Genomic DNA, 57,671 nt, shown 5'->3' on the forward strand with positions numbered 1-57,671 from the left:
AAAGCCATTTCTGAAGAAAAAATAGGCTCTTTTACACAAATGCCATTACGTTTGGCATGGTCTATTACCATTCATAAAAGTCAGGGATTAACTTTCGAAAGAGCTATTATAGATGCCCAAGGGGCCTTTGCGCACGGGCAAACGTATGTGGCACTTAGCCGTTGTAAATCACTGGAAGGCTTAGTGTTAAAGAGCAAAATACATTCTACCCAAATTATTAGCGATATCCATGTAGAGTCCTTTAATAAAAACGCAGAACTGCATGTGCCTAACCAAACTGTTTTAGAGCATTCACAAAAAAGTTTTCAATTAGATTTAATACATGAAGTATTCGATTTTTATGCGTTTTTGTACCCTGTAAATCGCCTTTTAGATATCTTTTATAAAAACAGAAATAGTATTGAAGGCTCTATTGAAACCCCATTAACAAGTGTTAAAACGGCCATTACCAACCTTTTAAAAGTAAGCCATAGCTTTAATGCCCAGTTAAGGCAACTTTCAAAAGAAGAAGGCCTACCCGAAACGAGTAGTATTATTCAAGAGCGCTTTAAAAAGGCCCTTATCTATTTTAAAAAAGAAACAGAAACCCATATTGTATCCGCAATAAAAAGCTTTGGTTTTACTACAGATAATAAGACTATAGATACCGACTTGTCCAAAAACTTAGATATAATAGAAGAGCTATTAGCGTCTAAATTATTATATTTTAATGGCCTTCAGGATGGATTCTTTACACAAAAACTTTTAGAACTACGTGTAAAAGCTGTATTTCTAACAAAAGAAAAACCAAAAAAACAAAGAAAAACGGTTGTTGATGGCACAGCCAATGTAGAACTCTTTGAACTTTTAAGGGTGCTTAGAAATGAGATTGCCCAAGAAAACGGTTTGGTACATTTCCAGGTGTTTACTCAAAAAGCATTGTACGATATGTGCGAAACATTACCAACTAACACAAAAGAATTACTTGAAGTAAATGGAATGGGCAAAACACGAGTTGAAAAATATGGTGCCGCTATTTTAAAAATTATAAACGATTACTGTGAAGAAAACGATATCGAGGTTTCTAAAGATGAAGATCGTTTTGACACTGGTAAAACCAATACTAAATCGGATACCAAGCTAATATCGCTAGAGCGCTTTAAAGCAGGAAAAACAGTTGAAGAAATTGCCAAAGAAAGAGCATTGGTTCCAAGTACCGTTTTTGGGCATTTAACTCATTTTATAAATTCGGGCGAAGTAAAAGTCAGTGATTTGATGCCTGCCGAGCATTATAAAGCCTTAAAAACCATTATTCCCCAGAAAAAATTTGAAGGCCTAACAGATTTGAAACAGCAGTTGGAAGACAAATATTCTTATGAAGAATTACGGTTGGTTATAAGTGAGTTAAACCATTAAACACACTTTCTTATAGATGGGCGCACCCTATGGAGGCTACCATCATATCGGATACCTGTACTTTCTTAAGCCTATTATAATATTGTTTTTTCATAATGTCTTACTTGCCATATTCATGTTTAAAAAATAAATAGAGCAACGTCTCGCTTAAGTTATCAATAGCTATACAGATTAAAAACCGCTTTTATAGTCTGCTTTATGTATGCTTAATGATTGTTTCTTTATACCTGTACAGATCATATGCATGTTGTCTCGTTTTCCTTTATTAGAAACAAACTCCATTTCCATTAACAAGGCATTTTTATCAAAAGGAACCTCTGTTGCTTTCATACTATTTTTAACCGTATTCAAACTGGCAAACATGCCTAAAAAACTTACTGGAGCTTCGGTAGTCATATAGATTTTTGATATGCCCTCATCTTGTTCCACTTGATAGCCCTTACAATCATAGCCTAATATTGTTTTATTTGGCAAGGGAATGAAATGCTGATGTTTTTGCGATCTATCTTCTTTATCATCTGTCTTATCCATCATTTTCTGTAACTCATCATCTAAAGGAATCCGCATTTTCATGGCCATTTTTTGTCCATTATTATCTATAAAAGTCACCATGGCTTGATTTTCTATATCATATACCATAATATTGTTGGTGTCATCATTGGGTACAGTACTACCAAAATAACTGGCACTAGGAGCAATATAATATTGTAAATTCATGTGATCTTTATGTGTGGTCATTTCCATATCCATAACATACTCAAATGTATACGAATCGGGAAGATTTTCCAACCCACCAAATAAAGATACTGCTGGCTTATTTATAGATCCCTCAGTACTGGAGCCGCTCTTTTCATTTTGACTCTCTTTTGTAATATCGTCAATTGTTTTCTCGGTTTTTTTAGAAACCCCTTCATCTGTTTTACGCAAAATAGTACGTTCTGCGGCTTCTTCTGCTTTTTCTTTTAGTTTTTTAAAAAATTGAGCTTCGGAATGTGTTCCTATAAACAGAACACAAATAATGAATAATACGTATTTTACTTTCATATTTTAAAATTTAATGTTTACAAAAAAAAAGCTAAAACGTTATTTACGAGCTGCTTTATTGTTAAAAAACAAATTCACGATACACCTTCCCCACTTTCTTTATCAGTGGTTAATAATATCCATTATGTTTTTTGGGGGGCAGGTTTTAAGCGTGTTCTAATATCTTTAATTTCTTTATTTTTAAGTAGGTGTTTTCGAAATTAATGATTTACCCCATTACTGAGGTCATAAAACAGTGTGTCTTTTTCATATTCATTTTTAAATATGACATTTAATATATTCATTTTTAAATATACTAAAAAAAAATGAAACATTTAAGCTTATTAAATTGGAACTGTTATAAGGTGTTTTAGCCAGGCTTTATATGGTATAAAAGAAAAGTAAGTCATTAACATTAAAAAGATTGCGTACACGTTTTCGTCCCTATTTAAAGATGAAATGGTTTGAATTTCATTTAAAGGTTTAGGTTTCTTTATAAACTAATTGTATTTTTAGCTGAATTTTAGAAGAAGCAAAAGAGTCTATTTGATTTAGTAATTATTCTACAAACAATGGCTTCTTTTCGCGCTTCTTTTTACTTAATAAACCTCGTGTGCGACAACAAAATTAGAGTTTATAACAAGAAAATTAATATTCATGAAAGACGAAAAGAAAAAACTAACCTCGGTATCCGGTAGGCCGATTTCAGAAAATCAAAATGTAAAAACAGCAGGAAAAAGAGGCCCAATGCTTTTAGAGGATTTCTGGTTTCTAGAAAAACTTGCTCATTTTGATAGGGAAGTTATCCCTGAGAGAAGAATGCACGCAAAAGGATCAGGAGCTTTTGGTACATTTACTGTAACACACGATATTACAACATATACTAAAGCCAAAATATTCTCTGAAATTGGTAAGAAAACAGCATTATTTGCTCGTTTTTCAACAGTTGCTGGAGAAAGAGGTGCAGCAGATGCCGAAAGAGATATTAGAGGGTTTGCATTAAAATTTTATACCGAAGAAGGGAATTGGGATTTGGTAGGTAACAACACCCCAGTTTTCTTCTTAAAAGACCCTTACAAGTTTCCAGACCTTAACAAGGCGGTAAAGAGAGATCCGAAAACAAATTTAAGAAGTGCAAATAATAATTGGGATTTTTGGACACTCCTACCTGAAGCTTTACATCAGGTTACCATAACCATGAGCGATAGAGGTATCCCAAAATCGTATAGACACATGAATGGTTTTGGAAGTCATACCTTTAGTTTTTTAAATGCTGATAACGAACGTTTTTGGGTAAAGTTTCATTTTAAAACTGCTCAAGGTATTCAGAATTTAACCGATGCTGAAGCAGAAACTATCGTAGGAAAGGACAGAGAAAGTAATCAACGTGATTTATTCGATGCTATTGAAAGTGGCAATTTCCCAAAATGGTATTTAAAAGTACAAATCATGCCAGAAACAGATGCAAAATCATATCGTTTCAACCCGTTTGATTTAACAAAAGTATGGCCACATGCCGATTATCCATTGATAGATGTTGGTGTTATGGAACTCAATAAAAATCCAGAAAATTACTTTGCAGATGTAGAGCAAGCAGCATTTAATCCTGCAAACGTAGTGCCTGGAATTGGATTTTCACCAGATAGAATGCTACAAGGTCGTTTATTTTCTTACGGAGATGCGCAGCGCTATAGATTAGGAGTCAACCACTATCAAATTCCGGTAAACAAACCAAAATGTCCATTTCATAATCCACATAGAGATGGCGCGATGCGAGTAGACGGCAATGAAGGAGCAACCATCCATTACGAACCAAATAGTTATGGCCAATGGTCGGAAAGCAAAGAATATGCCGAACCTGCAATGGGCTTAGAGGGTGAGGCGTTTCACTACGATCATAGAGAAGATGACGACTACTACACACAACCTGGAAATTTATTTAGAATAATGTCTCCAGAACAACAACAAGTCCTATTTGATAATACAGCACGGCAAGTGGGCGGTGCAGAAACCTTTATTCAAGAAAGGCATATCGTAAATTGTTATAAAGCAGATCCTAAATACGGACAGGGCGTTGCAAAAGCACTAGGAATCGACCTTACGAATTTAGATTTATCCTAACGATAAGCGATAGGTAAAACGCCTAGGATACAAAAAAAATCAGAGCTATTTTAAGCACTCCTTCAATTAACCTAAAACATAATAGATTTGTTGAAGGGGTGCTATTAAACATCTTAAAATAACATGAAAGACATGTGGGACAACAGATACAGGACCGATGACTATGCTTATGGTATAGCTCCAAATGTTTTTTTTAAGAATGTTTTAGATCACTACCAGTTAAAGGGCAATATCTTGCTACCTGCCGAAGGTGAAGGAAGAAATGCTGTTTATGCAGCAAAAAAAGGGCTGGAGGTAACAGCTTTTGATATCAGCTTAGAAGGCCAAAAGAAAGCCTTTAAGCTATGTATTCAAGAACATGTCAAAATCAAATACCATGTTGGCGATTTTTTTAATTTGGATGCTATTAATCATACATATGATGCTACAGCCCTGATTTTCGCACACTTCCCTCCACATCTCTTATCAAAATATCATAAAAAGATAGTGGAGTTAATGCGTCCTCATGGCATGATAATACTTGAAGGATTTAGTAAAAAACATTTAAAACTTCAAAAAGAAAACCCCAATGTTGGAGGGCCAAATAACATAGACATGCTGTTTTCAAAAGACTCCATTCGTAAAGATTTCCTAAATTTCGACATCATTCAACTCGAAGAAAAAGAAGTGGAATTGATAGAAGGGACGTTTCATAATGGCCTAGCCAGTGTTATACGATTCATTGGCATAAAAAAAGAATAGTGCCCTAAGCAGTAAAAAACTGTTAAAAACACTTCTCGTGCCCTAACCCAACTAAACACCAACAAACCAACACCATACACGCTTTAACCTCACTTTGGTTTTAATGAAAAACAATGAAGTGTTAAAGCGCTTCTTTATTTCTAACCAATCGTTTAGCTTTGTGCTGTTACTTAGAATTAATGGCAAGAAAAAAAGAATATATAGAAGATGATGTTATTGAAAAAGCGATGAACCTTTTTTGGGTAAATGGCTATGAAAGAACATCGATGCAAATGTTGGAAAAAGAAATGGGCATCAATAAATTTTCTATTTATTCTAGTTTTGGAAGTAAGCATGGTCTATTTATTCAAAGTATAAAAGCTTATAAAATAAAAGTAAACGCCATGTTCGAAAAATTTAAAAATGCCAGAAACGGTGTCGAAGACATCAAGGCGTTTTTTTATGATTCTATCGACATTGGTAGAGACGGATTAGAGAAAGGCTGCTTAATAACCAATACCTATAATGAATTCTCACAACGTGAAGACGCTTTAATAAAGGAACAAATGAGTTCCTTTATGGATAATCTAAAAAAATTATTTATTGAAAAATTAAAAATGGACGCCACTAAAGATGAGGCGACCATAATAAAACAAGCAAATTTTTTAGTATTAGCTAAGCACGGGCTAGCGGCTGCTACTAGAGTAAATAGCCAAGAAGAAATTGAAGATTATATTGAAATGCTCTTTAAAAATATTTAAGCCTTTTTTTATTATAAAGTGCAAAAGTTTAATTGATAATAACCATTAAAATTTAAAATTATGACAAGTTTAAAAGTTCACAATATCGAAACCGCCCCAAAAGGAAGCAAAGCATTATTAGAACAATCTCAAAAAGAAAATGGTATGATACCCGGCTTACACGGTGTGTTGGCAGGTGCACCAGGAATTCTTGAAGCTTATCAAACCTTACATAAATTATTTACAGAATCTTCTTTTGATAAAGATGAGTTAACGGTGGTATGGCAAACCATTAACGTAGAACATGCATGTCATTACTGTGTTCCAGCACATACGGGAATTGCAAAAATGATGAAGGTTGATGATACAATCACAGAGGCTTTGCGTAACGAAACACCACTTGAAAACCCTAAACTAGAGGCATTACGTACCATGACGCTTACTATTGTTCGAAATCGCGGACATGTACCACCAAAAGATCTAGAACGTTTTTATGCTGCTGGGTATAGCGAAAGACAAGTGTTGGAAATTATTTTAGGATTATCTCAAAAGATCATTAGTAATTACACCAATCATATCGCTAATACGCCTATAGACGCCCCATTCCAAAAATTTGAGTGGAAAAAACAGTAAAACAAGTGACTAAGCCTTCCGTTATTAAAAAGGGAGGCTTGTCTCTAAATAAACATATATAAATGAAAGAAAAGTTAAAAATAGATATTGTCTCAGATGTGGTATGCCCTTGGTGCACAATAGGATATAAACGCTTGGAAAAAGCCATCACAGACTTAGGTCTTCAAGATCGAGTAGAAATCGAGTGGCAACCTTTTGAATTAAACCCTAACATGCCTGATGAAGGACAACTTTTACAGGAACATATTACAGAAAAATATGGATCTACAGTAGAACAGCAAAAAGAATCACAGTCGAATATGGCAGAAGCAGGTGCGGAATTGGGTTTTACTTTTGACTATTTTGATACAATGCGCATAGTCAACACGTTTGAAGCGCATGTTTTATTAGAATATGCTAAAGCATTTGGAAAGCAGACCGAATTAAAAATGCAGCTAACCAAAGCCTTCTTTAGTGAAAGAAAAGATGTGTCCAAAAGAAATGTTTTAAAACAAGTTTTATTAGATGTGGGCTTAAATGCCGAAGACGCTTTAGCAAAGTTAGACGATGATAATGCTCGAGCCGAAATAAAAGAAAAAGAAAGCTATTGGCAAAACAGAGGCGTTTCTTCTGTTCCAACCATAGTTTTTAACAAAGAAAGCGCCGTTACAGGTGCACAACCCGTAGACGTGTTTAAACAAGTTTTAAATGAACTTATTGAAGCGTCGTAATACTGCTGCAGTAACAGCACTACAAAAAAGCGTTTTATAAAAATCCTTTATGCTTTAAGCGTATACCCATGATAGACTCTAAAATAATCTGGAAAACATGTTAGAAAAAACACGACCAAAAGTCTTATTCTTTGATGTAAATGAAACACTTTTAGACCTTGCCCAAATGAAGGCTACGGTAAGTAAGGCTTTAAATGGAAAAGAAGACTTATTACCATTATGGTTTAGCACGATGTTGCAGTATGCCCTAGTAACTACTGCCACTGGAAAGTATGAACATTTTGAGCATATAGGAGCAGCTGCACTACAAATGGTAGCCGCAAATAACGGGATTTCAATTTCCGAAAAAGATGCGCGACATACCATAACAAAATCATTCAGATCCCTACCTGCCCATCCAGACGTAAAGCCAGCTTTAGCTTTACTAAAAGATGCCGGTTACACATTAGTCTCTTTTACAAATTCATCTAACGAAGGTGTAAAAGAACAATTGAAAAATGCTGGTTTAACCAGCTATTTTGATGAAATACTAAGCATAGAAGCTGTTGGAAAATTTAAGCCCTTTCCTGAAACCTATACATGGGCTGCTTCTCAAATGAATGTAAAACCAGAAGCATGCATGCTTATTGCGGCTCATGGTTGGGATGTAGCTGGTGCCATTCGGGCGGGATGGCGTGCTTCTTTTGTTAGCAGACCAGGACAACAAGAATTTCCTTTAGCTCCTAAAACAGAAATAATAGCACCTAGCCTAAAAAAAACAGCAGATCTTCTACTCACATACAAATAAGCTATTATATAGCATCTTTTACTTTAATCAATAAAAATATTTTATATGAAAATTATTTTATCCTCTTTTGTTTTATGTCTATCGCTATTGTCTTGTGGCAATACCAATAAAAAAGATAAACATAAAGAAGCCTCTTCCGAGTTTCAAAACAAAGCCCATGAATTGGTTTATACCATGACAGAGAAAGTAGGGAACTACAAGGCACTAATTAATAAGAAGGACGTTGTTTACACCTACACTTATCAGCTTCCTGATGGCAAAACAGATGTTATTACAGAGAAATATATCTTTAACGGAGAATTATCTTATGGTGCCTATACTAAACACGAAAGAACGCTTCCTCAACTTGAAGGGCTAATTGAGCAGGGGTTTGACGGTAGTGAGTTCTGGTTAAAACACAATGGAAAAGTTTTAGATGATGAAACCCTTTTAAAAGGTGTCGTATTTAATAGGCCTACTAATTTTTATTGGTTTACCATGATGCAAAAACTTTTGGATAAGGGTTTAAAGTATGAGCTTATAGGAGAAAAAAAGATAAATGATAACAACTATGACATCGTAAACGTCACTTTTGATTTAAAAGACAAAGAAACTACAGATACGTATCAACTTTACATAAATAAAAAAACAGCGTTAGTGGACCAATTCCTTTTTACTGTAGCAGATTTTGATGTTATTGAAAACCCCTATTTAATGGTGCTTGAATACGAAAACGTAGACGGTCTATTATTACCAACCAAACGAAAATACAAAAAATCTACTTGGAAGGCTGATGTAACAGACGATCCTTGGATTGAGGTTACTTGGTCTGATATTAAATTCAATAACAATTTAACTATAGAAGATTTTAGAAAATAAAACCTTATTAGTGCCAAGTTAAACAAGCTGATTTAGATTTGTCTTAAATATAAATAATACATACAAGCTCTACTCAATTACTCTTTTTACAAATCTAAAATTAAGGATTTGCAAAAAGAGTAATATTAAACACTTGACGGGATAGTGTCCCTTTTAAAACTCTTTTATCTTAAAATTATTTCTGATAATTCCCAACCTTAGCTTCCATTCACTTTTTTACAGGAACTGACAAATATCATATATCTAATGGATTAAGCGTAATACATTTGATCATAAGATGAAAACCTTAACTACCATATTGCTTTCCTGCCTTGTTTTGTTTCAAAGCGCGGGAATAAGTATTTCCGATACTTTTAAGCTGATCGACTTGGTAGAACACACTAAATACCACTCTCAGGAATATGGAGATGATTGCTTTACTTTTTTCGAAAAGCATTACGGCGCTTTAAAGACTTCACATCAAAAAAACCATAAGGAAGAGAAATCCCAACATGAGAGACTACCTTTTCAGCATATTAACGCTAATCATTCTTCGTTTGAAGTCGTTGTAATGAGTTATGAATTTTATTTGGACACCCCCATACTTACTCTTATTTCTAATTCACATTTTTATTATCAAAACCTTTATTCCTATCTAAAAAGACCTTCCGTTTTTCAACCTCCTCAATCCGTGTAGTCAATTCAGAGCAAAACCACACGTTATTAAAACATTTCTTCTTTGTAAATGCTATTTGCTTTATGGTTTCTACAATTGTTAAATAATTAAGCACATCATCATAAGCTCGTTTTGCTTTGAACTCCATTTCTAGGTCTGCCCCTACACCACTTCTAAACTACAGATTCTATTAAAAATATCAGCATTAAAAGAAAGTTAAAAAGCTTAATTTTTATTTTCTATTGATATACATAGAAAACGATTAAAATTTAAAATCATCATGGAAATAACAGAGCATTCAAAAATAAATCGAATTTTACATGGAGCCATAGCGCTTTGTGTAACATTAATTATTGGCAGTATCTTTTTAAGGATGACTTGGCTCAATAAAAATGATATTGCAGATGTTATTCAAGGGTATCTTCAATCGGCGGAACAAAGTCTTTCAAGGGACCAAATTATTATACTGGCAAAAAAAATTCGTCAACCTATGTGGAACTGGCATTTTTATATTGGTTACTTTCTTACAGGGTTAGTTGCTATACGTTTTTTACTTTCCCTTTTTTGGAAAACGGAATTTCCGAACCCCTTTATAAAACAGTTGCCTATTAAAATAAAATTTCAGAATTGGGTATATATTATTTTCTATATCTGTCTTACCATTTCATTAATTTCTGGGTTTATAATCGAATTTAGCTCAGGGGACTTTAAAGCACTAATAAAAGTAGTACACAAACTATCTCTTTACTATTTGATACCGTTTATTATAATTCATTTGGGCGGAATATTTGTGAAGAGCTATCAGAATGGCTGATTAAAAGAAGGCTTAAAAAAGCTTGATAAAGATAATAAGATGTGAAAATAAAAAGACATCAATTGCTTTATAAAGATTTAAACAAACTAATTATTGGATTATTAAAATTATTCTCTATGGGGTGTAGATGTAAAATTCACAACCTATACCCCTATCAAAAACCTCTACCCCATCAACGTCTAAAATAAATGTAGTCCAATCGAAAAAACCAGTATCCATAAGTTTAAAAATAGAATGAACAGAAAATGGCTGTTTTGATTCTTTTAGAGCTACTCAGAAAATAATTTAACACCCTAGAGCACCAGTTTTGGTCGCAAATACCGCTTCAGGTTTAGGTTTAGCATATCGTTTAAAGAGGGTTGTGGGTTTGTACCTAACCAAACAAATAGCATTCAGGATTACTAAAAGCACACTCAGTTCGTGGATTAACATACCTGAAGCGAGGTTTACATTTTTTGTTAGCACGCCTGCTAATAAAAGAACAACCGTGCCAACAGCTAAAAACATGTTTTGTTTCATATTACGCACAGTAGCTTTTGAAAGCTTCAAAGCGTAAGTCAATTTATCCAGATTATCGGCCATCAGTACAACATCGGCAGTTTCCATCGCAATATCAGTACCGGCAACTCCCATGGCAATGCCAACATTAGCTGTGGCAATGGCAGGAGCATCATTTACGCCGTCTCCCACCATACCCAGAACAACACCTTTCCCCATACATTCTGTTACTTTTTTTGCCTTATCTTCAGGAAGCAACTCTGCAAAGATGTTATCCATCTCTAATTCCTTACCAACTATCTGCGCGGTATGTCTATTGTCGCCCGTGAGCATTACCAACTTATCAATCCCTGATAAGCGAAGCTCTTGCAGAGTAGCTTTAGCTTTGTCTCTTATGGTATCGGCGATAGAAATAATCCCCAGAACTTTTTTATCATCTGCGATAAACACCGCAGTGTTTCCAGCGCTTTCTTGCTGTGCGGCATAGGATTCCACCTCTGGGGAAATCACAACTTTATTTTGAAAAAGTCCCTTTCTATTTCCTATGTATAGCTGTTTCTCATTAAGACTTACCTGAATCCCCCGTCCTTTAAGGACTGCCACTTCTGTTGGTTTATTCAAAAGTTTCAATCCTATTCTTTCGGTCTCTTTTATAATTGCCCTACCCAAATGATGCTCTGAAACCACTTCGGCTTCTGCAGCCATTAAAAGCAATTCGTTTTCGTTTATACCAAATCCTTTAATGGCGGTTACTTCAGGTTTACCCTTTGTTAAAGTACCAGTTTTATCAAATACCATAGCATTTAATTTTGCTAGGTTTTCCATCACCTCTCCTCCTTTGATCAATATGCCATTACGGGCGCCATTTCCAATTCCCGCAACAATTGAGACTGGTGCTGAAATAACCAATGCTCCCGGGCACGCTATAACCAGGAAGGTAAGTGATAAATGCACATCTTTTGTGATAACCCAGACAGCAATAGATAGAACCATAATTCCGGGAGTATAGATTGCGGCAAACCTTTCTAAAAACCGCTGTGTTTTCGCTTTTCCTTCCTGAGCTTCCTCAACTAATTCAATTACTTTGGAGAAAGACGTATCTGCTCCCACATATTCTGCAATTACTTCCAAATATCCAGTTTCTAAAATACTGCCACTAAACACTTGTTCGGCTGTATATTTGCTTACTGGAACAGATTCCCCAGTAATAGCTGCTTCATTTACAGCGCCTTTCCCTGAAATTACACGACCATCAATTGGAATTTTCTCTCCAGCCTGAATAATAACCACATCGTTCTCAACAACTTCCTCAGCCTTTATTACGGAACGTATACCATAGCGAAGCACAGTGGCTTCCATCGGTGCCATTTCCATTAAGGATTTAATGGAAGCACGGGCTTTTTCTAAAGATCGCCCTTCCAAAAACGCCCCGAAAAGGAACAAGAAGGTTACTGCTGCTGATTCCATATACGCTCCAATAATCAAAGCACCAATTACGGCAATAGTCACCAAGAGTTCAATACTGAACATTTTTAACCGAGAAGCTTTCCAAGCTTTAAGAAAAGTAGGGGACCCTGCTAGTAATGTTGCCATGATTAACAATGAATTTAATAGAGGTCGGTTCCAGCCTAACAAATAGGCTACAAGCGCAACAATAAGTAAAATAGCCGCTGTATACATAATCCGATTTATCTGTTTAGCTCTCATAGTATATGGTATTTAAATAAAATGATCATTTGGGGTGATTGAAATATTCTTGATTTCCTTTAGGGAAAAACAAGAATATTTCAAGTCTTAGATTTCTTGAAGCATTAGGATAAAACTGGATAACCCACTTTTTCTATCAGTTCTGATAATCGCTTAGAAGATACTTTATCCTCATCATAGTTTATCTTTACCTTACTAGAATTAAAAAATACTTTAGCATTTTCTACTCCTGCTTCTTTATTGAGAACACCCTCTATTTTTGTAATGCAGCTAGGGCATGTAAGTGTTTCCAACTGGAATTTTATAGTTTTTAAATCTTTTACAGTGTTCATAACCTTTAAATTTAATTTATTCAAACTCTAATTTTAAAAATTAGGATGACTATAGGGTCTTAATGATGTCCTGCATGATTTCCATCGCCATGGGATTCAGGTGCATGCAATAAGTGCTCAAGTGCTTCGAGTGTATGTGTATACTGCACGTATGCTACTACATATGCTCGACCTTCTTCTACAGAACTGTCTTTGGTTATACTTCGTTTTACTACTTCTGCATAACGTACTCTAAGCATTTCTTCAAGATGATTATTGACCGTTTTAATCACAACCTCAACATTTTCGTCTGCTATCGAATTGTCGGCCATTTCCACCAATGTTGTCATAGATCCTGCTGGTTTCAAGCCAGTATAAGGCGCCCCTTCGGTTTCCCTGTGTAAACGTACAAGATTTTCCAAAAAATGCTTTTCGACAATGGCATATACTTCCTTATTGCCCGATCTTAATTGGTAGGTTTTGTTAAACATGGAAATGATTTCCTTTTCTTGTTGCGGTTCTATCCATTTTAAAACCAGCTCTACATTGTTTTGATCCAATGCTTTTAAGGCATCTTTAATTACTGGTCCATCATAGGAGTCACAATGCGCAAATACTGAAGTGCTACTCAATATAAAGGCGAATACCATTATAAGTAATCGCATATTAGCTTTAAACCCCCATGCCGATTTTGTTGGCTTTCTAAGAGTAACATTTTCTTCTTTAGTTTTCATAATATCTGAGTTTTGAGTTAATAATCTATTTTACTTTCTGTGAACAAAAGTATAGACTAACTCGGGAGTGTGCGACCTTCTTTATAACATGGCACTCCTTACGGAGTGTTTACAAGACCCACTTTATAAAACAGGACTTAAGATAAGGAAGCATGGGAAATTTTAAGACGGGGGAAGAGCATCTCGAAACTCACTGGGCGTAGTGCCGTTCAAATTTTTGAATACCCTGTTAAAAGCAGATTTAGAATTAAAACCACTTTCTAGTGCAATTCCGAGTAAGGAATATTTTTTAAATTTTGAATCCCGAATCTTTCGTTTCACTTCATCTACCCGAAACTGATTGATAAAGTCGAAAAAATTCTTGCCATGCATTTCATTGATGACCTGCGAAAGATGATGCGCAGGCACATTGAGATCTTTAGCCAATTTAGGCAAGGTCAAATCTGGATCTAAATATGGTTTTTGGGCTACCATATACCGTTGTATTCTATTAAAGCATTTCTGTAATCCAGTATCGTCTAATCTTGAACTGGCGTATTTAATTTTGTTTACGTCTACGGGTTCCTCAGGTTCTTCTACTGGAAAGCTTATAAAAACTTCCTGTTGTTTCAATCCATAATACCCAATCAAGATAATAAATACTGAAAGTGAGAGGAACAAACCATCTGTACAAAAAACCATCGAAAAGAAGTGAAACACATGATGAATCACAGCTATAATGATTAAAAGTGTCCATACGATTCCAAAAATAGTAATGAGTTTACCCAACCAGTCTAGGTTTATATCTCTTGAGGAAAACTCAAGAATAGACCCTTTTATTTTTCGATACTCTCTATGAGCTAAGAGAAAATATAGTGGTCCTGAAAGCGCTGTAAGCATAAGAAAGATTACAAATAGAAAAGGAGGTTCATGCACTCCATGATTAACATGGTCTATGCGAATTCCTTCTGCATAGGCTGGAAATTGAGATGCAACAAGCAGATAGAAGATGAATGCTAGAAAGGGTACAAAATGAAGAGTATTCTTTATTCTAAACTTTTTGTTATCTGAAGTGAGCGCAGATACATACAGATACAAAAAGGGGCCATGCAATAAAAACAAAGCGATAATACCACTCGATACAAATGGAGCTTCCAGCAAATAGTTCGTTGCAAATGCATAAATAGCTGTAGCTACACCTAGGTACAAAAGCCAAAAAATCAATATATAATCATATAGGAGCTTTGGTTTTTTCTGAAGGAGCAATACCAAAAAGAAAAGCGCATTAAAGGAAGCTATAAAGAATATATATATCATCGTACTATCAGTGGTAGTTGTGGTTTACCTGTGTTTTACAAATATAAATAAGCATCAACATTCAAAGATAGGCATTTCAGATTAATGAGTATGACCATTCAAAATTAGAGATAATTCCGCCCTTATACTTTATAATATTAGCTTTTTGATTCCAACAAAGAATGAATAAAAATTCAAAGATCTTAGATTTTATATTTCAACAATCTCAAAGCATTTAAGACGACTAAGAGCGTGGACCCTTCATGACCTACAACTGCTGGGCCAATCGCTATTGTTCCTGTTATGGTTAAGGGGACCAAAAGCACGACCATCCCCAAACTAATAATGAGATTTTGCTTTATAATTTGTTTCGCTTTCCTACTCAAACCAATAGCAAAAGGAAGGTTATCCAATCTATCTGCCATCAATGCAATGTCCGCTGTCTCTAAAGCCACGTCTGAACCGGCTGCACCCATTGCAATACCCACAGTACTTCTCGCCATAGCGGGAGCATCGTTTACGCCGTCACCAACCATTGCTACATTTCCTAATTCTTGTTTTAATTGGTCTATAACGTTTACTTTATCCTCAGGAAATAAACTTCCAAGTGGATCCGTAATTCCAATACTTTTAGCAATGGCAACAGCCACCTTCTGATTATCACCAGTAAGCATAACCATTCGCTTAATCCCCATCTTTTTTAAAGCATCAAGGGTAGCGGCAGCTTCTGGTCGGGCAATATCCATTGCTGCAATAATTCCTAAGTACTCATTATCTTGATGGATGATCATGCTCGTATGCCCCTCTTCTTCGAGTTCTTGCATTTTAGAGTCTATGATCTCGGGAACATCTGCACCGGTCAGTTCTTCAAAAAGCCTTCGATTGCCTATATGCACCACACTGCCCTCCCAATAGGCTTTAATACCCCTTGCGGTTAATGATTTTAAGTTTTCTGCTTTTGGTATAGGGGTGTCCCCCAATTCTTTTTTCCCTCCTATAACTATGGCTGCGGCCAATGGATGATCACTCAATGCTTCTACAGAAACGGCTACTTTTAATAGATGTGATTTGGTAATTTTACCGAACGGTATAGCATGGGTCAAGATTGGTCTGCCTTCGGTAAGCGTGCCTGTTTTGTCAAAAGCTATGGCACGAATCTCTCCTAAATCCTCAAGGGGCCGACCTCCTTTAATTAAAACACCTTGACGCGCAGCCCTTGCTATTCCAGCTAATACTGCACTTGGGGTTGAAATAGCCAATGCACAAGGAGAAGCGGCAATCAACACAGACATCGCTCTATAAAAACTATCCTGAAAGGCTTCATCCAACACAAGGAAAGCAAACATTAATAATACCACAACGACTAACACAGAAGGGACATAATACTTTTCAAATTTGTCGGTGAGATGTTGCGTAGGGGATTTTTGTTCTTCTGCTTCCTTTACCAGTTTAATGAGTCGGGCAAGTGTACTGTCTTGCGCTTTCTTTAATACTTTAACTTCCAGTGCGCCGCTCCCATTAATAGTTCCAGCAAATACGCGATGTTCTGGAAGAAGTTTGCTAATATCATTTTCATTTTGCCAATTCTCGTTCGGATGTTTGGCTATAGGCAAACTTTCACCCGTGATATTTGCTTGATCCACTGCACTTGACCCTTTAATAACTACACCATCTGCAGCAATGTTGGAATTAGGCTTAACCACAATAATATTACCGACTTCCAGCTCATCAATATGAATCTCAATCAGTTCACCTTTACGCTGTATTAAAGCTAAGGGAGGTGTTAAATTGTAAAGTGCAGAAATGGATTTCTTTGCACGATTCATGGCGTGATGCTCTAAGGCATGCCCCAAGCTAAACAGAAATAGCAGCAAGGACGCTTCTCCCCACTTTTCTAGTATGGCTGCTCCTACTGCTGCAAAGAGCATTAAAAAATCTATAGCAAATTCGCCTTGAAGCAACGCTTTACCAGCCGTTTGAAAAGTGAATATTCCACCAAAAAAGGCACCCGTGATGTAAAGGATGGTAGAGATATTTTGTGGAGCACTAATACTGAAATAGAAGACAACTCCTAACATCCAAAAGACACCACTAAGGATTGCAAAATAAAGTTCGGTGTTTTCTCCCAAACCCAAGAAGCCAGAAGGCACTTGATTTTGGCTGAGTTGCGCCTTACGATTGTTTTTATGGGAAATATTTGATTCTAAATTTTCTTTGGATTGAATATCCTCCGTATTATTGTTCATTTAACTCTTACAATTAAGACACAATTAATTCAAGTCTAAGATAACCATTTTCTACAAGGTTTAGAGCTTAATCTTCAAAATATATAAACCAATATTCGTGTTTAAAACACCGATTTTTAACACTTTTATAAAACCTAATTAACACCTGTTTTACTCCTAGCTACTTTTGTAAAATGTTCCAAAAATTGTATTCAAAGATTCAGAAGCAGGGTATAACAACATACTTTTAGAAACGTATATTCGTTTGAAAATATTAGCGCTAGTTTTTAGAATCTAAAATTTTCCTTTTAGTATCGATAACATAGGTCGATATGGTTTTTTTTGGGCTCCATTTTCAATATTACTAGATCATGTTTATTTGCTGGGTTCAATCCCTAAGTTCGAAGCATATATTTTTTAAGGTTTTAAGTAGATTATCATAATTAAGTGTTCTGACAAGTCTTTTTTTTTGGGGGAAAAACACTCTCTCATAGCGTCTATTCTATTTTCTATTGTTCACCCTAAACTATTTAGCTTATTTAATTCCCTACTTTACATCCCAGATTCGCTGGTAATTGTTTCATGGTTCACACACGTCTCGTCTTTAAGGGCTAAACGTTTATTGATTAGTTCGCTACTCCACTTCTCAAAACACAGCAGGCTGGCAGCAGGCTCTTTCATTTGTTCTATCCACAACGTTTGCTTAGGCTTACATTTATATAGAGAGAGGCTGTACGTCTTTATGCATTTATTGCCACATATTTACCTGCAGTCCTTCAACGTATAAGAGTATTCCTGTTCAGCGCTATCTAAACAGCCTGGGCCGAACACTATAATATTTCAATCTCACTTTTATTGATTCCTATTTCCAGTAAGGCTTCGATTTGGCTCCTTTGCTATAGGTTCAATTACTTATGTTTTTTCATCCGAAACTAATTACCTGAACTAGCAAAAAAATCCTATTAAAATAAAATAATTAGACCTGTATGGCTTTCTGATTATAAGCTCTAGCGTTTATAGCCAAGAAAAAAACGAAAACACTTTAAAACCCAATATATTGCTTATTGCCGTTGACGATTTACGCACAGATTTAGGCTGTTATGGCAACACTGTTGTACAACCGCCACATATAGACAAATTAGCTTCGCAAGGGGTTACCTTTACAAATCATTTTGTTCTAGTACCCACCTGTGGTGCTTCACGCTATAATCATTTAACAGGAATACGTCCAAAAACACGAGCACAACTTAGCAATCATGTCATTCCTATCGAAATCTCAGATAAACCTAAAAATGACACCTCCGAATCTTTTATCCATCATTTAAAACGAAATGGTTATCATACAGTTGGTATTGATAAAATCAGTCATTCGGCAGATGGTCTTTTATATGAATATAACGAAAATCCGTCCGAAAAAAGAGAGTTACCACACAGCTGGAGCGAATTATCTTTCAACAGTGACAAATGGGAAACGGGGTGGAATGCTTTTTTTGGCTATGCCAATGGAGAAAACAAACAAAGCTTAAACAAAAACGCTAAACCTTATGAAGCTGGAAACGTCAATGACGTTGGATACCCAGACGGATTAACGACACAATTGGCCATTTCAAAACTGAAAGACCTTAAGAGCCAAAACAAACCATTTTTTCTTGGTGTCGGATTTTTTTAAGCCACATTTACCATTTAATGCACCATAAAAATATTGGGACTTATATAATGAGAACTCCCTTACTGTTTCTCCCAACCCTAATATTCCTAAAGATATTAATCGTAAAAGTTTACATGATAGCAATGAATTTAACCAATATGCCCTTACTGATGAGGTTCCCAATCTCGATAATCGTGTTTCAGATGACTATGCAAAAAATTAAGACATGCCTATTATGCCTGTGTAAGTTACATAGACAATCAAATAGGGATGGTATTGAAGGAGCTGGAAGCCTTGGATTTAGATGAAAACACCATTGTGATAGTTTGGGGCTACCCTGGCTGGCACTTAGGCGACCAAAAAGTTTGAGGTAAACAAACCATATTTGAAAACGCTTTAAAAAGTGCCCTTATTATAAAGGTTCCAGACACAAAAAACTCTGATTTAAAAGAGTATCCATTGTGTAAACCGTAGATATCTATCCAACTTTAATGGCGCTTTACCATATGGATATGCCATACGAAACCGATGGTGATAGCTTTATAGAACTTCTTAAAGATGAATCAAAAACAACCCATCATGCGGTTGCTTATAGCTATTTTAGAAAATAAAACCTTATTAGTGCTAAGTTAAACAAGTAAAAAGTCACCAAATGGATACTTATTCATTTGGTGACTAAATTTAAAACAACTCCACTAAACTCGTAGTATGTTGCTTTAACTCCTAAATCATATTTTTAAAATCTGTTGCCCCCCATTGATCTAAACTTCTTAAAATACCCTCAAGTGATCGCCCTCTTTCACTTAATTTATATTCCACTTTGGGTGGCACTACAGGAAACACCGTTCTAGAAATAAGACCGTCTTTTTCTAATTCTCTTACCGATTGAGTAAACATTTTGTTTGAAACACCAGAAATCTTCTTTTGCAATATACCAGAGCGCAATGCGCCTTCTAATAAATGAAATAAAATTAGAGGCTTCCATTTTGTACCTATTAAATTCATCGTATAGTGTAAGGGACAGCTATTTTCTTTATTCAAAATTAAAACTTTAATATGTTGATAATCTTTATTTTACTCGTTTAAGTTACTATATCACTTTTTAGTAAGTTATTGCCTATAAGACAAATATAGTTTATTTTTGTATTCTAAAATAAACCTTATGACAGTTATCCAAAATTATCCAAAATCATTTTCACACATTGGCATTACAGTACCCGATATAAAGGAGGCCGTAAAATTCTATTCCGAAGTTATGGGTTGGTATATCATTATGGAACCTTCTGAAGTGAAAAAAGAAAAAGAAACGGCTATTGGCCAAATGTGTATAGATGTTTTCGGTGATGACTGGAGCACGTTCGAAATTGCTCATTTAGCAACATCAGATGGCATTGGGATTGAATTGTTTTCCTTTCCAAACGGCATAAAAGAAGCTCCTGAATTTAATCCATTTAACACAGGGCTTTTCCATTTTTGCATACAAGACCCGAATATAGAAAATCTAATTGCTAAAATTTTGGCTTACGGTGGAAAACAAAGGATGCCAATAAGAGAGTATTACCCAAAGGACAAACCGTTTAAAATGTGTTACGTTGAAGATCCTTTCGGAATTGTTTTCGAAATCTATACCCATAGCTATGAATTGACCTATTCTTCGGGTGCTTACAGTAAATAAAACAGTATGTGGGATTTAATTAAATTTCATTTACCTTAAATCCTATACACGACCAAGTGCGTATCTGTCTTCTTCTACTTGTTATTTATAGAATTCACCCATACAAATATGCACTTTTAATAGGTGGGTTTTATTTGATTTTGATTATAATACCTTCCATATAACGAGGTTTTCATTTCATTTAGAAGATTTAAAATTAAAACTGCTTATTGGACACTGTATTGTTTTGAAGGTTTTCATAATGCATTTTCAAAACCTCCTCATTTTTTTCAACTTGCGTTATGCTGGTGGTTTTAACAAAATCACGGTTCATAATTACGCCATAATCTATATTACCGCTTCCTGCTGTTTTATGGAAATGGAGCAAGGTTTCTTTTTCCAACTTGTGTTCCGATTTAAAAGCAGTAAACCACCGGAACCGCTCTTCTTTCATGCGCGCTGAATATAATGTTGAAGACGACCAAATATGCGCTGCTTTTGTTAAAGTCTTAAAATGAGCTTTAGTACCATCCCAAACCAATTCAAAAAAGCATAAATTCAAATTCCAATCTGCAATTATCATGGTAAAAGGCGCTATGTTATAAAAATTATAGGCTTTCACATCATCTTTAATATTTTTAAAAGCCATAAAATCGGTAGCCACTACACCCCTGCTTTTTCTATATAAAACTTTAGGTATATGACTTGTAAAACCACCATTTAAAACACACAACATACGCTTATTTTCACTAACCCCAATCCAAGTCCCTCCCGATTGCACATCTTTAGGAAAGAGCATCTTAACACCCTTAATATTATAATATTCCGGCGAAATAGACAATCTATCAGGTGCTTCATCGCGATTAGAGGTTAAAACAAAATCACTATTCCCTTTGGGAACGATAGTTACGGTACACATAAAAAAAAAAGTCTACATAAGATAGGATAACTTACAAAAAACATACAAAACGACCTATATAATGCTTAAATATGAATTAAAAAAACAAACTCGTTAATACAAAAAATCAAAACGTACGTAATACGTCTGTAAAAATTACATAAACAATCCAATAGGATTGCTTTAAAAAACATTAAAAACCTAAGACTTAAAAGAAAACACCATACAACCATTGGGTGAATTAGAGCCTTTGGGCAAGCGAACTCAATTTTAAAACGCTTTAAAAAGATTCTGGGCAAAATGGAGATCTTAGATGCTTGCCAACCTTAATGGCGCTTACAGCTGTTTTAGAAACAGAGTCTAATTTAAAAAAAGTGCTACACCGCTTAACTAAATGTTTTAGAGCAGGTAAACCAAAATAATCCATTTGAGCTTTATAAAAATACTACAGTCCCTTATGGAATAAAAATATTGCGGAGCATGATCCAGAATAAAAGCCTTGTCTTATTTTTTTTCAGACCAAGGTCTAGAACTAGAAGACGCAGCATTAGGGAAATCATCAGGAACAGCCTGGGTTACTTTACCAGTAGCAGCCCATTCTGCACCACGCAGAAAGGTCGTTATAAACCCAACACATTCTATAGAGTAATCGGTATGTCCTAATGTGGTATGAAATACACGCCCTTTACCATAATCGATAGTAAACAATACAGGCTCATGTTTTCCTCCCTCACTTTTGTCTTTTTTAGAATACGCTGTAGAAAGTATTGTTAAGTTTTCTGCAGGACCTCTTAAATTTTCATATAATTCATCTTTAGCATGCAGCCATAAGTTTGGTAAGCCTTTCATTATAGGATGATTTGGCGCCCTGGTTTCCAGCAAAAACTCTCTTTGTGGGCCATGGCTTCCGCTTTTACCTTCGGAAGTGTCATATTTCAAATTATCGTCGTTATCATAATATACATAAGGACCACTATGAGTGCCTCTTCCACCCCAGCCACCTAAGCCAATCATTTTGTTAAATTCAGTCCAATCTCCCCAAGCATTATCGGCAGCGTGCACTATTATCAATCCGCCTCCTTTTCTCATATAATTCTCAAAATTTCTTTTGGTCTTCTCGGGCCAGTCTGAGGACTTCCATCCGAGATTAGAAACAACCACATCGTATTTTTTAAACTTCGGACAAAAATCTGGATCAAATTTAGGTTCCTTTACAACTTCTGTTTTTTGGGCTGAGGACAATGGGTACATATCTAAGTATTCTTCACCTTTCCATGTGTATTTTTTTCTTATTATGTCCACTTCAAACATACCCGTTTCTTCTAAATAGCTTTTCATCATCATGGTCGATTTTGGCCAAATGCCATGATTATTTTCTCCATCAACAATTAAGGCTTTTAATTTATTATTAGTGTTTTGAGCAGAGATAAAAGTCGAGAATCCCAATATTAAAGCTGCGAAAATTATAATATGATATGAGTTTGAAAAGTTCATTTTTATAAAGTTTTAAAAACAAATATAACACATTGCCTCGTCTTTTATTAAGGCAAACCCATACTAAAAAGTTAAAATCGGCATTTTTAATTTTCTGGATTTCTTTTAAAAAAATAAAAGCCTAGCTTTGTTTAAAATAAGACACCTTTACATGAACACTATAAAATCTGTATGCATTCTATTAATTATAACCCTTTTAAACTTAGGATGCCATCAAAATAAATCGCAAACCACATCTCAAAAACAAGCGCCCACAAGTGCTTTAACAAATACTCCCAATGCACCAGAAGGTATGGTATGGGTTCCAGGAGGCACCTTTGAGCAAGGCGCGGTACCGCAAGACAAAACTGCAATGGCACACGAAAAACCAAGGCATACCGTATCTTTAGAGGGCTTTTTTATAGACCTTACGGAAGTCACCAATGCACAATTTTCAAAATTCGTAAAAGAAACAGGGTATATTACTGTTGCAGAACGTGACATAGAGTGGGATGTAATAAAAAAACAGCTCCCAGAAGGCACCCCAAAACCACACGATTCAATTCTAAAACCAGGATCGTTATTATTTAAAAAATCAAAAACAAGCGTTCCTAATTTATACGACTTCTCACAATGGTGGGAATGGCGTATTGGCACTAATTGGAAACACCCACAAGGACCAGGGAGTTCTATTGAGGGTAAGGCGAACTACCCTGTAGTTCATATTTCTTTTGAAGACGCCCAAGCGTATTGCAAATGGGCAGGAAGAAGATTACCAACAGAAGCCGAATGGGAATATGCGGCACGAGGCAATGCCCAAGGCTCTGTTTATTTTTGGGGTGACGATGTTAACGATTTATCAAAAAAAGCCAATAGCTGGGAAGGCGAATTTCCGGTTAGTAACACTTTAGAAGATGGGTACGAAAGAGCCTCACCCGTTAAATCGTATCCTCCAAATGATTTTGGATTATATGATATGGCTGGCAATGTTTGGGAATGGACCAGCGACTGGTACAATATAAATTATTACAAAGAACTAGCTGCTTTAAATACTCCGGCGATAAACCCACAAGGCGCTACGAAAGCATATAACCCGAACAACCCTTATTTAGAAGAAAAAGTGATACGTGGTGGCTCTTTCTTGTGCAGCGCTTCTTATTGCGCAAGTTATAGACTATCTGCACGCATGGGTTCTAGCTTAGATTCTGCCTCAGAACATGTTGGGTTTAGAACTGTAGCTACACCAGAAATGATATTACCATAAGGCTCCATCAGCAAAATTAAAACTAGCTTATTTGTTCGATAGAAACACATTAATTCAGCAGTTAAAAAAACAGTCCCATTGGGATGTCATTATTATAGGCGGAGGTGCCACAGGTCTTGGAATTGCCTTAGACAGTGTGACTCGCGGCTATAAAACATTGCTATTAGAGCAAGTAGATTTTGCAAAAGGAACATCTAGCCGCAGCACCAAATTAGTTCATGGTGGCGTTAGGTATTTGGCACAGGGCCACATCGATTTGGTTAAAGAAGCGTTATACGAAAGAGGGCTAATGCTTAACAACGCACCTCATCTAGTAAGCAACCAGTCCTTTATTATTCCTAGTTATAGGTGGTGGAATCACTTTAAGTATATAATAGGATTAAAAATATACGATTTCTTAGCAGGAAGACTCAGTTTTGGAAAATCGTTAAGCATATCCAAAGAAACAACCCTTTCACGACTATCTACCATAAAAAAAGAAAAGCTAAAGGGTGGCGTAGTCTACCATGACGGTCAATTTGACGATGCACGCTTAGCCATAAACATGGCACAAACCGGTATTGAAAAAGGAGCGACCATCTTAAACCACTGCAAAGTAGAGCACTTAATAAAAACTAGCGATGGTTTTATTAATGGCGTTGTTACTAAAGACATCGAAACCGGCACCATCTATAATTTAAATGCTAAAGCCGTTATTAATGCAACAGGTGTTTTTACTGATGATATTTTAAAAATGGACACTGTTGCTGCTAAAAATATTATTCGGCCTAGCCAAGGCATCCATTTGGTTTTAGACCGTTCTTTTTTACCTGGAAATGATGCCATCATGATTCCTAAAACAGATGATGGCAGGGTATTGTTTCTCGTACCTTGGCACAATAGAGTGGTGATAGGCACCACCGACACCTTATTAGATAGCCATAGCCTTGAACCAAAGCCTTTAAATACAGAAATAGAGTTCATTTTAAAAACAGCCAATAGCTATTTAACTAAAAGCGTTTGTAAAAAAGAGGTGTTGAGTGTATTTGTTGGCTTACGTCCCTTAGCAGCTCCTAAGAATACTGAGGAAAAAACGAAAGAGATTTCTAGAAGTCATAAAATAATTGTTTCAAGTTCTGGATTAATATCGATTACAGGCGGTAAATGGACCACCTACAGACGCATGGCCCAAGATACGATCAACAAAGCCATAGCTCTCGGCAAACTCCCGAAAGCCAAGTGCCAAACCAAAACATTACGCATTCATGGTGCTGATGGCGCTAGCGATAAAAACCACCACTTGTATGTTTATGGAAGCGACCAAAAAGGGATTGCACACCTTATCAAAGAATCACCAGAATTAAGTGAACGCATACACCCCAGACTCGAATTTATAAAAGCAGAAATTGTTTGGGCCATACGACAGGAAATGGCAAGAACCGTTGAGGATATTTTAGCAAGACGTGTGCGTATATTATTTTTAGATGCTAAAGCCGCTTTGGAAGTAAGCTCAATGGTAGCCAGTTTCTTAATGAAAGAGCTAAACAAAACAGAAACCTGGAAAGAAGCACAAATTACGAGTTTTTCAAAAATCGCTAAGCATTATATTTTATAAAAATTAAATCTCAATAAAAAATAGACCTGAAATAATTAAATTTCAGACCCATTAACTTTATAAAACCCCTAATGGAAAAGCATAACTTATTAAAAAAAATAGCCACTGCACCGTTTTTGCTTTTGATAAAAATATATCAAACTTTTATCTCTCCACTAACACCTGCCTCTTGCAGATATCAGCCTACTTGCTCGCAATACTCGAAAGTGGCTTTACAGAAACACGGTTTAATAAAAGGTGGATGGCTAGCCATAAAACGCATATTCAGCTGCCATCCATGGGGCGGTTCGGGTTACGACCCTGTGCCTTAACACCTAATGTACTAAGGTTTAAAAACACTATTCTTTCACAGGAATAGCTTTCAAAATCTCCAAAACAAAATTCCAATATTTCTGAACAGATGAAATTTGGGCGCGCTCGTCTGGAGAGTGAGCCCCTTTAATGGTTGGGCCAAAACTAATCATATCCATTTTGGGATAATTTTGCCCTAGTATACCGCATTCTAATCCTGCGTGGCAAGCGGCTACATGAGGTTTTTCATTATGTAATTGTTCGTAAAGTTCGGTCATAACCTTTAAAATAGCAGAATCCATATTAGGAGTCCAACCCGGATAATCACCTGAAAATTCAACTTCACAACCTGTAAGTTCAAAAGTGGCACGCAGCCCATTAGTGAGGTCTATTTTAGAGCTTTCTACCGAAGAGCGTGTTAAACAGCCCACGTAAATCTGGCCATCCTTTACAACCACTTTAGCGATATTGTTAGATGTTTCCACTAAACCAGGAATGTCTGCACTCATTCTATAAACACCATTTAAGGCTGCATACATCGCTCTGGTAAAGCCTTCTTGAACACCTAAATCCATAATGGTTTGTGGCGTTTCTATTTTAGAAACATGAAGTTCTAAATCTGGCTCCATGGTCTTGAGTTCTGCTTGTATGGTTTGAAACAAGGCTTTCGTTTCTGCTACAAACGCTTCTTCTCGATTCGCATCTACAGCTACAATAGCTTCACTTTCACGTGGAATGGCATTACGTAAGCTTCCGCCTTTTATTTCAGATATCCGTAATCCAAAATTCTCAAAACCATCATACAGCAAACGGTTCATAATTTTATTGGCATTTCCTAATCCTTCATGAATTTGCATCCCCGAATGTCCGCCCTGTAAACCATTTATGGTTATGGCATACCCCACTTTAAATTCTGGCGTTTCTTCTTCATTATACATCCTTCTTGCAGTAACATCTAGACCCCCAGCGCAGCCCACTCCTATTTCATCGTCTTCTTCTGTATCCAAATTCAAAAGTATTCCACCAGAAAGCAAGCCCCCTTTTAAACCTTGGGCACCTGTCATCCCTGTTTCTTCATCAATGGTAAACAAAGCTTCAATAGCAGGGTGCGGAATGTCATTACTTTCTAAAATCGTCATAATAGTAGCCACCCCCAAACCATTGTCTGCCCCCAAAGTAGTGCCTTTAGCACGAACCCAGTCACCATCCACATACATCTCAATACCCTGAGTATCAAAATCGAAATCGGTATCCTTATTTTTTTGATGTACCATATCCAAATGCGATTGCATCACGATAGTCGTCCTGTTTTCCATACCCGAAGTGGCTGGTTTTTTTATGATAACATTGCCCACTTCATCTTCTATCGTTTCCAAACCTAAGTTTTCACCAAAAGCTTTCATAAAAGCGATAACACGTGCTTCTTTTTTTGATGCTCGTGGCACGGCGTTTAAATCGGCGAATTTATTCCAAAGTTGTTGCGGTTGAAGTTGTCTTATTTCTGAGTTCATAATCTATAAAGTAAGACGCAAAGATAATAAGTAGCTTCTAAATTTCAGTTCCAAAATATGGAGAATGACCCTTTTAAAATTGTAAAGACATTTCACTACTTTTGAAACATGCTAAGAAAGAGAAAACTAATTATTGCACTCTCCATTATTCCACAGGTTTTGTTGGTTAAATTTTTGGGGCAGTTTCCAGACTATATCGAAACTTATTACAGTAAGGGGCTCTACCCTTATATCTCTAAACTATTTAGGCACATACTGGGATGGATACCTTTTTCTTTTGGCGATTTTTTGTATGCTTTTGCCATTATTTATTTATTAAGATGGCTTGTTGTAAATAGAAAACGACTTATAAAAGATACTGTGCATTGGTTTGCAGATGTGTTTAGTGCTCTAGCTTTAGTCTACTTTATTTTCCATCTGTTCTGGGGTATGAATTATTACCGATTACCGCTACATAAAAGTTTAAACTTGGAAGCCGATTACAACACCGAACAGCTTATTGCGGTTACTGAAAAACTAATTTTGAAAGCAAATGCCTTGCATACAACCCTGTCAAAAAACGACACTTTGAAAGTAGACGTCCCCCATAGCAAAAATGACATTTTAAAAATGGCAGCGTACGGTTACGATGGCTTAAAAGAAGAGTTTCCCCATTTGGCCTATCACCCACGTAGTGTGAAAAAATCATTATTCAGCTATCCACTTACCTATATGGGGTTTAGTGGGTATTTAAATCCTTTTACCAATGAAGCACAGGTAGATGGATTGATTCCTACTTATAAATTCCCCACCACTACATCGCACGAAATAGCACACCAATTAGGGTATGCTGCAGAAAATGAAGCTAATTTTATTGGGTGCTTGGCCGCTATAAACCATGATGATATTTATTTTGAATATGCTGGCTATGCCTTTGCACTACGCTTTTGTTTGAATGAAATTTACAGACGTGACGAAACGTTTTACCAAACCACTGTTAAAACCGTAAATAAAGGGATTTTAGAAAATTATAAAGAAGTACGCACCTTTTGGGAACGGTATAAAAACCCCGCAGAACCGCTTTTCAAAAAAACATACAGCTCTTATTTAAAAGCCAACAAGCAAGATAAAGGCATGGAAAGTTACAGTTATGTGGTGGCACTTTTTGTTAATTATTTTGAGGATTTACCGTTTTAACCTTCTTAATAAAATTCATCAGACATCAAGAATGCCATGTCTTTTGAAAAACATTATAAAAAAAGAGGGTCTCGTTAATAAAAACATGGAGCCCTCTTTTTATAATATTTTAATCCTAAAAAAATTTACTCGATAATCTCAGCACCTTCTGGAATTTCAAAAAGAACATCGTTTGGCTGCTCTTTAGATAGCTTGATATGGGCAAATACGGTTTCACCATTTTCTGTAGTAGGTAAATTATTTTCGTATTTATACTTAACAATTGTTTTAGGAAGTAACAAACCGTCTACGTCTTGCCAATTATTATATCTTCTAAAATGTAGTTCTTTTGCTTTTTCATTCGTAAAAAATGTAACCGTATAGGCCAACCACTCCATTTTATAGGTCTCTGCATTATAGTAAAGTATATACTCATCTTCTGGAGACCCCCCTATACCTGATTGATATGAAATATGGATTCCTGGGTAACGTTCGCCTTCAAACACCAAGGGTTCTGCATCTTTAAAAACAATGCCTTCATCTGCCAAAACAAACGGCATCGCATAAAAATAAAACATAAGGTTATAATAAAATTTGGGTTTTCCTGTATAAGCTTTATCCCCTTTATTAAGGAGCCACACATCCTTTCCGTTAAAGCCTATGGCATGATCTGGCGTTTCAATATGAGATGCTCTGGTTCTTAAATTAGTACGGGTAACCTCGTCCCCTTCTTCTTTAAGCATGGTGAATTCTAAAAACCTTTGCGTTTTCCAAGAATCTAAACCACCATGAGCCTCAAACACGTTTTGTAGGTTTTCGGGATAGGCGTTGTTTACGGTATTTAAATGAGCTTCGGAATGTTCTATTACGGTTTCTTTTTTAGTGTCTTTGCAGGAAATAAAAGAAATAATCAATAGTGTTAAAAATAGTTTTTTCATGTTTTCGGAATTATGTTTGTATATTTTAAAGTCGTTCTACAAAAGCTAAAATTACATTTAAATAAATTACTTTTGATTCCTATGATGATAAAAGCAATTACCAGCATACAAAATCCACTCGTAAAACAACTTGTCCAATTAAAGGACAAGTCGCGCGAGCGCAGAAAAACAAACACCTTTTTAATTGAAGGTATTCGAGAAATAACACTGGCCTTAAAAGGGGGGTATGAGTTGGAAACCATTCTTTTTTATCCCGAATTATTCACTTCAGATCAAGTTAAAGCCCTAACGCCTTTAGCCATAAATACTATTGAGATTTCCAAAGAAGTATATCAAAAGCTAGCCTATCGCGATACTACCGAAGGTGTTTTAGCCGTTACAATCTCTAAGCATCATCATATAACGGATTTACAATTCGATACTAAAACCCCATTGATTTTAGTGGCTGAAGCACCCGAAAAACCTGGAAATATCGGAGCGCTTTTAAGAACAGCAGATGCTGCTCGTGTAGATGCTGTAATTATTGCCAACCCCAAAACAGACTTATACAACCCAAACATTATTCGCTCTAGTGTAGGCGGGTTGTTTACCAACCAAGTTGCCACAGGAACTACCACAGACATTATTGCGTTTTTAAAATTAAAGGAAATCCCTGTTTATTGTGCAGCCTTACAGGCTTCGCTTGAATACCACACACAAGACTTCACTAAACCGACCGCTATCGTAGTAGGCACAGAAGCCACGGGCTTAAGTAAGGAATGGTTAGAACATGCTAAACAAAATATAATTATTCCTATGCAAGGAGAAATAGATTCTATGAATGTGTCGGTTGCTGCAGGAATCCTTATTTTTGAGGCGAAAAGACAGCGCGGTTTTAAATAAAATCGCCATTTCTATGTTTTTTTACAACGACATAATTTCTTAAATTAAAACTGCAAAACAAATAAGTTGCCAAGACGTTAAAACACAAATATGACAGCAAACACGCTTTTTTATATCATTATCGCTATTATCATTATCGATTTTTTAGTAGATAAAATACTAGATGCTTTAAATGCCAAACATTATAATGATGTGTTACCTAAAGACCTTCAAGACGTTTATGACGAGACAGAATATAAAAAATCCCAACATTATAAAATCACTAATTATAGGTTCGGATTAATAACTTCTACTTTTTCTCTTCTATTGACTTTAGGTTTTTTGTTTTTTGATGGTTTTGAGTTTGTAGATACGCTTGCTAGAAGTTACAGCAACCATCCCATTGGTATCGCGCTTATTTTCTTTGGCATCATTATGATCGGGAGCGATATTTTAACCACGCCATTCTCTTATTACAGCACCTTTGTTATTGAAGAAAAATTCGGCTTTAATAAAACAACTGTTAAAACATTCTTTCTAGACAAACTTAAAGGCCTGTTAATGATGGCTATTGTTGGGGGTGGTATTTTAGCTTTAGTTATTTGGTTCTACCAGTTTGCTGGCAAACACTTTTGGCTTTATGCTTGGGCTTTAGTGGCTGTTTTTTCGTTATTTATGAACATGTTCTACTCCAAACTTATTGTACCATTATTTAATAAACAAACGCCTTTGGAAGCAGGAAGCTTGCGTGATAAAATCTCAGAATATGCGAAAACGGTCGGTTTTAAATTAGACACTATTTTTGTAATCGATGGCTCTAAGCGAAGCACAAAGGCCAATGCTTATTTTTCTGGTTTTGGTAGCGAGAAACGCGTAACCCTTTATGATACCTTGATTAATGATTTGGATGAAGATGAAATTGTGGCCGTTCTGGCACATGAGGTTGGACATTACAAAAAGAAACACATTATTTTTAATTTGTTCGCCTCTATTTTATTAACAGGAGTAACACTTTATATTTTATCCTTGTTTATTTCGAATCCCTTATTATCACATGCTTTAGGTGTGGAGATTCCAAGCTTCCACATAGGCCTGATTGCTTTTGGCTTGCTCTACTCCCCTATTTCTGAAATTACAGGATTGATTATGAATGTGTTTTCTAGAAAATTTGAATATCAAGCCGATGATTATGCAAAAAACACCTACAAGGCCGAGCCGCTTATTTCATCATTAAAAAAACTCTCTAAAAATAGTTTGAGCAATTTAACACCCCATCCTGCTTACGTATTTATGCATTATTCCCACCCAACGCTATTGCAACGGATGTTAAATTTACGAAAGTAGCCGTATTAAATAAATTAAATGGAACAGACTTTATTTAGGGCCTTAACTTTCAATTTCAAATGGGGCCGCGTTAACGATTGCAGCGGCATCCTTTTTTGAGGCACGAGAAAAAGATACAGCGGAAAGCGTGTTAAAACGCCCATAAAATCAAAAAAATAATCTTCTTTTATGAGATTCCTTGCTTTGTAGAGAGGAGAAACCAAAAAATAAATTATCTTTGCCGCTTGAAAACCCGAAAAGTCGGGTTTATATTCCTCAGGGCGAGGATGTGTTGCGGGAAGTTTAAGTTAAGTATGTCGATTCGCTTCTTTATGTAACACCACATAACACAATCGAATACTTATACAAGAATGAACACATTCCAAGATTTGGGTCTTAATGAAGACCTTTTAAAAGCCATTACCGATTTAGGATTTACAAAACCAAGCGAAGTACAGGAAAAATCTATTCCTATCCTTTTAGAAGGTGAAACCGATTTAGTGGCCTTGGCCCAAACGGGCACAGGAAAAACTGCCGCTTTTGGTTTTCCTATGTTACAAAAAATAAATATTGATAGCCGTACAACACAAGGCCTTATCTTATCGCCTACCCGTGAACTTTGTTTACAGATTACCAACGAAATGAAAAATTACGGTAAATACTGTAAAGGACTTAATGTGGTGGCTGTTTATGGCGGTTCTAGCATTACAGATCAAGCACGTGAAATTAAACGTGGCGCACAAATTATTGTAGCGACCCCAGGACGTATCAAGGATATGATAAGCAGACGTTTGGTGGATATTTCTAAAATTGATTATGCCGTTTTAGATGAAGCCGACGAAATGTTGAACATGGGCTTTTTTGAAGATATTACAGATATTTTATCCAATACGCCTAAAGAGAAGTCTACTTGGCTGTTTAGTGCTACGATGCCTAAAGAGGTTTCTATTATCGCTAAAAAATTCATGAATAGCCCGCAGGAAATTACTGTAGGGAATAAAAACGAAAGTACCAACCAAGTCTCTCACGAGTATTATTTGGTAAATGCAAGAGATCGTTATTCTGCCTTAAAGCGTTTAGCAGATACAAATCCTGATATCTTTTCAGTTATATTTTGTAGAACAAAACGTGACACCCAAAAAGTAGCCGAACAACTTATTGAAGACGGGTACAGTGCGGGGGCCTTACATGGGGATTTAAGCCAGAACCAAAGAGATTTGGTTATGAATTCTTTTAGAAAAAAACAAATACAAATGCTTGTGGCTACAGATGTAGCTGCCCGTGGTATTGACGTAGATGATATTACACACGTTATAAATTATCAACTTCCAGATGAACCTGAAATTTACACACACCGTTCTGGTAGAACTGGACGTGCTGGAAAGACAGGGATTTCTATGGTTATTGTTTCTAAAAGTGAAGTGCGCAAGATAAAAGGTATCGAGCGCATCATTAAAAAACAATTCGAGAAAAAAGAAATTCCAGATGGTATGGAAATATGCGAAGTGCAACTTATGTCGCTCGCCAATAAGATACACCATACCGAGGTTAATCACGAGATAGATAAGTATTTAGCCAGTATAAACGAATTGTTTGAAGAAACCAGTAAAGAGGAGCTAATTAAAAAATTCTTTTCTGTAGAATTCACTCGTTTTTATAACTATTACCAAAAATCTAACAACTTAAATGTTGCTGAAGGCTCGCAAGATAGCGGTGGACGAGATTTTTCAGGTGCTTCAAATTCCTCACGTTATTTTATAAACGTGGGTAGTAAAGATGGTTTTGACTGGATGAAACTAAAAGATTTCTTAAAAGAGGTCTTGGAACTTGGTAGAGACGATGTCTTTAAAGTTGAAGTTAAAGACAGTTTTTCCTTTTTTAACACAGAAAAAGAATTACAAGAAAAAGTTTTGGCCTTTTTTACAGATTACAAACACGATGGCCGTTTTGTTAATGTTGAAGTATCACAAAACCGTGATGGCGGCGGTGGCGGAAGACGTAGTGACAGACGCAGCAGCGGTGGTCGCGACGGCGGAAACCGTAGCGGAAGACGCAGTAGTGGCGGTCGTGATGACAAAAAAGGAGGTTTTAACAGAAGTGATAGACGCCGTAGTGAGGGCACCTCTAAACCCAGACGTTCCGATGGTGATTCTAAATCGAGTTCGGCATCATCAGATAGACCAAAGCGTTCTAGAAGATAATAACTAAGACGCCATTATAAAATTTCATTTTGAGTACAGTCCAGAGGTTTAAAAAACAATCTTCAGACTGTACTCAACTTGTTTTTGTTCTAATAAATCGATTAACGTTAAACTTATTTGTTAATTTTAAGTCAAATTAAAAACAAGGTATAAACTTTGCCATAAACTTTAGTATTTTTATACCTAAATCATTTTCAATGAAAAACTATCTGTTTCTTTTTATGTGTCTATTGGCGAGCGTCGTAAGTTTTGCCCAAGACGATACAGATAATACATTGATAAAAGCTATTGTGATTAATGCTGCAGATGACACGCCACTGGAAAGTGTAAACATTGTTAACCTTAACCAAGTTATTGGTACGGCAACTAACGCTAAGGGAGAATTCAAAATATCAGCAAAAGCAAACGACACATTACACCTCTCTTATTTGGGTTTTAAATCGATTAAAGTACGAGTTACCAATGACTGGTTAAAGTTTGGGAACACTAAAATTGCTTTAACCGAACTGGCCTTAGCACTAGAGGAGGTGGTTATTAATCAATTAAAACTAACAGGATACCTCGAAGTAGACATCAAGCAAGTACCAGCTGTAAACACAAATTACAGATACAGTATTTCGGGCCTTTCCAATACAGGGTATGAAGCCAATGCGCCTGGAACCCTTAATAAAATATTAGGATCTATTTTTAATCCTGCCGATTTTTTACACCGCATGTTTGGACGAAAACCCAATGAATTGCATAAGTTGAAAAAAATGAAGCAAGATGATGAAATAAGAAATCTTTTAGCCTCTCGTTTTGATCGCGAAATGCTGATGGTTTTATTAAAAGTGGACCGTGTAGATTTAGATGAAATTGTAAGCCAATGTGATTACTCTAAAGGCTTTATACAAACCGCGAACGATTTGCAGATTCTGGATGCCATTAGTGAGTGTTATGAAGAATACAAAGTACTTAGTAGAGGACGAAACAATCATATGTAATACATTATTAAAAAAAGAGTTATTCGCTCTTTTTTTAACACACACGGGTCATTTGACTTTATCCGCATAAAAACGAGCCACGATATCATCGTAGCTTTTAATGGTTTTCTTAATCCAGTCCATACGTTTTTCAAGGCTATTTTCATCAGAAAGTTGCCATGCTATATCTGTTTGCTTTAATTTTGTTGTTACATACTGTAAAATGATAGCCGCAGATACCGAAATATTCAAACTCTCGGTAAAACCCACCATAGGTATTTTTAAAAAGCAATCTGCTGCGTTTAAAACCTCTTCCGATAGTCCTTCTGTTTCTCTTCCAAAGAAAAAACATGCTTTTTTATGCACATCGAAATCCTGCAATTCGCAGGTATTACCGTGCGGTGTGGTGGCCACAATTTGGTAGCCTTTATGTTTTAAATCACTAATGCAATCTTTAACGCTATGGTATCTATTTAAATCCACCCACTTTTGTGCGCCCATAGCAATTTCTCTATCAATACGTTTAGAGTTAGATTCTTCCACAATATTTACTTCTTGAATGCCAAAAACGTCGCAAGTCCGTATTACGGCACTCGTATTATGAAGTTGGTAAACATCTTCTGTTGCAACGGTAAAATGCTTTGTACGTTGCGATAATACCGTTGTGAATTTTTCTCTTCGAGATGCTGTTAAAAAAGTCTCTAAATGGTCTAAAAGCTCAATATCAATCATGGCATAAAAATAAAAAACCAGACGGTTAAGTTGGTTTTTTTTTGCTGTTATTTATAGTTAACATTATTATTTTTGTTTAATTCGAAATTTGCATAACAAAAAAATCTGTTTTTTTAACTGAAATAAAACTTTATTGGGCCTCACACCAATAAGAGCATGAATATGCTTATATTATCTTTACAAAATATTTTACACATTCTTATGAAACATATTGTTGTACTTACGGGTGCTGGTATAAGCGCCGAAAGCGGTATTAAAACGTTTAGAGATGCCGATGGCTTATGGGAAGGGCATGATGTTATGGACGTAGCAACACCAGAGGGTTTTGCTAAAAACCCTTCACTGGTATTAGACTTTTACAATCAACGCCGAAAACAACTTTTGGAAGTTGCTCCCAATCAAGCTCATTTTGATTTAGCTGCTTTAGAAAAGGATTTTAAAGTAAGCATTATTACCCAGAATGTAGATGATTTACACGAACGTGCTGGAAGCAGCAAGGTTATCCATTTGCATGGCGAATTACTTAAAGCAAGAAGCACCCATAGTGATACGGATATTATGGATTGCCAAACGGATATACTTTTAGGCGATTTGTGTAAAAACGGGCATCAAATACGTCCACACATTGTATGGTTTGGAGAAGACGTTCCCATGATAGAAAAAGCTATGGCTATTTGCGAAACCGCAGACCTGTTGATTATTATTGGCACCTCTATGCAAGTTTATCCTGCAGCGGGACTAATGCATTACGTACCAGAACAAACACCTACCTATTTTATAGATCCAAAACCAAACGTAAAAAGCCAAAAACACTTAAGTGTTATTGCCGAAAATGCTACTATTGGAATGAGAAAAGTGTTCGAACTCCTAAAAACTGTTTAATGCTGTATTTCTTAATATTTATGGCACAGGTTTTAAATGCTATTGGGCTACGCCTTAAACACCCCTAAAAGTGTTAAAAAAACTACACCAACTTGAGAATAAATTTCTATAAAAAAACCGATTAAAATTAGATTTTAATCGGTTTTTTAAATTTATAACACTTCTATTATTATTTACTCAAGTACATTTTACGTCTGGAGTACAATTCATAAAACTGATCGTCTTTTAAATCGTCTATAAACAGAATACTTTCGCCAGTACTCTTCATTTCTGGTCCCAGTTTTTTATTTACATTATGAAATTTATTAAAAGAGAATACTGGTTCTTTTATTGCAAAACCTTTTAGCTGTGGGTTAAAATTAAAGTCTTTCACTTTTTTCTCGCCCAACATCACTTTAGTAGCAAAGTTCACATAAGGTTCTCCATAAGCTTTCGCAATAAATGGTACTGTTCTAGATGCTCTTGGATTCGCTTCTATAATATAAACCACATCTTCTTTAATTGCAAATTGTATGTTTATTAAGCCTACTGTATTTAAAGCCAAAGCTATTTTTTTAGTATGATCTTTAATTTGTTGCATTACAAACTCCCCAATAGTAAAAGGTGGTAGAATGGAATGACTATCTCCCGAATGAATACCGCAAGGCTCAATATGCTCCATAATTCCAATAATGTAAACATCCTCTCCGTCGCAAATAGCATCTGCCTCAGCTTCAATGGCACCGTCTAGATAATGATCCAACAATAATTGATTGCCAGGCATCTCACTTAACAAGTCGACCACATGTTTTTCCAATTCCTCTTTATTGATGACAATTTTCATGCCCTGTCCACCCAGTACGTATGATGGGCGTACTAATATTGGAAAATCCAAAACATCGGCAATGGCCGAAGCTTCGTCGGCGGTTGTAGCAATATCAAACCTTGGATAAGGGATGTTATTTGCTTTTAAAAGATTTGAAAACAAACCTCTATCTTCTGCCAAATCGAGGGCTTCATAGCTGGTTCCAATAATTTTGATACCGTATTTGGTTAACTTTTCAGCAAGTTTTAAAGCGGTTTGTCCACCAAGCTGTACTATAACACCTTCTGGTTTTTCATGCTTAATGATATCGTAAATATGCTCCCAGAATACAGGCTCAAAATATAATTTATCGGCAGTATCAAAATCGGTTGAAACCGTTTCTGGATTACAGTTGATCATAATGGTTTCATAACCACATTCTGCAGCCGCTAAAACACCGTGAACACAACAGTAGTCGAACTCAATACCTTGGCCAATTCGATTAGGGCCTGATCCTAAAACAATTACTTTTTTCTTAGCAGTAACAATGCTTTCATTATCGGCATAACGCTTACCATCTGCAGTTTCCATATCACTTTCAAAAGTTGAATAATAGTATGGGGTTTTTGCTTCAAATTCTGCTGCACAAGTATCGACCAATTTATACACACGTGTAACACCTAATTCCTCACGTTTACTATATACTTGACTTTCTAGACACTCTAGCATATGCGCTATTTGTCTGTCACCATATCCTTTTTGCTTCGCTTCAAGCAATAAATCTTTTTGAATGGTATCAATAGTATAAGTAGAAATTTCGTTTTTTAAAGAATGTAACTCTTCATATTGCTTTAAAAACCACATATCTATTTTCGTGATTTCGTGGATTCTACTTAAAGGAATCCCCATGGCAATAGCATCGTAAATAATAAAAACCCTATCCCAAGATGCATGTGTAAGCTTTTCAATGATTTGGTCGTAATTTCTATTTTCCTTTCCATCGGCACCTAAACCGTTACGTTTAATTTCAAGAGACTGTGTCGCTTTGTGTAGTGCTTCTTGGAATGAACGGCCAATACCCATCACTTCTCCAACAGATTTCATCTGCAGGCCTAAAGTTCTGTCCGATCCTTCAAATTTATCAAAATTCCAACGTGGTATTTTTACGATAACATAATCTAAGGTCGGCTCGAATAATGCCGAAGTAGATTTTGTAATTTGGTTGTTCAATTCATCTAAATGATACCCCAAGGCTAGTTTAGCAGCTATTTTCGCAATAGGATATCCTGTTGCTTTACTAGCTAAAGCTGAAGAACGGGATACACGTGGATTAATTTCAATGGCAATGATATCTTCATTTTCATCTGGAGAAACAGCAAACTGCACATTACATCCCCCAGCAAAATCACCAATACTTCTCATCATATGGATGGCCATATCACGCATTCTCTGGTACGTTCTATCACTTAAAGTCATGGCAGGTGCCACCGTAATGGAATCTCCAGTATGGATACCCATAGGGTCCATATTTTCGATGGAACAAATGATAACGACATTATCATTTGCATCTCTAAGAAGTTCCAACTCGAACTCTTTCCACCCGATTAATGCTTTATCGATCATAACCTCGTGGATGGGTGAAATTTCCAATCCGCGTGTTAATAACTCATCAAAATCTTCTTGTTTGTGCACAATAGACGCTCCAGCGCCCCCTAGAGTAAAAGAAGCCCTAATCACCAACGGGAAACCGAACTCCTGTGCAATCTCTTTTCCTTTTAAGTAAGAAGTTGCCGTAGCTTGTGGAGCCATTGGAATGCCAATTTTAAGCATAAGTTCCCTAAACTTCTCTCTATCTTCTGTAATGTTTATAGCATCAATATCTACACCGATAATATCAACATTAAAGTCTTTCCAAATGCCTTTTTCGTCTGCTTCAATACATAAGTTTAAAGCAGTTTGACCACCCATTGTGGGTAAAACGGCATCAATTTGCGGGTGTTCCTGCAAAATTTTTACAATCGATTTTGTAGTGAGGGGTAGCAAGTAAACATGATCAGCCATTGTTGGGTCTGTCATGATTGTTGCTGGATTGGAATTGATAAGAATGGTTTCAATACCATCTTCCCTTAGCGAGCGAAGCGCTTGAGTTCCTGAGTAATCAAATTCACATGCTTGCCCAATTACAATAGGGCCTGACCCAATAATTAGTATCGATTTTAAGTTTGGATTTTTCGGCATTTTTCCTTGTTATATGTTGTCTTTTAATTTGTTACAAAAATAAAAATCATTAGATATAAAAAAAGGCGTTACACTTAAGTAACACCTTTATATTATTAACAATTGTTAATCATTATTTTTTATGTCTTGTTTCAGATGACACAGATAATTTTTTTCTTCCTTTAGCTCTTCTACGCGCTAAAACCTTTCTGCCGTTAGCAGATGCCATTCTTTCTCTGAAACCATGTTTATTTTTTCTCTTTCTTTTCGAAGGCTGAAATGTTCTTTTACTCATTATCGTGTATCTTTAAATCTGAATAGTGAATTTTTTTGTAAATTGGCTTTCTCTCAAACCGAGGGCAAATATACAAAGCCTTTATTACTTTGCAAATCATTTTCAAAAAAATATTTTAATTTAAATTCGAATATCATAAAACACCTCGAACATCACTATTTATTTGGGGTTATCACCTTACTTTTGTTAAATAGGTATGCCTTACATTCCATAAAAATTTAGTTTCTTTGTACTAAGAATAGAAAATTCAGGTTAATAAAGGTTGGTTTTGACTAAAAATCAGTCTGTTTTTATTATATTATAAACACCATGTACAACAAAATTATAAAACTCATTATTGCAGCTGGCATTATTGCATATGCTGTGTATCTTTTTACCGAAGGCTATATTGGTAATGGTATTATGCTCATTCTTTTATCCTTCATTTTTATCTTTTTATATTTTAAAAATGAATTCATACTCCTAGCCTTTTTAAGACTACGTAAACAAGATTTTGAGGGCGCCAAAAAATGGCTGAATAAAATCAAAAATCCTGAGGCCGCTTTGGTTAAAAAACAACAAGGCTACTACAATTATCTTCACGGTTTAATGGTGTCGCAAACCAATATCAATGAATCCGAACGCTACTTTAAGAAGGCCATTCAATTAGGATTGTCCATGGACCATGATATGGCGATGGCAAAACTAAATTTATCGGGTATTGCGTTCTCTAAACGAAGAAAACAAGAAGCACAAAAACTACTATCTGAAGCACAGAAATTGGACAAGCAAGGCATGTTGACCGACCAGATTAAAATGATGAAAGACAACATGAAACGTGCGCAAGCCCCTAATCAGCATTATGGTGCGAGTGGCTCGATTAGAGCTCAAAAAAGAAGAGGATAAACGTTAACACCTCATTTTAACCTCATGCCTTTCTCATAACCTTCTGGAATTAAATACCATAAGGATTTTACAAGTAGCAACCTCGGTGAAAAAACTGAGGTTTTTTTGTTTATCAACTTTTCAATGGGCTATTAAAATCAGTATGGCCTTTCTTTTAAAAGGCATTTTAGAGATATCCCCATCCTGCTAAATATCAAAGCATCAGAATTTATTATTTGTATTTGGTCTAAATAAGATTTGAATTTTTCATTTTCATTTTTATATTTGCAAACTATTTAAATTCAATCTAAATAATTTGCACTTATAATATCATGTATAAAAAGCTAAGTTTACTTTTGGTTTTGGCGGTTCAATTAACATTTTCACAATCCAAAATAACAGGTACCATTACAAACGAAAATAAAGAAGCCGTACCCTTTGCTACTATAATAATGGAAGGGTCTACAAAAGGAACCTACGCAAACGAACAAGGCTATTTTGAGTTTACAAATATTTCGTCAGGACATTACAACATCCAAGTATCTGCCGTAGGATATAAATCTACTGTTAAGAGTGTTCTTTTGAAAAACGACGAAACCATTGCCCTATCGTTTAACCTTATTAGCGATTCGCTATTAGACGAAATCGAACTTTTCGGAAACCGACACAAACATCCGGATAAAATTGAAGCACTTACCCGATTGCCCCTAGCACCATATGAACAAATACAAAGCATTTCTATCATATCGGAAAAAGTTATTGAACAACAGGGAAACCTTAGCATTTCAGACGCTACAAAAAACGTGCCTGGAGTGTATACGTTTGCAACGTATGGCAATAAAAGAGAAAGCATGTCGTCTCGTGGATTTAGAGGAATTCCGATATTAAAAAACGGTGTTCGTGTCCATTCCGATTTTAGAGGCACAGGTATCTTAACCGATATGCAAGGCGTAGACAATATTCAAGTGTTAAAGGGCGCTGCATCTATCACACAAGGTGTTGCAACAGACCTAGGAAGCCCCGGGGGCGTTATAAATATTGTAACGAAAACACCCAAATATTATTCTGGTGGAAACGCTTCACTTCGCATCGGTAGCTATGGACAAGCCCGAACCACTTTTGACGTTTATGGACCTGTTTTAAAAACAGACAACCTAGCCTTTAGAATCAATGGTGCTTTAGAACGTGCCGATGGTTATAGAGCAGGTATAACATCCGATCGTTTTTACATCAATCCTTCCTTGGAATGGAAACTGGATGAGAAAACCACCCTAACCCTAGAAATGGATTATTTTGATGATAGTAGAACGCCAGATGTGGGTACTGTAAATTTAGGTGAAAATGACGTCAATGCTATTTACAATTTGCCTTATGATCGCTTCTTAGGTTTTGAAAATGATAAGTCTCTAACTCATAATGCGACCTATTCGGTTAGGTTTAATCATAATTTAAGCGATAAATTAAGCTTAAAAGCGGCCTTATACAAATCTAGTTTAGAATTAGATGATAAAGGAGCTAGTATGGGAACCGTTATAGAGGATGGGTTTGGAGACCCAATATACAACCAACGGAATCGGGGCTATTCGATCTCTACCAGAAATGATGACAATAGCGTTCTTCAAATTGATTTAGTTGGAGATAACCTTCAAACTGGCAGCATTTTGCACACCTTCCAAGTGGGTTTTGATTATAGAAACACAAGCTTTAACACCACAAGCCAAAGCATTTCCAATGTAGATGTTATAGATGTCTTTAACGCTAATACTAGAATATTGCCTGGCAATTTAGCCTTTGGACCCCAAGCCGAATCTGGGTCAGCATCTAGGGCATTAGGGGTAGTGGCACAAGATGTGATAACATTTAACTCTTGGTTAAAAACCTTTTTAGGATTTCGGTACAGTAAAACACAAACCTCAACTGCAACAGAAACGACAGAAAGTGATGCTTTTAACCCTTTAGCAGGCATTATCTTAACTCCTATTGAAAATATTAATGTTTTTGCATCTTACACCAACAGCTCTTACCCTAGAACTGGAACCCGATTGGATATCAATGGAAATCCATTGGGCAATGAACGCTTTGATCAATTTGAAACAGGCATAAAAACCAATTGGCTAGACAGTCGTTTAAGATTTAACTTCACCTTCTTTAAAATCAACAATAAAGATATTAACCTACCGGTTTACGACGCTAATTGGATTGCTACGGGATATTATGAAAAAGGTGGTAATGACGAACGTAAAGGCATTGAAGTTGAGCTTATCGGACGGGTTTTAAATAATTTAGAACTTATTGCTGGATACTCCTATATAGATGCACAATATAAAGAACATAGCTCTTATGTATATGGATCTGCCCCACTAAACACACCAAAGCACACCTATAATGCCTACGCCAATTATAAGTTTAAAAACAACCTGGAAGGCCTATCCTTAGGTGCTGGTATCTACTTTACTGGAGAACGCCCCATAAATGATTGGAGCGCAGGACCTGTAACCCATGAAGGTATTGTGCCTAATCAAAAGCCATTTAATGTTGGGGCTTATACTCAAGTAAATTTACAAGCGGCATATCAATTTACCACGCACTGGCACCTCAGGTTCTTACTGAACAATGTGTTTAACGAAATAGGATACAATGCTTACCGTACCAGTTATATCAACCAAACAGACCCGAGAAATTTTGCTGGGGTACTAACCTATAAATTCTAGCGAGTACCTAATAGACCATATAAGCATACTATAAAGCAACGACATGTTTTTATGGTAAAAAAAAATAAAATTCATATGAAAAAAAACAATTATAGCCTAAGAAAATTTATAAATGATATTCATCTATGGCTTGGACTGGCCAGTGGTATCGTCCTTTTTTTGGTCTGTTTTAGTGGCACTATTTTAACTTTTGATGATGAAATAAAAGCTTTATTTACTGATAAAGTCGCTATAGATGCCTCTGTTTCTGAAAAAGCATCTGTTGCGAGCTTGATCCAGACCTTAGAACAATCCAATCAAGGCTATATTACAGGCTTAACATTGCCATCAAATACCGATGTGCCTTATGAATTCTCTGTTAAGAAAGATTTAAAGGAACGTCGAGGCTCGCAAGTTCTAGTGAACCCCTATACCTCGAGCGTCCATAGCGTTGAAAAAACCCGTGCAGATGCTTTTATGATGAGCATGTTCAAATTGCACAGGTGGCTACTTTTAGATATTGCTGTAGGCAGACCTATAGTAGGAATTGCAACTATTATTTTTCTGGTTCTTGCCATTTCTGGAATCGTATTATGGTTTCCAAAAAAAATAAAATGGAAAACCGTTAAACATGGTTTTAAAATAAAAACCAATGCCAACTGGAAACGAATTAACCATGATTTACATAATACTTTAGGTTTTTATGCTTGTGTTTTTATCTTAATTATGGGAATTACAGGATTATGTTGGTCTTTTGAAGGCTATAAAGACTTATTAGGACGTATAATGGGCACAAAAATATTCGATAGAACCTCAACAGAATTTGAAATACCCAAAACCGCTGAAAACGATATAATTTCTATTGACGAAGCTTTGGCCATTGCAAACACCACTTTAAACTATCCTGGCGAGCTGTCTGTTTCTTTTCCTAACAAAAAAAACAATTACTATACGTTTAGAAAATCAAATGATAACAACTGGTCTCCAGTAACACGCGACAATCTCTATATGAGCCTTAACGGAACTGTTTTAGCTGTAGAATGGTTTAAAGAAAAGCCATTAAACGTGAGAGTAGCCGCCTTAATAAAACCTTTGCATACAGGTGAAATTTATGGCCAGTTCTCTAAGATTATTTATTTTTTAGCTTGCTTGATAGCCACTAGTCTTCCGGTAACGGGCACTATTATTTGGATCCATAAGCTGAAAAAAAAGAAAAAGAAAAAAAAGCTCTAAACCCACGCTAAAGTAAGCGCTCTTACAAAAGAAGATAGACCATAAATACAAAACGTAAATTCAAGCATCGTACTTTAGACTTTGGCTGCTTGAATTTACGTTTTATATTTGAACCTGTTTTACCGCTAATCACGGATTATAAAGTCACTAGTTCTAAATCTTCTAAACATGTTGTTTTAAGGTTTTGACTTTATTCTGATCATAAATAAAAGCATGGCTTTCAAAATTAAGGTTAAAACTACTGTAATCTATAATGGAACTCCCTACTCTTGATAATGTATCATCAGCAACTCATTTATATCGTATGCATCGGTAAGATTCACGCTATCGATAAACGTTATTTCACAAAGGTTACGGCATCATTCATCTTCTAGTTCGTTTACTAAAACATGCATACAGAAATGAGAAGGAAAAAAATGCTGAACGACACTTTTATCTAGCATTCGTTTCATTTTAAACGAAACCTTACGGCCTACATCATCATAAAACAAGCCAACTAGACCCTGACCACGTTTTTATTATAATAAAACGAATACCTCCGTTTCTATTTGACCTGCTTTAAACGTATAATTTCATATACTCTTGGACTATTCAATAGCGCTTCTCAATTTAAATCACAGCACATTGCCGTTTTCAATAATGGAAACAACCATTAGCTTCTATATTAGCGCATGTTCACTAATACACAAAAGCTTAACAGGATTTATCTTAGCGTTTAGATATGCATCACCCCGTTCTGCTTTATAAAATATATTATAGCGATTATTGATAATAACCCGCTTTTGGGATACTAATATCGTATTTTTTTCTTGATTTGTTAATTAAGTGCGGTTCACGCAACCAAGGGTTATGGATTTTCAAAATTTTGTAATTGATACCGAAATTTTGAGCAAATTTAGAAAAATCGGTTACTGCTGTATCTAAACTAACGGTATAGGTAGGTACATCACTATAAAGGTCTTTTTCTCTAAAATTAAAGCCATAAGTATCCGGATTGCTTAGAATTTCCTTTAAAGCAACAATACGAAACATATAGCGCCCCGTTTCTTCTCCAAGTAACAAATCGTAATAATCTGTTACACGTTGCTCTTTTAAGCGTCTTGAAATACCATAATTCCCAGCATTATAAGCAGCAGCTGCCAATGTCCATGACCCAAGTTCTCTTTTAGATTTTAATAAATACTTACATGCAACCTCTGTCGATTTTTCAAGATGGTAACGTTCATCAACGTTATCATTAACTTCTAAACCATTCTCCTTAGCGGTAGCAGGCATAATTTGCCAAACCCCTCTTGCTCCAGCAGGCGATACCACATTTACCAAACCACTTTCAATAACAGCCAAGTATTTAAAATCATCTGGAACTCCATATTTTTTTAAAATAGGCTCTATAGTAGGGAAGTATTTTTTAGCGCGTTTAAACATTAACAAACCATTGGATTGCCAATATGTATTTACCAATAATTCTCTATCCATACGCTCGTAAACATCTGGGTCTTTTAAAGGTACTGGCTCACCCGCAAAATTTAAATCTTGGGGCACTTGCAAGGCATATACATTGTAGCCATTTATCAGTTTTTTTTCAAAATTCTCATCTGTGGGCGCATCTTGTAGCGCATAAATAAACAAGGCAGATAAACTTAATAATCCTACAAACACAAGCGTTCTTTCAATGGTCTTCATCATTCAATTTTTTTTTTAATAAAGGTATACTATTTTGTTTAGTTTTCTAAAATAATACGAGGTAAATTGGCATTGAACCATTTGTATTTACTGATAATCATAATGTGCGTTGCATTTTTTAAGGTGATGCAATTTGAAATATGTTTTATAGGAAACACAAAATCGTTTTCGCCATGAATATGGATGATATTGGGAATCACATTTTCCTGTTCCCAACACACCACTTTTTCAATAGCCCAATTCAAATATTTAGCATCTGGAACCGATAAATATTTTTGGTATAAATCTAATCGTTTCATAACATTTTTTCCAAAAGCATATTTAGCCAAAGTGTCCATATTGTTTACTAACTGGGTGGGCAGCAATTTATATGCTTTTGTTATTTTAGCAAGCCTCATTCTTTTAGGTAACTCGTGCATGGTTTTAACACTAGAAATAATTATCAGATTTCGCACTTTAATCTGTTTGCTCATTTCCTGTACTACAATGCCACCAAAAGAAACCCCTACCAACACCACATTATTATGCGTTACATGGCTTAGCATTCGTGAAGCATATGCTTCGATAGTCTCATTGCTATTGGGGATTAACCACTCCAATAAATGAATTTGGAATTGGTCTTTAGGCAATTTGATGTGTTCAAATATCCTTGGACTTGCGGCCATTCCGGGCATGAAATAAACATGTATTAACGGCTGAATCATAAGGTATTATGCTTCTATTAACTTTATTATAACAATTTTTTTTCGTACTTTTGCACAAAGTTATAGAATAGTGCTCACTATTTTAAAGGTTCCTTAAAAAATAAAACAAAATGCCATGTTTGAAGCTGCTGAATTAATAGACAATGATTTTTTACGTCAATTTGAGATTAAAATAGACGAACATTTAGCTAAAATTGAGTACTCGTTACAGGAGCGAAAGATATTTTTAACAAAACTTATCATTCCAGAGGAAATTAATAATGAAGCGTTTAGTAAAGAGTTTTTAACGCTTGTTTTCGAACAAATTGAAGAGCGTAATTTAAGTGTTATGCCTACATGCCCTGTAATAGCTAAATTTGTAAGAAGCAACAGAAAGTATAAACGCATGCTTCCTGTTGGGGTAAGAATATGATTTCCTATAACCCTCGCTTGCTTTAGGCATCTCCCTTAAGATATAAAATAAAAAAAACTGAAGTTTCACGCTTCAGTTTTTTTTTGGTTTATGTTGCAAATTCCTTTACAAATTCAAATCTCACCAAGCCATCGGCATCAATTTCTGTCAACACAACTGGATGTAAGGTGTTTACATATTCTGGATTCCACGGCGTTTTTACTTTTACATAGTTTTCCGTAAACCCATGTATAAAACCTTCTTTATTCTCACTTTCAAACAAAACCGTTCTAGTGGTGCCCAACTGGCTTTCATAAAAAGCACGACGCTTTTTTACGGATAGCCCACGGAGCATCTTACTTCGCTTACTCCGTATGTTTCCAGGCACAACGCCCTCCATTTCAACAGCCTCGGTATTATCTCGTTCCGAATAGGTAAACACGTGTAAATATGAAATATCCAACGCATTTACAAAGTTATAGGTTTCTAAAAAATGGGCATCCGTCTCCCCAGGGAACCCAACAATCACGTCTACGCCAATACAGGCATGTGGCATTACGTCTTTTATTTTGGCCACTCTATCGGCATACAGCTCCCGCATGTAACGCCGTTTCATCTTTTTAAGAATCTCATTATTGCCACTCTGCAAAGGAATATGGAAGTGCGGCACAAAAGCTCTAGATTTTGACACCAAATCGATGGTTTCATTTTTTAATAAATTAGGCTCAATGGAAGAAATCCGAAGCCTTTCAATACCTTCCACTTTATCCAATTCCCTTACTAAATCTAAAAACGTATGTTCATGTTTTTTATTTCCAAATTCCCCTTTACCATAATCGCCTATATTAACTCCCGTTAATACAATCTCTTTTATGTTTTGCGAAGAGATTTCCCTAGCATTCGCTATTACACTTTCCATAGTATCACTTCTAGAAATACCACGAGCCAAAGGTATCGTGCAGTAAGTACACTTATAATCGCAACCATCTTGCACCTTTAAAAATGCACGCGTTCTATCACCTATCGAGTAACTGCCCACATAAAAATCGGCTTCTTCAATTTCACAGGAATGCACTTCTCCAAAATCATTCTTCGAAAGATCATTTAAATAATCAGTAATCTTAAATTTCTCTGTTGCACCAAGCACCAAATCCACGCCATTAACATCCGCCAGTTCTTGGGGCTTTAGCTGAGCATAGCAGCCTACAGCAGCAACAAACGCTTTCGGGTTTGCTTTTTGCGCCTGTTTTACAATGCTTTTAAAACGTTTATCAGCATTTTCGGTTACAGAACATGTATTGATAACGTAGATGTCTGCATTTTCAGAAAAATCCACCCGATCAAAACCTTCATCTGTAAAGTTCCTGGCAATGGTCGAGGTTTCTGAAAAATTTAATTTGCAGCCTAAGGTATAAAATGCGACTTTTTTATTCATTTTTATTTTCATTTCCATGCCATCCGAAATCTCTTTATATTTACATTCTAAAAATTCCCGTTTTACAGGAATTAAGTCTGCAAATTTACAACTAATAACTTATATGATAAAACCGTTTTCAGCCCAAATAATTAGTTATTTATCAATTGGTTGTATAGCTTTATTATTTTTTTCTTGTAGAAATAAGGTAAATTCGGATAAGAGCCATTTGGTTTTTCGATATAATGAGCACAAAAATATTGGATCGTTAGACCCTGCTTTTTCAAAAGATTTGGCCGATATATGGGCCACCAACCAATTATTCAATGGATTGGTTCAAATGGATGAAAACCTTAACGTACAGCCTTCTATTGCTAAAAGCTGGAAGGTTTCTGAAGACGGACTCACCTATTCTTTTTCACTTAGGCAGGACGTTTTTTTCCACAAGCACAAAGTGTTTGGTAAAGAAGCTACCAGAACAGTAAAAGCTTCCGATTTTGTATATAGTTTAAATCGGTTGCTTGACAAGCAAATAGCGTCTCCAGGAAGCTGGGTTTTAAGTAAGGTCGCTAATTTCCATGCCGTAAACGACACGCTCTTTCAAATTCAATTAAAACAAGCCTTTCCAGCATTTTTAGGATTACTCACAATGAAGTATTGCTCGGTGGTTCCTAAAGAAGTTGTTACGCATTATGGGGCTGATTTCAGGTCTAATCCCATTGGTACAGGACCTTTCAAATTTAAACGATGGGAAGAAAACATCAAATTGGTGTTTAGAAAAAACAAGCGCTATTTTGAACAGGATTTAAAAGGCCGGCCCTTACCATATTTGGAAGCCATAGCCATAACTTTTTTACCCGATAAACAAAGTGAGTTTTTACAGTTTTCTCAAGGGAATATCGATTTTGTTTCGGGATTGGATGCCTCTTACAAGGATGAGATTTTAACGGCAAATGGCAAGTTAAGACCTCAATATGCCAAAACTAAAAATATGATTCGAGGTCCCTATCTAAATACCGAATATTTGGCTTTTTATATGGATTCTAAAGTTCCTGAAATACAATCAGAATTATTGAGGAAAGCCGTAAACTATGGTTTTGACAGAAAAAAAATGATGGTTTATTTACGAAATGGTGTGGGCATACCGGCAGAGGGAGGTTTTATACCGAAAGGACTGCCTGGGTTTAACAAAGCTATTGGCTTCACTTATCGGCCCGAAAAAGCAAAACAATTAGTGGCCCAATTTAAAAAAGAGACCGGAAACCAGACCCCTACAATACACCTTACTACCACTAGTAATTATTTGAGTTTTTGTGAATTTATACAACGGGAACTCCAAAAAACAGGATTAGCAGTTAATATAGACGTCATACCCCCAGCCACCTTAAAAGACGCAAAAGCTAATGGAAAATTAGATATGTTTCGAGCCAGTTGGATAGCCGACTACCCCGATGCAGAAAACTACCTGTCTTTATATTACAGTAAAAATTTCGCTCCCAATGGCCCAAACTACTCCCATTTTAAGAACAAACAGTTTGACACCTGGTACGAACACGCATTTACAGAAACCGATTTAAAAAAAAGGGCCTTGCTATACTCTCAAATGGATAGTCTAATCATGCAGCAAACCCCTATTGCACCACTTTTTTATGACGAAGTGGTTCGCTTTACAGGGAAAAACGTAAGTGGATTAGGTATTAATCCTGTTAATTTATTAGATTTGAAATGGGTTAAAAAAGAAAGGACATATTAGTGTACAGCTTTAAACCCTATTAAGAATAAAAATCCATACGTTTTATCTTTTTCTCCTTTACAAGGCCAATGGTTATAAGATACATGGCTACGCTATAAAAGATCATGATCAAAGGGTCCTGAAGTGGCAAATCTGTCTTAAATATTTTTATAACCATCATGCTTTCCGAAAACAAATACAAAATAACACCAACAAGCACATAGACATAACTACATTTATCTACCAAGCTGCTTCTTATAAATGCAAATTGAAAAAGCAATAGTGATAAAAAAAAGCTAAGTAAGGCGGGTATAAAAAAACCTCCTAAACTATCATACAGAAAGCATACCATCCAAACCGTATATATAAAAATAATTATAGAAAAAGGAATTAGTTTAGAAACCTCAAAATCGGATTTATGAGAGAATTTCAGACTTAAAAATAATTTAGCGAGCGAAAAAAAAAGGAGGCTTGCTCCAAAATAAAACATGTTGGTGTCATTTATAATGAGTATCGTTCCTATTAAAAAACTCAATAAGCCCCAAAAAACAAATTTCTTCTTTTCTTTATCAATCTCTGTATTATTTAGATAATAGTAAATGAACAGGGACAACACTATAGGAGGCTTGGATATAAATCTATAAGGAAATTCAGGACACTTTAGCTTCACTAAAATATCTATAGTAAGTATTACAAAAAAAAGTAAAGTAAACTTTTTTTCATTCTTTAAAACATGTAACATTTTAATCGTTTTGGGGCAATAATATAATTGTAGGTTGCCGCAAAAGTAAAGAAAAGATTCACGAATCTTAAATTATTCTTATATGAAGTCTTTTAAGAAAAACTCTTTTTTTAAAAGACTCCCTTTACCTCTATAACGTATAAATATTAAGTGTCCTTTCTTATCTCTATAGAAAGCGTATTTTGCTTTCATATTCTCCTTATAGATATCCAAGTGTTTAAAATATGGAAGACATAAAAAAACCTCCAAAAGAGGAGGCTTGTACAACATTATAATCAGATATCGTAAAAATAGCAGAAGGACTGATAACATAAAAAGCCCCACAGTCTAGACTAATTTTTATCGTCTAAATTTTTTAGTCTCTTCAAAGACGTGTCCCAATATAGCCTCGTCTTGTGGACTAAGTTCTTCATTATGTCTAGCCATAACAGCTCTTGCTACATCAATAGCTTTTTGTAATAAATAAGTTGAAAAACCGCTACTGCCGCCCCAACTAAAACTAGGAACAAAGTTTCTGGGATATCCACTTCCATAAATATTAGCGCTTACCCCTACTACTGTCCCCGTATTAAACATGGTATTGATACCACATTTACTGTGATCGCCCATCATCAACCCACAGAATTGCAAGCCTGTTCTTGCAAAACCTTCCGTATTATAATTCCACAAGCGAACCTCGGCATAATTGTTTTTTAAATTTGAACTGTTGGTATCTGCTCCTAAATTGCACCATTCACCTAAAACAGAATTACCTAAATAGCCATCATGACTTTTATTAGAGTTCTCAAAAATAACAGTATTATTAATTTCACCTCCAACTTTAGAGTAGGGTCCGATTGTAGTAGCGCCATACACCTTGGTGCCTAATCTTATAAGAGAGTTTTCACATAGCGCTAGAGGCCCTCTTACGAGAGTTCCCTCCATGATTTCTGAATTTTTGCCTATGTAAATAGGACCTTCAGACGCATTTAAAGTTACAAACTCTAATTTAGCACCTGGTTCAATGAATATGTTCTCGGGTGCAATTACGTTGTTACTTGCAGGAATAGGTTCCGATATTCTCCCTTTCGTAATCAAATTAAAATCGGTTTGAATTACTTTTGCATTTTTAGAAAAGATATCCCAAGTGTTTTCTATTTTTAGAATATCATTCTTGAACTCGATAATCTCATAAGCATCAAAATCGATAGCATCCTGTGTGTCTTTAGAAAAAAAAGCAATCACCTCATCTGCTTGGAAAACAGCTTGGTTTTCTTTTAACCCCATAATCAACTCTGCCAATTCCAGATTAGGGATACAGGAAGCGTTTATCATAATGTTCTCCTCCATCTCCACCATAGGGTACTTATCAGACAAATAGTCTTCCGTTACGGTCGTGGTTGTAGATTCTAAAAAAGTCTCCCATTTTTCGCGAATCGTAAGAATACCAATCCTTATATCGGCAACAGGCCTAGTAAAGGTAAATGGTAACAGGTTATCACGGTAAGGGCCATCAAACAAGATATAATTCATAAAAAAATTTAAAGTTGCTCTCTAGATTAGAACTTTTTGTTTATCAATTCAAAAGTAAAAATGAACAGAAAATCAAAAAAGCCTTCAAGATTATCTTGAAGGCTTCAAATATATATTATTTACTAAAGTTATTTTTTAAATTTAGCATATTTGTTTTTAAACTTATCAATACGACCAGCTGTATCAATCAATTTAGATTTTCCAGTATAAAATGGATGAGATGTTCGTGAAATCTCCATTTTAACCACTGGATACTCTACACCATCAACTTCAATAGTCTCACTGGTTTTTGCAGTAGATTTTGTTAAAAAAACATCTTCGTTAGACATATCTTTAAATGCTACTAACCTATAATTTTCTGGGTGGATACCTTTTTTCATCGCGTAATGCTTTTTATTCTTTTCAATTTTCGAAGTGCAAATTTAAGTAATTTTTGTAATAAGGCAATACTTTTTGTTTTTTATTTTACTTTTAATACTCTGTTTTACTAATTTTGCTTATTAATCAAGTATTCTATACTAATAAATACCGATAATTATGCCTTCACAATCGCTTTCCCCAGGAAAATTCGCCACCAATTACGGACTCATTTTAGGGGCTGTCATGATGTTAATTACCATAATTACATATGCCACAGGCATGGCTATTGAGGCTGTACAATGGCCCAATTATATATACTACATCATCTTCCCTATTGTAATCCTCTATGTTATAAGCGCTTACAAAAAACAGAACGCAGGGCTCCTTACCTTGTCCGAGGCTTTAAAAATAGGCGTTACCATAGCGGTTATCAGTGCCCTTGTAAATGTTGTTTATGGTTTGATATTCCATTATATCATCGATCCTCAATTTGCATCGCAACTAACGGAAAGAATCGGTGAAAAGATGTTAGAAAATCAAAGTATAAGTCCTGAAATGGTTGAAAAACAAATGGAAATGATGAAAAAATTTCAAAATCCATTAATTGGTTCGGCGATTTGGGTAGCCTTAAGCGCTATTTTCGGACTCCTATATTCTTTAGTAGGGGGGGTAATAATGAAAAAAGAAGACTAGTCAGGCTTAAAAAAATTCTGTATTTTTGAAAAGAATTTACAAGTAAGATACATGAATATATCTGTAGTTATTCCACTACTTAACGAAGAAGACTCCTTAAAAGAATTATATGATTGGATTGCAAAAGTTATGCAATCCAATCGTTTTTCATATGAAATCATTTTTATTGATGACGGTAGCACAGATAAATCATGGGAAATAATCTCAAATTTATCTTTAAAAGACGTGCACGTAAAAGGGATTCATTTTTTTAAAAACTTCGGGAAATCGCAAGCCTTACATGCTGGATTTGAAAAAGCGCAAGGAGACGTAGTAATCACTATGGATGCAGACTTACAAGATAGCCCAGACGAAATTCCAGAATTATACCATATGATCTCTAAGGAAGGACTCGATTTGGTATCTGGATGGAAAAAGAAGCGCTACGATTCTGTGATTTCTAAAAACCTGCCATCTAAGCTCTTTAATTGGGCCGCAAGAAAAACATCTGGTGTTAAATTAAACGATTTTAACTGCGGACTTAAAGCTTATAAAAAAGAAGTCATAAAAAACATTGATGTATATGGTGAAATGCACCGATACATTCCTGTACTTGCTAAAAATGCGGGGTTTACAAAAATTTCAGAAAAAATAGTCCTGCACCAAGCACGAAAATACGGTGTAACTAAATTTGGAATGGATCGTTTTGTTCACGGATTTTTAGATTTAATCACCATTTGGTTTTTATCTCGTTTTGGCAGACGCCCTATGCATTTATTTGGAGCTTTAGGATTTATCATGTTTGCAATAGGTTTTGGCTTTTCCGTGTACCTTGGTGTAGACAAAGCATTTCTAAACCCTGCTGGCAGACTTATAACCCAACGCCCTCAATTTTACATAGCGCTTTCTACCATGATTATTGGAACACAGTTTTTTGTTGCTGGTTTTTTAGGTGAAATTATCCTGAGAACAAAACAGGATAAAAAACGCTACTTAATTAAAGATGAATTAAATTTTTAAATAATAAACTTAAAACCGTGTCATTCGGTTCAAAATATTAACTTTATAAGGATTATCCTTTTCAAAATATAGACCTTTTAAACACATTTAAAACATGATACACATCGAACCAAAAATTTTAGACCGTATTAATACGTGGTTAACCCCTACTTTTGATGAGGACACTCAGGCTTTTATCAAAAACAGCATTGCCAACACCCCTAAAGAAATCCAAGAAAGCTTTTATAAAGACTTAGAGTTTGGAACAGGAGGCATGCGCGGTATCATGGGAGTTGGTACAAACAGGATAAACAAATACACATTAGGCAAAAGTACACAAGGCTTAAGTGATTATTTACATAAATCTTTTCCAAACGAGCCCTTAAAAGCCGTGATTGCTTATGATTGTAGGCACAATAGTAAAACTTTAGCCAAATTAGTTGCCGATGTATTCTCCGCAAATGGGATTAATGTTTATCTGTTTGAGGATTTACGGACCACCCCAGAATTATCGTTCGCAGTACGGCACCTAGACTGCCATTGCGGTATCGTTTTAACAGCCTCTCACAATCCACCAGAATATAACGGCTACAAAGTTTATTGGCAAGATGGCGGACAATTGGTGCCCCCGCATGATGAAGGCGTCATCAATTTAATAAACGCATTGGATTATTCTAAAATAAAATTTGAAGCCAATAATGATTTAATCCATTATATCGGAAAAGATGTAGACCAAGCCTTTATTGATGCCTGTGTAGAAAACGGCTCTGTAGGGGCAACACAAAAAGCCAAAGACAACCTTACCATTGTGTTTACATCGCTTCACGGCACATCTATTACTGCCGTTCCTGAAACCTTAAAACGGGCAGGTTATAAAAACGTGCATATTGTAAAAGAACAAGAAGTCCCTAATGGCGACTTTCCCACGGTACAATCGCCAAACCCAGAAGAACCTGCCGCTTTAAAAATGGCCTTGGAACTGGCAGAAAGTGTAAATGCAGATATTGTTATTGGTACAGACCCTGATTCCGACAGGCTGGGTGTGGCTGTTCGAAATTCTGAAAATAAATTGCAGCTGCTTAACGGAAACCAAACCATGCTCATGATGGTTAATTTTCTATTAAAACAATGGAAGGATGAAAACAAGATAAAAGGAAAAGAGTTTATTGCCTCAACAATTGTGTCTACACCAATGTTGGGCAAACTATCAAAATCATATGGCGTTGAAAGCAAAATAGTGTTAACTGGTTTTAAATGGATTGCGAAATTGATAAAAGATTTCCCTGAATTGGATTTCATTGGTGGTGGAGAAGAAAGCTTTGGTTTTATGGTTGGTGACTTTGTACGCGATAAAGATGCAGTAACCTCTACCCTATTGGCCTGTGAAATTGCAGCAATATCAAAAGCTAACGGAAGTTCTTTCTACGACGAGTTGATCACGCTCTATACAACTCACGGCTTTTACAAAGAAAAACTTATATCGTTAACCAAAAAAGGAATCGAAGGCGCACAGGAAATTACCCAAATGATGAGTGACGCTCGAGAAAACCCGCTTAAAGAGATTAATGGCTCTAAAGTGGTGAAAATTGACGATTACGAATTGTCTCTTTCCAAAAACATGAGCACTAAAGAAGAAAGTAAAATAGACATGCCAAAATCTAACGTATTGATTTATCATACTGAAGATGGCAGCCAAATTGCTTTAAGACCAAGTGGAACAGAACCAAAAATAAAATTCTATGTAAGTGTTAACACCGCTTTGAAAACTACAGAAGAATTTAAGCAAACCGAAGCGTTACTTGATACCAAGGCTGATGCTATTTTAAAAGACATGAAGCTCATCTAATTAATGAATTATATAAAAAAAATTTTAAAATTTGCGTTACCCTATAAAAGATTCGCAATTTTAAACATCATTGCCAATGTGTTTTATGCATTATTTGGTACCCTAGCTATGGTATCACTTATGCCTATGATAAACATACTGTTTAATGAGACAGAAAAAAGCTACACAAAGCCCAGTTTTGAAACATTAGGAGACTATTTCAATAAAGAGAATATTATAGAATATTTTAACTTTTTCGTAACCAACAAACTAGAAGTTGATGGCCCAAGCGCTACATTGGCCCTAATGGTTATTATCATTATTTCACTTTTTTTACTTAAAAACTTTTTTAATTATATGGGTCTTTACTACATCACCTATCTAAGAAACGGTATGTTAAAAGATTTAAGAAATAAGATTTACGAGAAAACACTCAGGCTTCCCATTGCTTTCTTTTCAGAAAAACGTAAAGGAGATATTATTGCAAGAATTTCTGGTGATGTCAATGAGGTCCAAAATTCTTTTTTATCTATTCTAGAACTGATTGTAAAGGAACCATTAACGATTATTTTCGCCATTATCGCCATGTTCTTAACCAGTGTTGAGCTTACTATTTTTGTGTTCTTGTTTATCCCTATTTCTGGATTTATTATTTCAGCTATTGGTAAACAGCTCAAAAAACACTCCGAAAATGTGCAAAAAGAGCAAGGTATTTTTCTTTCCACTTTAGAAGAAACACTCGGGGGCATGAAGATTATAAAAGGGTTTAATTCTGAAACGAATTTCATTTCCAAATTCAATCAATCTACCTATCGCTTTTTTCAATTTTCTAATCAATTGGCACATCGCCAAAATTTAGCATCACCCACCAGCGAGTTCCTGGGCATTGTAACTATTGCAGTGCTCCTATGGTTTGGTGGCAGTATGGTATTAATAGACAAAACATTATCTGGCGGTGCTT

51 protein-coding genes (2 of these 51 cut by a window edge) are annotated in these 57,671 nt (G+C 35.7%); 31 read left to right on the forward strand and 20 right to left on the reverse strand.

What is annotated here, in order from left to right; translation table 11 throughout:
- Window positions 1-1,395, forward strand: the 3' portion of a protein-coding gene (locus tag ACFFU9_RS02945; RefSeq protein WP_379859877.1) for a helix-turn-helix domain-containing protein. Its footprint begins 1,038 nt before the window's first position; only the last 1,395 of its 2,433 coding nucleotides appear in the window; the start codon falls outside the window, past its left edge; the stop codon is at window positions 1,393-1,395.
- Window positions 1,396-1,566: 171 nt separating this feature from the next.
- On the opposite strand, the gene ACFFU9_RS02950 is transcribed toward ACFFU9_RS02945, so the two are convergent.
- The gene (locus ACFFU9_RS02950; protein ID WP_379859878.1) at window positions 1,567-2,439 is read right to left on the reverse strand and encodes a hypothetical protein; all 873 of its coding nucleotides are present in this window, start codon (window positions 2,437-2,439) and stop codon (window positions 1,567-1,569) included.
- Between the two features lie 636 nt (window positions 2,440-3,075).
- Between ACFFU9_RS02950 and ACFFU9_RS02955 the strand changes: the two genes are divergently transcribed.
- The 9 genes from ACFFU9_RS02955 to ACFFU9_RS02995 all read left to right on the forward strand — a co-directional run bounded on the left by ACFFU9_RS02955 (window position 3,076) and on the right by ACFFU9_RS02995 (window position 10,456).
- On the forward strand, window positions 3,076-4,539 hold the full coding sequence (locus tag ACFFU9_RS02955) for a catalase (RefSeq protein ID WP_379859879.1): 1,464 nt from the start codon (window positions 3,076-3,078) through the stop codon (window positions 4,537-4,539).
- A gap of 123 nt (window positions 4,540-4,662) precedes the next feature.
- Entirely contained in the window at window positions 4,663-5,280 is a 618-nt protein-coding gene (locus ACFFU9_RS02960) for a class I SAM-dependent methyltransferase (RefSeq protein ID WP_379859880.1), read from the forward strand.
- 179 nt (window positions 5,281-5,459) lie between these two features.
- Entirely contained in the window at window positions 5,460-6,020 is a 561-nt protein-coding gene (locus ACFFU9_RS02965; protein WP_379859881.1) for a TetR/AcrR family transcriptional regulator, read from the forward strand.
- 60 nt (window positions 6,021-6,080) lie between these two features.
- Entirely contained in the window at window positions 6,081-6,632 is a 552-nt protein-coding gene (locus ACFFU9_RS02970) for a carboxymuconolactone decarboxylase family protein (protein ID WP_379859882.1), read from the forward strand.
- A gap of 62 nt (window positions 6,633-6,694) precedes the next feature.
- The gene (locus ACFFU9_RS02975; RefSeq protein WP_379859883.1) at window positions 6,695-7,342 is read left to right on the forward strand and encodes a DsbA family oxidoreductase; all 648 of its coding nucleotides are present in this window, start codon (window positions 6,695-6,697) and stop codon (window positions 7,340-7,342) included.
- A gap of 97 nt (window positions 7,343-7,439) precedes the next feature.
- Window positions 7,440-8,129 carry a haloacid dehalogenase type II gene (locus ACFFU9_RS02980; protein WP_379859884.1) on the forward strand — a complete coding sequence of 230 codons (690 nt, stop codon included), beginning with the start codon at window positions 7,440-7,442 and terminating at the stop codon, window positions 8,127-8,129.
- A 45-nt stretch (window positions 8,130-8,174) separates the two neighbouring features.
- Entirely contained in the window at window positions 8,175-8,987 is an 813-nt protein-coding gene (locus ACFFU9_RS02985) for a hypothetical protein (protein WP_379859885.1), read from the forward strand.
- 277 nt (window positions 8,988-9,264) lie between these two features.
- On the forward strand, window positions 9,265-9,663 hold the full coding sequence (locus ACFFU9_RS02990; RefSeq protein ID WP_379859886.1) for a hypothetical protein: 399 nt from the start codon (window positions 9,265-9,267) through the stop codon (window positions 9,661-9,663).
- A 259-nt stretch (window positions 9,664-9,922) separates the two neighbouring features.
- On the forward strand, window positions 9,923-10,456 hold the full coding sequence (locus tag ACFFU9_RS02995; RefSeq protein ID WP_379859887.1) for a cytochrome b/b6 domain-containing protein: 534 nt from the start codon (window positions 9,923-9,925) through the stop codon (window positions 10,454-10,456).
- Between the two features lie 285 nt (window positions 10,457-10,741).
- On the opposite strand, the gene ACFFU9_RS03000 is transcribed toward ACFFU9_RS02995, so the two are convergent.
- The 5 genes from ACFFU9_RS03000 to ACFFU9_RS03020 form a co-directional block, all read right to left on the reverse strand.
- Window positions 10,742-12,661: a heavy metal translocating P-type ATPase gene (locus ACFFU9_RS03000; RefSeq protein WP_379859888.1), complete on the reverse strand. Its 1,920-nt coding sequence runs from the start codon at window positions 12,659-12,661 to the stop codon at window positions 10,742-10,744.
- Between the two features lie 104 nt (window positions 12,662-12,765).
- A complete protein-coding gene (locus tag ACFFU9_RS03005; protein ID WP_379859889.1) occupies window positions 12,766-12,993 on the reverse strand; it encodes a heavy-metal-associated domain-containing protein in 228 nt (75 codons plus the stop codon).
- Between the two features lie 59 nt (window positions 12,994-13,052).
- Window positions 13,053-13,706, reverse strand: a complete 654-nt coding sequence (locus ACFFU9_RS03010; RefSeq protein ID WP_379859890.1) for a DUF6448 family protein — start codon at window positions 13,704-13,706, stop codon at window positions 13,053-13,055.
- Window positions 13,707-13,868: 162 nt separating this feature from the next.
- Window positions 13,869-15,002 (reverse strand): helix-turn-helix domain-containing protein, encoded by a 1,134-nt coding sequence (locus tag ACFFU9_RS03015; protein ID WP_379859891.1) that lies wholly within the window; start codon window positions 15,000-15,002, stop codon window positions 13,869-13,871.
- Between the two features lie 182 nt (window positions 15,003-15,184).
- Window positions 15,185-17,227: a heavy metal translocating P-type ATPase gene (locus ACFFU9_RS03020; RefSeq protein ID WP_379859892.1), complete on the reverse strand. Its 2,043-nt coding sequence runs from the start codon at window positions 17,225-17,227 to the stop codon at window positions 15,185-15,187.
- A 1,036-nt stretch (window positions 17,228-18,263) separates the two neighbouring features.
- Here ACFFU9_RS03020 and ACFFU9_RS03025 point away from each other — a divergent pair.
- Together ACFFU9_RS03025 and ACFFU9_RS03030 are read left to right on the forward strand one after the other, a co-directional pair.
- Window positions 18,264-18,875: a sulfatase-like hydrolase/transferase gene (locus ACFFU9_RS03025; protein WP_379859893.1), complete on the forward strand. Its 612-nt coding sequence runs from the start codon at window positions 18,264-18,266 to the stop codon at window positions 18,873-18,875.
- Window positions 18,876-19,124: 249 nt separating this feature from the next.
- The gene (locus tag ACFFU9_RS03030) at window positions 19,125-19,223 is read left to right on the forward strand and encodes a hypothetical protein (RefSeq protein WP_379859894.1); all 99 of its coding nucleotides are present in this window, start codon (window positions 19,125-19,127) and stop codon (window positions 19,221-19,223) included.
- Window positions 19,224-19,577: 354 nt separating this feature from the next.
- Here the strand turns inward: ACFFU9_RS03030 and ACFFU9_RS03035 are convergent, their stop codons facing one another.
- A complete protein-coding gene (locus ACFFU9_RS03035; RefSeq protein WP_379859955.1) occupies window positions 19,578-19,859 on the reverse strand; it encodes a winged helix-turn-helix transcriptional regulator in 282 nt (93 codons plus the stop codon).
- Between the two features lie 157 nt (window positions 19,860-20,016).
- Between ACFFU9_RS03035 and ACFFU9_RS03040 the strand changes: the two genes are divergently transcribed.
- On the forward strand, window positions 20,017-20,529 hold the full coding sequence (locus tag ACFFU9_RS03040) for a VOC family protein (RefSeq protein ID WP_379859895.1): 513 nt from the start codon (window positions 20,017-20,019) through the stop codon (window positions 20,527-20,529).
- 196 nt (window positions 20,530-20,725) lie between these two features.
- On the opposite strand, the gene ACFFU9_RS03045 is transcribed toward ACFFU9_RS03040, so the two are convergent.
- Window positions 20,726-21,427, reverse strand: coding sequence for an NRDE family protein (locus ACFFU9_RS03045; protein ID WP_379859896.1), 702 nt, complete (start codon window positions 21,425-21,427; stop codon window positions 20,726-20,728).
- Window positions 21,428-21,910: 483 nt separating this feature from the next.
- The gene (locus ACFFU9_RS03050; RefSeq protein WP_379859897.1) at window positions 21,911-22,900 is read right to left on the reverse strand and encodes a ThuA domain-containing protein; all 990 of its coding nucleotides are present in this window, start codon (window positions 22,898-22,900) and stop codon (window positions 21,911-21,913) included.
- A 151-nt stretch (window positions 22,901-23,051) separates the two neighbouring features.
- Here ACFFU9_RS03050 and ACFFU9_RS03055 point away from each other — a divergent pair, with 151 nt between their 5' ends.
- The 3 genes from ACFFU9_RS03055 to yidD all read left to right on the forward strand — a co-directional run bounded on the left by ACFFU9_RS03055 (window position 23,052) and on the right by yidD (window position 26,048).
- Window positions 23,052-24,143 (forward strand): formylglycine-generating enzyme family protein, encoded by a 1,092-nt coding sequence (locus ACFFU9_RS03055; RefSeq protein WP_379859898.1) that lies wholly within the window; start codon window positions 23,052-23,054, stop codon window positions 24,141-24,143.
- Between the two features lie 31 nt (window positions 24,144-24,174).
- Window positions 24,175-25,737: a glycerol-3-phosphate dehydrogenase/oxidase gene (locus ACFFU9_RS03060; RefSeq protein WP_379859899.1), complete on the forward strand. Its 1,563-nt coding sequence runs from the start codon at window positions 24,175-24,177 to the stop codon at window positions 25,735-25,737.
- 71 nt (window positions 25,738-25,808) lie between these two features.
- Window positions 25,809-26,048 carry a membrane protein insertion efficiency factor YidD gene (yidD, locus tag ACFFU9_RS03065; RefSeq protein WP_379859900.1) on the forward strand — a complete coding sequence of 80 codons (240 nt, stop codon included), beginning with the start codon at window positions 25,809-25,811 and terminating at the stop codon, window positions 26,046-26,048.
- A 27-nt stretch (window positions 26,049-26,075) separates the two neighbouring features.
- Here yidD and ACFFU9_RS03070 read toward each other — a convergent pair whose 3' ends face one another.
- Window positions 26,076-27,539 (reverse strand): aminoacyl-histidine dipeptidase, encoded by a 1,464-nt coding sequence (locus ACFFU9_RS03070; protein ID WP_379859901.1) that lies wholly within the window; start codon window positions 27,537-27,539, stop codon window positions 26,076-26,078.
- A 108-nt stretch (window positions 27,540-27,647) separates the two neighbouring features.
- Here ACFFU9_RS03070 and ACFFU9_RS03075 point away from each other — a divergent pair, with 108 nt between their 5' ends.
- Window positions 27,648-28,715, forward strand: a complete 1,068-nt coding sequence (locus tag ACFFU9_RS03075) for a DUF3810 domain-containing protein (RefSeq protein ID WP_379859902.1) — start codon at window positions 27,648-27,650, stop codon at window positions 28,713-28,715.
- A gap of 125 nt (window positions 28,716-28,840) precedes the next feature.
- Here ACFFU9_RS03075 and ACFFU9_RS03080 read toward each other — a convergent pair whose 3' ends face one another.
- Entirely contained in the window at window positions 28,841-29,632 is a 792-nt protein-coding gene (locus ACFFU9_RS03080; protein WP_379859903.1) for a DUF6503 family protein, read from the reverse strand.
- Window positions 29,633-29,719: 87 nt separating this feature from the next.
- Between ACFFU9_RS03080 and ACFFU9_RS03085 the strand changes: the two genes are divergently transcribed.
- The 4 genes from ACFFU9_RS03085 to ACFFU9_RS03100 all read left to right on the forward strand — a co-directional run bounded on the left by ACFFU9_RS03085 (window position 29,720) and on the right by ACFFU9_RS03100 (window position 35,000).
- Complete coding sequence (locus ACFFU9_RS03085) at window positions 29,720-30,514, forward strand: TrmH family RNA methyltransferase (protein ID WP_379859956.1); 795 nt, start codon at window positions 29,720-29,722, stop codon at window positions 30,512-30,514.
- Window positions 30,515-30,604: 90 nt separating this feature from the next.
- Window positions 30,605-31,837, forward strand: a complete 1,233-nt coding sequence (locus tag ACFFU9_RS03090) for a M48 family metallopeptidase (RefSeq protein WP_379859904.1) — start codon at window positions 30,605-30,607, stop codon at window positions 31,835-31,837.
- A gap of 350 nt (window positions 31,838-32,187) precedes the next feature.
- Entirely contained in the window at window positions 32,188-34,017 is a 1,830-nt protein-coding gene (locus ACFFU9_RS03095; RefSeq protein WP_379859905.1) for a DEAD/DEAH box helicase, read from the forward strand.
- Between the two features lie 197 nt (window positions 34,018-34,214).
- A complete protein-coding gene (locus ACFFU9_RS03100) occupies window positions 34,215-35,000 on the forward strand; it encodes a carboxypeptidase-like regulatory domain-containing protein (RefSeq protein ID WP_379859906.1) in 786 nt (261 codons plus the stop codon).
- A 48-nt stretch (window positions 35,001-35,048) separates the two neighbouring features.
- Here the strand turns inward: ACFFU9_RS03100 and ACFFU9_RS03105 are convergent, their stop codons facing one another.
- Window positions 35,049-35,711 carry a TrmH family RNA methyltransferase gene (locus tag ACFFU9_RS03105; RefSeq protein ID WP_379859907.1) on the reverse strand — a complete coding sequence of 221 codons (663 nt, stop codon included), beginning with the start codon at window positions 35,709-35,711 and terminating at the stop codon, window positions 35,049-35,051.
- A gap of 201 nt (window positions 35,712-35,912) precedes the next feature.
- Here ACFFU9_RS03105 and ACFFU9_RS03110 point away from each other — a divergent pair, with 201 nt between their 5' ends.
- Window positions 35,913-36,593 (forward strand): SIR2 family NAD-dependent protein deacylase, encoded by a 681-nt coding sequence (locus ACFFU9_RS03110; RefSeq protein WP_379859908.1) that lies wholly within the window; start codon window positions 35,913-35,915, stop codon window positions 36,591-36,593.
- Between the two features lie 169 nt (window positions 36,594-36,762).
- On the opposite strand, the gene carB is transcribed toward ACFFU9_RS03110, so the two are convergent.
- The gene (gene carB / locus ACFFU9_RS03115; RefSeq protein ID WP_379859909.1) at window positions 36,763-39,615 is read right to left on the reverse strand and encodes a carbamoyl-phosphate synthase large subunit; all 2,853 of its coding nucleotides are present in this window, start codon (window positions 39,613-39,615) and stop codon (window positions 36,763-36,765) included.
- A 112-nt stretch (window positions 39,616-39,727) separates the two neighbouring features.
- On the reverse strand, window positions 39,728-39,889 hold the full coding sequence (gene rpmH / locus ACFFU9_RS03120) for a 50S ribosomal protein L34 (protein WP_066436469.1): 162 nt from the start codon (window positions 39,887-39,889) through the stop codon (window positions 39,728-39,730).
- 309 nt (window positions 39,890-40,198) lie between these two features.
- Here rpmH and ACFFU9_RS03125 point away from each other — a divergent pair, with 309 nt between their 5' ends.
- From ACFFU9_RS03125 to ACFFU9_RS03135, 3 genes are all read left to right on the forward strand, one after another.
- A complete protein-coding gene (locus ACFFU9_RS03125) occupies window positions 40,199-40,774 on the forward strand; it encodes a DUF2892 domain-containing protein (protein ID WP_379859910.1) in 576 nt (191 codons plus the stop codon).
- Window positions 40,775-41,085: 311 nt separating this feature from the next.
- Complete coding sequence (locus ACFFU9_RS03130) at window positions 41,086-43,464, forward strand: TonB-dependent siderophore receptor (protein ID WP_379859911.1); 2,379 nt, start codon at window positions 41,086-41,088, stop codon at window positions 43,462-43,464.
- Between the two features lie 75 nt (window positions 43,465-43,539).
- Window positions 43,540-44,676 carry a PepSY-associated TM helix domain-containing protein gene (locus tag ACFFU9_RS03135; protein WP_379859912.1) on the forward strand — a complete coding sequence of 379 codons (1,137 nt, stop codon included), beginning with the start codon at window positions 43,540-43,542 and terminating at the stop codon, window positions 44,674-44,676.
- Window positions 44,677-45,438: 762 nt separating this feature from the next.
- Here ACFFU9_RS03135 and ACFFU9_RS03140 read toward each other — a convergent pair.
- Window positions 45,439-46,359: a lytic transglycosylase domain-containing protein gene (locus tag ACFFU9_RS03140; RefSeq protein ID WP_379859957.1), complete on the reverse strand. Its 921-nt coding sequence runs from the start codon at window positions 46,357-46,359 to the stop codon at window positions 45,439-45,441.
- 38 nt (window positions 46,360-46,397) lie between these two features.
- The gene (locus tag ACFFU9_RS03145) at window positions 46,398-47,063 is read right to left on the reverse strand and encodes an alpha/beta fold hydrolase (RefSeq protein WP_379859913.1); all 666 of its coding nucleotides are present in this window, start codon (window positions 47,061-47,063) and stop codon (window positions 46,398-46,400) included.
- Window positions 47,064-47,178: 115 nt separating this feature from the next.
- Here ACFFU9_RS03145 and ACFFU9_RS03150 point away from each other — a divergent pair, with 115 nt between their 5' ends.
- Window positions 47,179-47,475 carry an N-acetyltransferase gene (locus tag ACFFU9_RS03150; RefSeq protein ID WP_379859914.1) on the forward strand — a complete coding sequence of 99 codons (297 nt, stop codon included), beginning with the start codon at window positions 47,179-47,181 and terminating at the stop codon, window positions 47,473-47,475.
- An 88-nt stretch (window positions 47,476-47,563) separates the two neighbouring features.
- Here the strand turns inward: ACFFU9_RS03150 and mtaB are convergent, their stop codons facing one another.
- Window positions 47,564-48,889 (reverse strand): tRNA (N(6)-L-threonylcarbamoyladenosine(37)-C(2))-methylthiotransferase MtaB, encoded by a 1,326-nt coding sequence (gene mtaB, locus ACFFU9_RS03155; protein WP_379859915.1) that lies wholly within the window; start codon window positions 48,887-48,889, stop codon window positions 47,564-47,566.
- A 103-nt stretch (window positions 48,890-48,992) separates the two neighbouring features.
- On the opposite strand from mtaB, the gene ACFFU9_RS03160 reads away from it, so the two are divergent.
- A complete protein-coding gene (locus tag ACFFU9_RS03160) occupies window positions 48,993-50,621 on the forward strand; it encodes an ABC transporter substrate-binding protein (protein ID WP_379859916.1) in 1,629 nt (542 codons plus the stop codon).
- A 19-nt stretch (window positions 50,622-50,640) separates the two neighbouring features.
- On the opposite strand, the gene ACFFU9_RS03165 is transcribed toward ACFFU9_RS03160, so the two are convergent.
- From ACFFU9_RS03165 to ACFFU9_RS03175, 3 genes are all read right to left on the reverse strand, one after another.
- The gene (locus ACFFU9_RS03165; RefSeq protein ID WP_379859917.1) at window positions 50,641-51,342 is read right to left on the reverse strand and encodes a lysoplasmalogenase family protein; all 702 of its coding nucleotides are present in this window, start codon (window positions 51,340-51,342) and stop codon (window positions 50,641-50,643) included.
- 339 nt (window positions 51,343-51,681) lie between these two features.
- Window positions 51,682-52,854: a GlmU family protein gene (locus tag ACFFU9_RS03170; RefSeq protein ID WP_379859918.1), complete on the reverse strand. Its 1,173-nt coding sequence runs from the start codon at window positions 52,852-52,854 to the stop codon at window positions 51,682-51,684.
- A gap of 128 nt (window positions 52,855-52,982) precedes the next feature.
- Entirely contained in the window at window positions 52,983-53,234 is a 252-nt protein-coding gene (locus tag ACFFU9_RS03175) for a type B 50S ribosomal protein L31 (RefSeq protein WP_379859919.1), read from the reverse strand.
- A gap of 157 nt (window positions 53,235-53,391) precedes the next feature.
- Between ACFFU9_RS03175 and ACFFU9_RS03180 the strand changes: the two genes are divergently transcribed.
- The 4 genes from ACFFU9_RS03180 to ACFFU9_RS03195 all read left to right on the forward strand — a co-directional run.
- Window positions 53,392-53,907, forward strand: a complete 516-nt coding sequence (locus ACFFU9_RS03180; RefSeq protein ID WP_379859920.1) for a DUF4199 domain-containing protein — start codon at window positions 53,392-53,394, stop codon at window positions 53,905-53,907.
- A gap of 51 nt (window positions 53,908-53,958) precedes the next feature.
- A complete protein-coding gene (locus ACFFU9_RS03185; RefSeq protein WP_379859921.1) occupies window positions 53,959-54,906 on the forward strand; it encodes a glycosyltransferase family 2 protein in 948 nt (315 codons plus the stop codon).
- 94 nt (window positions 54,907-55,000) lie between these two features.
- A complete protein-coding gene (locus tag ACFFU9_RS03190) occupies window positions 55,001-56,731 on the forward strand; it encodes a phospho-sugar mutase (protein ID WP_379859922.1) in 1,731 nt (576 codons plus the stop codon).
- Between the two features lie 3 nt (window positions 56,732-56,734).
- Window positions 56,735-57,671: the 5' portion of an ABC transporter ATP-binding protein gene (locus ACFFU9_RS03195; RefSeq protein WP_379859923.1), read on the forward strand. Its footprint extends 896 nt past the window's final position; the window shows 937 of its 1,833 coding nt (coding positions 1-937); its start codon is at window positions 56,735-56,737; the stop codon falls past the right edge of the window.

The sequence above is a fragment of the Mariniflexile ostreae genome (assembly GCF_042427585.1).
Taxonomy (GTDB): domain Bacteria; phylum Bacteroidota; class Bacteroidia; order Flavobacteriales; family Flavobacteriaceae; genus Pseudalgibacter; species Pseudalgibacter ostreae.

What these genes read in the sequence shown, in the direction of transcription:
- ACFFU9_RS03070 (WP_379859901.1), bottom strand. Translation starts at nt 27,539, where the DNA reads ATGAACTCAGAAATAAGACAACTTCAACCGCAACAACTTTGGAATAAA.
- ACFFU9_RS03145 (WP_379859913.1), bottom strand. Translation starts at nt 47,063, where the DNA reads ATGATTCAGCCGTTAATACATGTTTATTTCATGCCCGGAATGGCCGCA.
- ACFFU9_RS03125 (WP_379859910.1), top strand. Translation starts at nt 40,199, where the DNA reads ATGTACAACAAAATTATAAAACTCATTATTGCAGCTGGCATTATTGCA.
- ACFFU9_RS03135 (WP_379859912.1), top strand. Translation starts at nt 43,540, where the DNA reads ATGAAAAAAAACAATTATAGCCTAAGAAAATTTATAAATGATATTCAT.
- ACFFU9_RS03110 (WP_379859908.1), top strand. Translation starts at nt 35,913, where the DNA reads ATGAAACATATTGTTGTACTTACGGGTGCTGGTATAAGCGCCGAAAGC.
- ACFFU9_RS03000 (WP_379859888.1), bottom strand. Translation starts at nt 12,661, where the DNA reads ATGAGAGCTAAACAGATAAATCGGATTATGTATACAGCGGCTATTTTA.
- ACFFU9_RS03075 (WP_379859902.1), top strand. Translation starts at nt 27,648, where the DNA reads ATGCTAAGAAAGAGAAAACTAATTATTGCACTCTCCATTATTCCACAG.
- ACFFU9_RS03190 (WP_379859922.1), top strand. Translation starts at nt 55,001, where the DNA reads ATGATACACATCGAACCAAAAATTTTAGACCGTATTAATACGTGGTTA.
- carB (WP_379859909.1), bottom strand. Translation starts at nt 39,615, where the DNA reads ATGCCGAAAAATCCAAACTTAAAATCGATACTAATTATTGGGTCAGGC.
- ACFFU9_RS03105 (WP_379859907.1), bottom strand. Translation starts at nt 35,711, where the DNA reads ATGATTGATATTGAGCTTTTAGACCATTTAGAGACTTTTTTAACAGCA.
- ACFFU9_RS03020 (WP_379859892.1), bottom strand. Translation starts at nt 17,227, where the DNA reads ATGAACAATAATACGGAGGATATTCAATCCAAAGAAAATTTAGAATCA.
- ACFFU9_RS03095 (WP_379859905.1), top strand. Translation starts at nt 32,188, where the DNA reads ATGAACACATTCCAAGATTTGGGTCTTAATGAAGACCTTTTAAAAGCC.
- ACFFU9_RS02975 (WP_379859883.1), top strand. Translation starts at nt 6,695, where the DNA reads ATGAAAGAAAAGTTAAAAATAGATATTGTCTCAGATGTGGTATGCCCT.
- ACFFU9_RS03175 (WP_379859919.1), bottom strand. Translation starts at nt 53,234, where the DNA reads ATGAAAAAAGGTATCCACCCAGAAAATTATAGGTTAGTAGCATTTAAA.
- ACFFU9_RS03010 (WP_379859890.1), bottom strand. Translation starts at nt 13,706, where the DNA reads ATGAAAACTAAAGAAGAAAATGTTACTCTTAGAAAGCCAACAAAATCG.
- ACFFU9_RS02985 (WP_379859885.1), top strand. Translation starts at nt 8,175, where the DNA reads ATGAAAATTATTTTATCCTCTTTTGTTTTATGTCTATCGCTATTGTCT.
- mtaB (WP_379859915.1), bottom strand. Translation starts at nt 48,889, where the DNA reads ATGAATAAAAAAGTCGCATTTTATACCTTAGGCTGCAAATTAAATTTT.
- ACFFU9_RS03100 (WP_379859906.1), top strand. Translation starts at nt 34,215, where the DNA reads ATGAAAAACTATCTGTTTCTTTTTATGTGTCTATTGGCGAGCGTCGTA.
- ACFFU9_RS03055 (WP_379859898.1), top strand. Translation starts at nt 23,052, where the DNA reads ATGAACACTATAAAATCTGTATGCATTCTATTAATTATAACCCTTTTA.
- ACFFU9_RS03140 (WP_379859957.1), bottom strand. Translation starts at nt 46,359, where the DNA reads ATGAAGACCATTGAAAGAACGCTTGTGTTTGTAGGATTATTAAGTTTA.
- ACFFU9_RS03170 (WP_379859918.1), bottom strand. Translation starts at nt 52,854, where the DNA reads ATGAATTATATCTTGTTTGATGGCCCTTACCGTGATAACCTGTTACCA.
- ACFFU9_RS03040 (WP_379859895.1), top strand. Translation starts at nt 20,017, where the DNA reads ATGACAGTTATCCAAAATTATCCAAAATCATTTTCACACATTGGCATT.
- ACFFU9_RS03165 (WP_379859917.1), bottom strand. Translation starts at nt 51,342, where the DNA reads ATGTTACATGTTTTAAAGAATGAAAAAAAGTTTACTTTACTTTTTTTT.
- ACFFU9_RS03130 (WP_379859911.1), top strand. Translation starts at nt 41,086, where the DNA reads ATGTATAAAAAGCTAAGTTTACTTTTGGTTTTGGCGGTTCAATTAACA.
- ACFFU9_RS03090 (WP_379859904.1), top strand. Translation starts at nt 30,605, where the DNA reads ATGACAGCAAACACGCTTTTTTATATCATTATCGCTATTATCATTATC.
- ACFFU9_RS03030 (WP_379859894.1), top strand. Translation starts at nt 19,125, where the DNA reads ATGGTATTGAAGGAGCTGGAAGCCTTGGATTTAGATGAAAACACCATT.
- ACFFU9_RS02950 (WP_379859878.1), bottom strand. Translation starts at nt 2,439, where the DNA reads ATGAAAGTAAAATACGTATTATTCATTATTTGTGTTCTGTTTATAGGA.
- ACFFU9_RS03045 (WP_379859896.1), bottom strand. Translation starts at nt 21,427, where the DNA reads ATGTGTACCGTAACTATCGTTCCCAAAGGGAATAGTGATTTTGTTTTA.
- ACFFU9_RS03150 (WP_379859914.1), top strand. Translation starts at nt 47,179, where the DNA reads ATGTTTGAAGCTGCTGAATTAATAGACAATGATTTTTTACGTCAATTT.
- ACFFU9_RS03180 (WP_379859920.1), top strand. Translation starts at nt 53,392, where the DNA reads ATGCCTTCACAATCGCTTTCCCCAGGAAAATTCGCCACCAATTACGGA.
- ACFFU9_RS03185 (WP_379859921.1), top strand. Translation starts at nt 53,959, where the DNA reads ATGAATATATCTGTAGTTATTCCACTACTTAACGAAGAAGACTCCTTA.
- ACFFU9_RS03050 (WP_379859897.1), bottom strand. Translation starts at nt 22,900, where the DNA reads ATGAACTTTTCAAACTCATATCATATTATAATTTTCGCAGCTTTAATA.
- yidD (WP_379859900.1), top strand. Translation starts at nt 25,809, where the DNA reads ATGGAAAAGCATAACTTATTAAAAAAAATAGCCACTGCACCGTTTTTG.
- ACFFU9_RS02960 (WP_379859880.1), top strand. Translation starts at nt 4,663, where the DNA reads ATGAAAGACATGTGGGACAACAGATACAGGACCGATGACTATGCTTAT.
- rpmH (WP_066436469.1), bottom strand. Translation starts at nt 39,889, where the DNA reads ATGAGTAAAAGAACATTTCAGCCTTCGAAAAGAAAGAGAAAAAATAAA.
- ACFFU9_RS02995 (WP_379859887.1), top strand. Translation starts at nt 9,923, where the DNA reads ATGGAAATAACAGAGCATTCAAAAATAAATCGAATTTTACATGGAGCC.
- ACFFU9_RS02990 (WP_379859886.1), top strand. Translation starts at nt 9,265, where the DNA reads ATGAAAACCTTAACTACCATATTGCTTTCCTGCCTTGTTTTGTTTCAA.
- ACFFU9_RS02970 (WP_379859882.1), top strand. Translation starts at nt 6,081, where the DNA reads ATGACAAGTTTAAAAGTTCACAATATCGAAACCGCCCCAAAAGGAAGC.
- ACFFU9_RS03080 (WP_379859903.1), bottom strand. Translation starts at nt 29,632, where the DNA reads ATGAAAAAACTATTTTTAACACTATTGATTATTTCTTTTATTTCCTGC.
- ACFFU9_RS02955 (WP_379859879.1), top strand. Translation starts at nt 3,076, where the DNA reads ATGAAAGACGAAAAGAAAAAACTAACCTCGGTATCCGGTAGGCCGATT.
- ACFFU9_RS02965 (WP_379859881.1), top strand. Translation starts at nt 5,460, where the DNA reads ATGGCAAGAAAAAAAGAATATATAGAAGATGATGTTATTGAAAAAGCG.
- ACFFU9_RS03015 (WP_379859891.1), bottom strand. Translation starts at nt 15,002, where the DNA reads ATGATATATATATTCTTTATAGCTTCCTTTAATGCGCTTTTCTTTTTG.
- ACFFU9_RS03160 (WP_379859916.1), top strand. Translation starts at nt 48,993, where the DNA reads ATGATAAAACCGTTTTCAGCCCAAATAATTAGTTATTTATCAATTGGT.
- ACFFU9_RS03035 (WP_379859955.1), bottom strand. Translation starts at nt 19,859, where the DNA reads ATGAATTTAATAGGTACAAAATGGAAGCCTCTAATTTTATTTCATTTA.
- ACFFU9_RS02980 (WP_379859884.1), top strand. Translation starts at nt 7,440, where the DNA reads ATGTTAGAAAAAACACGACCAAAAGTCTTATTCTTTGATGTAAATGAA.
- ACFFU9_RS03005 (WP_379859889.1), bottom strand. Translation starts at nt 12,993, where the DNA reads ATGAACACTGTAAAAGATTTAAAAACTATAAAATTCCAGTTGGAAACA.